At 43.9% G+C, this 57,671-nt stretch carries 45 protein-coding genes and 1 pseudogene (2 of these 46 cut by a window edge); 27 read left to right on the top strand and 19 right to left on the bottom strand.

Annotated elements, in window-relative coordinates; genetic code table 11:
* Window positions 1-309: the 3' portion of a DsrE family protein gene (locus ABXT60_RS10820; protein WP_443630157.1), read on the top strand. Its footprint begins 204 nt before the window's first position; 309 of the gene's 513 nt are visible here — the last part of the coding sequence; its start codon lies off the left edge, out of view; its stop codon occupies window positions 307-309.
* Between the two features lie 23 nt (window positions 310-332).
* On the opposite strand, the gene ABXT60_RS10815 is transcribed toward ABXT60_RS10820, so the two are convergent.
* From ABXT60_RS10815 to ABXT60_RS10805, 3 genes are all read right to left on the bottom strand, one after another.
* Window positions 333-1,379: an aldo/keto reductase gene (locus ABXT60_RS10815; protein WP_443630156.1), complete on the bottom strand. Its 1,047-nt coding sequence runs from the start codon at window positions 1,377-1,379 to the stop codon at window positions 333-335.
* 172 nt (window positions 1,380-1,551) lie between these two features.
* On the bottom strand, window positions 1,552-2,583 hold the full coding sequence (gene mgrA, locus ABXT60_RS10810; RefSeq protein ID WP_443630155.1) for an L-glyceraldehyde 3-phosphate reductase: 1,032 nt from the start codon (window positions 2,581-2,583) through the stop codon (window positions 1,552-1,554).
* Between the two features lie 433 nt (window positions 2,584-3,016).
* Window positions 3,017-4,042, bottom strand: coding sequence for a LacI family DNA-binding transcriptional regulator (locus tag ABXT60_RS10805; protein ID WP_443630154.1), 1,026 nt, complete (start codon window positions 4,040-4,042; stop codon window positions 3,017-3,019).
* 145 nt (window positions 4,043-4,187) lie between these two features.
* Between ABXT60_RS10805 and ABXT60_RS10800 the strand changes: the two genes are divergently transcribed.
* The 9 genes from ABXT60_RS10800 to ABXT60_RS10760 all read left to right on the top strand — a co-directional run bounded on the left by ABXT60_RS10800 (window position 4,188) and on the right by ABXT60_RS10760 (window position 13,144).
* Window positions 4,188-5,417: an ABC transporter substrate-binding protein gene (locus ABXT60_RS10800; protein ID WP_443630153.1), complete on the top strand. Its 1,230-nt coding sequence runs from the start codon at window positions 4,188-4,190 to the stop codon at window positions 5,415-5,417.
* A 73-nt stretch (window positions 5,418-5,490) separates the two neighbouring features.
* Window positions 5,491-6,408 carry a carbohydrate ABC transporter permease gene (locus ABXT60_RS10795; RefSeq protein ID WP_443630152.1) on the top strand — a complete coding sequence of 306 codons (918 nt, stop codon included), beginning with the start codon at window positions 5,491-5,493 and terminating at the stop codon, window positions 6,406-6,408.
* On the top strand, window positions 6,401-7,306 hold the full coding sequence (locus ABXT60_RS10790) for a carbohydrate ABC transporter permease (RefSeq protein ID WP_443630151.1): 906 nt from the start codon (window positions 6,401-6,403) through the stop codon (window positions 7,304-7,306). Before ABXT60_RS10795 ends, ABXT60_RS10790 begins: the two co-directional genes overlap by 8 nt.
* A 7-nt stretch (window positions 7,307-7,313) precedes the next feature.
* Complete coding sequence (locus ABXT60_RS10785; protein WP_443630150.1) at window positions 7,314-8,393, top strand: ABC transporter ATP-binding protein; 1,080 nt, start codon at window positions 7,314-7,316, stop codon at window positions 8,391-8,393.
* Window positions 8,394-8,413: 20 nt separating this feature from the next.
* Entirely contained in the window at window positions 8,414-9,178 is a 765-nt protein-coding gene (locus ABXT60_RS10780; RefSeq protein ID WP_443630149.1) for a sugar phosphate isomerase/epimerase family protein, read from the top strand.
* The gene (locus ABXT60_RS10775) at window positions 9,171-10,292 is read left to right on the top strand and encodes a Gfo/Idh/MocA family protein (protein WP_443630148.1); all 1,122 of its coding nucleotides are present in this window, start codon (window positions 9,171-9,173) and stop codon (window positions 10,290-10,292) included. Before ABXT60_RS10780 ends, ABXT60_RS10775 begins: the two co-directional genes overlap by 8 nt.
* 21 nt (window positions 10,293-10,313) lie before the next feature.
* Window positions 10,314-11,369, top strand: coding sequence for a sugar phosphate isomerase/epimerase family protein (locus ABXT60_RS10770; protein WP_443630147.1), 1,056 nt, complete (start codon window positions 10,314-10,316; stop codon window positions 11,367-11,369).
* 1 nt (window position 11,370) lies between these two features.
* The gene (locus ABXT60_RS10765) at window positions 11,371-12,495 is read left to right on the top strand and encodes a Gfo/Idh/MocA family protein (protein WP_443630146.1); all 1,125 of its coding nucleotides are present in this window, start codon (window positions 11,371-11,373) and stop codon (window positions 12,493-12,495) included.
* Between the two features lie 97 nt (window positions 12,496-12,592).
* Window positions 12,593-13,144, top strand: a complete 552-nt coding sequence (locus ABXT60_RS10760; RefSeq protein ID WP_443630145.1) for a gluconokinase — start codon at window positions 12,593-12,595, stop codon at window positions 13,142-13,144.
* A 364-nt stretch (window positions 13,145-13,508) separates the two neighbouring features.
* On the opposite strand, the gene ABXT60_RS10755 is transcribed toward ABXT60_RS10760, so the two are convergent.
* Entirely contained in the window at window positions 13,509-14,372 is an 864-nt protein-coding gene (locus ABXT60_RS10755) for a DUF6279 family lipoprotein (RefSeq protein ID WP_443630144.1), read from the bottom strand.
* 606 nt (window positions 14,373-14,978) lie between these two features.
* Between ABXT60_RS10755 and ABXT60_RS10750 the strand changes: the two genes are divergently transcribed.
* The 7 genes from ABXT60_RS10750 to ABXT60_RS10720 all read left to right on the top strand — a co-directional run bounded on the left by ABXT60_RS10750 (window position 14,979) and on the right by ABXT60_RS10720 (window position 25,920).
* Complete coding sequence (locus ABXT60_RS10750; RefSeq protein ID WP_443630143.1) at window positions 14,979-15,533, top strand: ankyrin repeat domain-containing protein; 555 nt, start codon at window positions 14,979-14,981, stop codon at window positions 15,531-15,533.
* Between the two features lie 1,455 nt (window positions 15,534-16,988).
* Complete coding sequence (locus tag ABXT60_RS10745) at window positions 16,989-18,377, top strand: CmpA/NrtA family ABC transporter substrate-binding protein (RefSeq protein WP_443630142.1); 1,389 nt, start codon at window positions 16,989-16,991, stop codon at window positions 18,375-18,377.
* Window positions 18,378-18,477: 100 nt separating this feature from the next.
* Complete coding sequence (locus tag ABXT60_RS10740; RefSeq protein ID WP_443630141.1) at window positions 18,478-19,464, top strand: ABC transporter permease; 987 nt, start codon at window positions 18,478-18,480, stop codon at window positions 19,462-19,464.
* Between the two features lie 46 nt (window positions 19,465-19,510).
* Window positions 19,511-20,317 carry an ABC transporter ATP-binding protein gene (locus tag ABXT60_RS10735; RefSeq protein ID WP_443630140.1) on the top strand — a complete coding sequence of 269 codons (807 nt, stop codon included), beginning with the start codon at window positions 19,511-19,513 and terminating at the stop codon, window positions 20,315-20,317.
* Window positions 20,318-20,350: 33 nt separating this feature from the next.
* A complete protein-coding gene (gene nirB / locus ABXT60_RS10730) occupies window positions 20,351-22,876 on the top strand; it encodes a nitrite reductase large subunit NirB (protein WP_443630139.1) in 2,526 nt (841 codons plus the stop codon).
* Window positions 22,877-22,886: 10 nt separating this feature from the next.
* Window positions 22,887-23,231 (top strand): nitrite reductase small subunit NirD, encoded by a 345-nt coding sequence (gene nirD, locus ABXT60_RS10725; RefSeq protein WP_443630138.1) that lies wholly within the window; start codon window positions 22,887-22,889, stop codon window positions 23,229-23,231.
* Window positions 23,232-23,241: 10 nt separating this feature from the next.
* Entirely contained in the window at window positions 23,242-25,920 is a 2,679-nt protein-coding gene (locus ABXT60_RS10720; RefSeq protein ID WP_443630137.1) for a nitrate reductase, read from the top strand.
* Between the two features lie 120 nt (window positions 25,921-26,040).
* Here the strand turns inward: ABXT60_RS10720 and ABXT60_RS10715 are convergent, their stop codons facing one another.
* On the bottom strand, window positions 26,041-26,256 hold the full coding sequence (locus ABXT60_RS10715; protein WP_443630136.1) for a hypothetical protein: 216 nt from the start codon (window positions 26,254-26,256) through the stop codon (window positions 26,041-26,043).
* A 535-nt stretch (window positions 26,257-26,791) separates the two neighbouring features.
* Here ABXT60_RS10715 and ABXT60_RS10710 point away from each other — a divergent pair.
* The 9 genes and pseudogenes from ABXT60_RS10710 (at window position 26,792) to ABXT60_RS10670 (ending at window position 42,559) form a co-directional block, all read left to right on the top strand.
* Window positions 26,792-28,987: an FG-GAP repeat domain-containing protein gene (locus ABXT60_RS10710; protein ID WP_443630135.1), complete on the top strand. Its 2,196-nt coding sequence runs from the start codon at window positions 26,792-26,794 to the stop codon at window positions 28,985-28,987.
* Window positions 28,988-29,998: 1,011 nt separating this feature from the next.
* Window positions 29,999-30,556 (top strand): annotated as a pseudogene (locus tag ABXT60_RS10705) (ABC transporter ATP-binding protein); the annotation flags it as partial.
* A 229-nt stretch (window positions 30,557-30,785) separates the two neighbouring features.
* Window positions 30,786-33,353, top strand: coding sequence for an FtsX-like permease family protein (locus ABXT60_RS10700; protein WP_443630134.1), 2,568 nt, complete (start codon window positions 30,786-30,788; stop codon window positions 33,351-33,353).
* Entirely contained in the window at window positions 33,341-34,594 is a 1,254-nt protein-coding gene (locus tag ABXT60_RS10695; RefSeq protein WP_443630133.1) for a lipocalin-like domain-containing protein, read from the top strand. The genes ABXT60_RS10700 and ABXT60_RS10695 overlap by 13 nt, the downstream gene beginning before the upstream one ends.
* 615 nt (window positions 34,595-35,209) lie before the next feature.
* A complete protein-coding gene (locus ABXT60_RS10690; RefSeq protein ID WP_443630132.1) occupies window positions 35,210-36,160 on the top strand; it encodes a transferrin-binding protein-like solute binding protein in 951 nt (316 codons plus the stop codon).
* A gap of 28 nt (window positions 36,161-36,188) precedes the next feature.
* Complete coding sequence (locus tag ABXT60_RS10685) at window positions 36,189-37,364, top strand: tetratricopeptide repeat protein (RefSeq protein ID WP_443630131.1); 1,176 nt, start codon at window positions 36,189-36,191, stop codon at window positions 37,362-37,364.
* A 536-nt stretch (window positions 37,365-37,900) separates the two neighbouring features.
* On the top strand, window positions 37,901-38,080 hold the full coding sequence (locus tag ABXT60_RS10680; protein ID WP_443630130.1) for a hypothetical protein: 180 nt from the start codon (window positions 37,901-37,903) through the stop codon (window positions 38,078-38,080).
* Between the two features lie 561 nt (window positions 38,081-38,641).
* Window positions 38,642-41,284 carry a tetratricopeptide repeat protein gene (locus ABXT60_RS10675; protein WP_443632101.1) on the top strand — a complete coding sequence of 881 codons (2,643 nt, stop codon included), beginning with the start codon at window positions 38,642-38,644 and terminating at the stop codon, window positions 41,282-41,284.
* A gap of 510 nt (window positions 41,285-41,794) precedes the next feature.
* On the top strand, window positions 41,795-42,559 hold the full coding sequence (locus ABXT60_RS10670; protein ID WP_443630129.1) for a tetratricopeptide repeat protein: 765 nt from the start codon (window positions 41,795-41,797) through the stop codon (window positions 42,557-42,559).
* Between the two features lie 366 nt (window positions 42,560-42,925).
* On the opposite strand, the gene ABXT60_RS10665 is transcribed toward ABXT60_RS10670, so the two are convergent.
* From ABXT60_RS10665 to ABXT60_RS10630, 8 genes are all read right to left on the bottom strand, one after another.
* Window positions 42,926-43,708 (bottom strand): coniferyl-alcohol dehydrogenase, encoded by a 783-nt coding sequence (locus tag ABXT60_RS10665; protein ID WP_443630128.1) that lies wholly within the window; start codon window positions 43,706-43,708, stop codon window positions 42,926-42,928.
* 141 nt (window positions 43,709-43,849) lie between these two features.
* Complete coding sequence (locus tag ABXT60_RS10660) at window positions 43,850-45,295, bottom strand: aldehyde dehydrogenase (protein ID WP_443630127.1); 1,446 nt, start codon at window positions 45,293-45,295, stop codon at window positions 43,850-43,852.
* 87 nt (window positions 45,296-45,382) lie between these two features.
* A complete protein-coding gene (locus ABXT60_RS10655) occupies window positions 45,383-46,396 on the bottom strand; it encodes a branched-chain amino acid ABC transporter permease (RefSeq protein ID WP_443630126.1) in 1,014 nt (337 codons plus the stop codon).
* Entirely contained in the window at window positions 46,393-47,289 is an 897-nt protein-coding gene (locus tag ABXT60_RS10650) for a branched-chain amino acid ABC transporter permease (RefSeq protein ID WP_443630125.1), read from the bottom strand. Before ABXT60_RS10650 ends, ABXT60_RS10655 begins: the two co-directional genes overlap by 4 nt.
* Before the next feature lie 12 nt (window positions 47,290-47,301).
* A complete protein-coding gene (locus tag ABXT60_RS10645) occupies window positions 47,302-48,018 on the bottom strand; it encodes an ABC transporter ATP-binding protein (protein WP_443630124.1) in 717 nt (238 codons plus the stop codon).
* Window positions 48,015-48,752: an ABC transporter ATP-binding protein gene (locus tag ABXT60_RS10640; RefSeq protein WP_443630123.1), complete on the bottom strand. Its 738-nt coding sequence runs from the start codon at window positions 48,750-48,752 to the stop codon at window positions 48,015-48,017. The genes ABXT60_RS10645 and ABXT60_RS10640 overlap by 4 nt, the downstream gene beginning before the upstream one ends.
* Before the next feature lie 18 nt (window positions 48,753-48,770).
* Window positions 48,771-50,075, bottom strand: coding sequence for an ABC transporter substrate-binding protein (locus tag ABXT60_RS10635; protein ID WP_443630122.1), 1,305 nt, complete (start codon window positions 50,073-50,075; stop codon window positions 48,771-48,773).
* Between the two features lie 80 nt (window positions 50,076-50,155).
* Window positions 50,156-51,577 carry an aldehyde dehydrogenase gene (locus ABXT60_RS10630; protein ID WP_443630121.1) on the bottom strand — a complete coding sequence of 474 codons (1,422 nt, stop codon included), beginning with the start codon at window positions 51,575-51,577 and terminating at the stop codon, window positions 50,156-50,158.
* A gap of 216 nt (window positions 51,578-51,793) precedes the next feature.
* On the opposite strand from ABXT60_RS10630, the gene ABXT60_RS10625 reads away from it, so the two are divergent.
* The gene (locus ABXT60_RS10625; RefSeq protein ID WP_443630120.1) at window positions 51,794-52,696 is read left to right on the top strand and encodes a helix-turn-helix domain-containing protein; all 903 of its coding nucleotides are present in this window, start codon (window positions 51,794-51,796) and stop codon (window positions 52,694-52,696) included.
* A gap of 341 nt (window positions 52,697-53,037) precedes the next feature.
* Here ABXT60_RS10625 and ABXT60_RS10620 read toward each other — a convergent pair whose 3' ends face one another.
* The 6 genes in view from ABXT60_RS10620 to ABXT60_RS10595 are tightly spaced (at most 31 nt apart) and all read right to left on the bottom strand, a layout consistent with a single transcriptional unit that may run on beyond the window.
* Entirely contained in the window at window positions 53,038-53,877 is an 840-nt protein-coding gene (locus tag ABXT60_RS10620; RefSeq protein WP_443630119.1) for a class III extradiol dioxygenase family protein, read from the bottom strand.
* A 2-nt stretch (window positions 53,878-53,879) separates the two neighbouring features.
* On the bottom strand, window positions 53,880-54,233 hold the full coding sequence (locus ABXT60_RS10615) for a protocatechuate 4,5-dioxygenase subunit alpha (RefSeq protein WP_443630118.1): 354 nt from the start codon (window positions 54,231-54,233) through the stop codon (window positions 53,880-53,882).
* A gap of 11 nt (window positions 54,234-54,244) precedes the next feature.
* Window positions 54,245-55,114 (bottom strand): amidohydrolase family protein, encoded by an 870-nt coding sequence (locus ABXT60_RS10610; protein ID WP_443630117.1) that lies wholly within the window; start codon window positions 55,112-55,114, stop codon window positions 54,245-54,247.
* 31 nt (window positions 55,115-55,145) lie between these two features.
* Window positions 55,146-56,201 carry a 4-oxalomesaconate tautomerase gene (locus ABXT60_RS10605; protein WP_443630116.1) on the bottom strand — a complete coding sequence of 352 codons (1,056 nt, stop codon included), beginning with the start codon at window positions 56,199-56,201 and terminating at the stop codon, window positions 55,146-55,148.
* Window positions 56,194-56,871 (bottom strand): 4-carboxy-4-hydroxy-2-oxoadipate aldolase/oxaloacetate decarboxylase, encoded by a 678-nt coding sequence (locus ABXT60_RS10600; protein WP_443632100.1) that lies wholly within the window; start codon window positions 56,869-56,871, stop codon window positions 56,194-56,196. The genes ABXT60_RS10605 and ABXT60_RS10600 overlap by 8 nt, the downstream gene beginning before the upstream one ends.
* 25 nt (window positions 56,872-56,896) lie before the next feature.
* Window positions 56,897-57,671, bottom strand: the 3' portion of a protein-coding gene (locus ABXT60_RS10595; RefSeq protein WP_443632099.1) for an amidohydrolase family protein. 248 nt of this gene lie beyond the right edge of the window; only the last 775 of its 1,023 coding nucleotides appear in the window; the start codon falls outside the window, past its right edge — the gene reads right to left on this strand; the stop codon is at window positions 56,897-56,899.

The raw sequence follows: 57,671 nt of genomic DNA, 5'->3' as shown, positions 1-57,671 counted from the left end.
ATGGCTCCAGAAATGATGGATGTGGTAGTTATGATTCATGGCACCGAAATTGTCACCTTAGCCAAGCACAATTACGAAAAATACCGAGAATCTGTAGAGCGCATGAAATATTATCATGCACTTGGCGTGGAATTCCGTGCTTGTAGCTTAGCTGCAAGCGATTATAGCTACCAGCCCGACGATCTCTATGACTTCGTTACCTTGGTGCCATCGGCACCAACAGACTTGGTGCAGCTGCAGATGCAAGGGTATGCTCTTATTATGCCGTTGATAAGGACTAAAAAGTACAGTATTGAAGAGATACGCTAAAGCCCAACTAGAACTGTTGCGCCTTAATAGGGCATGGCGTTGGCTTTATGGGCTATGGCGATATCATCCAAACATTCTTGGCTTAACTCAACATCTGTCATTTTGAGAATATGCTCAAGCTGTTCATGCTGCGTTGCTCCAAAAATTGCAGAACACATAAAGGGCTGGGTTAGGCACCATGCAAGTGACATATGCACACTATCCACATCATGCTTGGCTGCTACTTTTAGGTAAGCATCAACCGCAGGCCAAACCCGTTCAGTGGTGCGCCCACCCAAATTGGGCGAAAGTGACTTGCGTGATCCTTTGGGAGTCGCATTGTTTTGATATTTACCAGTTAACAAACCGGCAGCCAAGGGTGAAAACGCAATCAATCCTACATCTTCGTTGGCGCTTAGCTCGGCAAGATCAGTGTCATAAAGCCGGCACAAAAGTGAATATTCGTTTTGGATTGTAGCAACACGCGGCCAGCCCCGGTCCTCTGATAAACGCAACCACTGGCTTGTCCCCCAAGCACTCTCATTAGACAGGCCAAAATGCCTTATATTGCCCTTATCAACTTGCTTTTGCAGAGCTTCAAGACAATCTTCCATATTAGCGAGTGTCTCTGTCTTATTCTGAGAGGTGGGATTATAATTCCAGTTTTTGCGAAACATATATGAGCCACGATTGGGCCAATGAAATTGGTAAAGGTCAATATAGTCAGTTTGCAGTCTGCGTAAATTACCTTCTATCGTTTCTGGGATCGTGTTTGAGGATATTGCCGCCCCATTTCGCACGTCTTTAAGGCCTTCACCAGAATGTTTGGTTGCTAAAACATAGTCACCACGACGCGACCGATTTTTAGCATTCCAAGTACCTATTATTTCTTCTGACCTTCCGATAGTTTCTTTTGCAATGGGGTTTACCGGGTACATTTCTGCTGTATCAACAAAATTGATGCCATTTGCTAATGCACAGTCCATTTGAGCGTGGCCTTCGGCCTCAGATGTTTGAGTGCCAAAAGTCATTGTGCCAAGGCATAGCTCAGATACCATGACGCCAGTACGCCCCATTGGATTCATTTTCATATTATGTTTCTCGTTTAGTTGTGTAGCACTTTAAGTTAAGAATAAAAGGTGGTCGTGGCTTGCCTTACTAGATGTCCAAACGCAATAAACCATTAACTCAAAAGCCAATGGTTTTACCTTACCTAACTATATCTAAACAGTGGGTGGGTATTATTTCGTCTCTCTGCACCCGTTAAGCCCCTTCGGATGATGCCGCCCACAGATTGATACCTTGATTACCAGACAAACGGTCAATTTCCAAAAGTTCAACATGTGTAAAATCTAGGTTCTTAATTGCGCCAACACAATCCAAAACTTGCTCAGGCTTTGAGGCTCCAATTAAGGCGGTCGTCACTCTGCCACCCCGCAACACCCATGCTAAAGCCATTTGTGCTAATGTCTGGCCGCGGCTAGCGGCAATGTCATTCAGTTGATTGAGTGCCTCAATGAGTTCTGGATTAATCTTGCTTTTATCAAGACTTTTACCTTGCATTGCGCGGCTATCATGCGGCATGCCATGTAAGTATTTTTTGGTGAGCATCCCTTGAGCAAGTGGCGTAAATGCGATTGACCCGAGCCCTAAATCTTCTAACGTATCGAGAAGATTGTCTTCCTCAATCCAGCGATTAAACATGTTGTAGCTGGGTTGATGAATGAGGCATGGTGTGCCTAAACCTTTTAAAATTTCCACAGCTTCTTTGGTTCGTTGGCTGTTGTAGCTGGATAGTCCTACATACAAAGCCCTCCCTGACTTAACAATGTGATCCAATGCCCCCATTGTCTCTTCTAGAGGGGTATGGGGGTCAAAGCGATGGGAATAGAAAATATCGACGTAATCCAGCCCAAGCCTTTTTAATGACTGATCACAGGAGGCAATTAAATACTTTCTACTTCCCCATTCACCATAAGGCCCAGGCCACATGTCATAGCCTGCTTTTGAACTAATGATTAATTCATCTCTGAGCCCTAAAAAGTCTGTTTTTAGAATATCTCCGAACGCCTCTTCTGCACTGCCAGCAGGGGGGCCATAATTATTTGCAAGGTCAAAATGCGTAATACCATTATCGAAAGCAGTCTGACAAAGTTCTCGTTTTGTTTGATGTGGAAAATCATGGCCAAAATTATGCCATAAGCCTAATGAAATGACTGGAAGCTTTAGCCCTGAATTACCACAGCGGCGGTAAATCATGTTGTCATAACGACTTTGGCTTGGAGCATAATGCATAATTTTGATCCTGTAGTAATAAAGTGTATTCGCAACTAGGGTACAAAAACCCCGAACACTTTACAATATTTTGATCAATACATTGCAATACCTGAGGTGTATTGAAAACGATAAAAGATGTCTTTTATGAGAAGAATTTATATTAATAAAAGAACGGGTTTTATCCAATTACTGTGTTACCAGAAATGCTTAATATTAATACGTTTTTGATAAGTGAATTTTCAATTAGTATTCAATTATTCTGCGGCCAGATCGATTCCACACTAAAACAACTAGGCTTGAAATTAGATATATTGTTTAACTACTAGCCTAGAACTGTTAGATGATACTGGCTCAATGTGAGGCTGGTCGTCCTGAAGTTTCAGCTACGCTGTTAAATTGTTAAGCCCAGGCATTAGTCTGGACAGGCATATTATCTTTGCTGCGCAGTCTCTTACCGCGGAGGTGCGGTACTTTCACGAATAACGAGAGAAACTGGCACTACTGCGGCGTGGTGTTGACTAGTTCCATCTGGCGATTCAATCCGCTCCATTAGCATGGACGCAGCAGTCTCGCCGAGTAATAACCGATCTTGACGGATAGACGTGAGTGATGGAATGAATTGTTCCGCAAAGTCAATGTCATCAAAGCCCATCACGGAGACGTCATAGGGCACTTTGAAATGGTGGCGTGACAACTCAGCAATGAACCCCAGGGCCAATTGGTCCGATGCACAAAACACTGCAGTTGGGCGGTCATCTAAGGCGATCCAAACCTTTGCTGCTTCGCAACCAGCAGCGAGTGAAAAGTCTCCAATAATGACCCATTCAGATTTTAATTCGAGTTTAAGAGCCCCTACTTCAGCGATAAACGCATCTTTGCGGGCATGTGCAAGGACATTACCTTTAGGGCCGGTTACATGGGCGATTTTACGGTGGCCGAGGCTATATAAGTGATTAACTGCTGCGTGTGTACCGTTGCCATTTTCGCTACGGACAGATGGGAAGTCTTTACCCTCAACCCATTCACAGGCGAATAGGATAAGTTTGGTTTTTGGGTTATTTTCCAACGACTCAACTACGTCAGCATCTAATCCTCCATCAAGGATGATCATCCCGTCAGCGCGTGCATCATCAAGGTAATCAATTAATCGTTCACCACTGCCGTGCACCTGCTTAGTGCTGGCGATCAACATGGAATATCCCTTGCTTGAAAGGTGCCGAGAGATGCCTTCGAGAATGCTTGAAAAGAATGGATTAGCCAAGTCTGGAAGCAAAACTAAAACTGAATGCGCACGCTGAGTACGGAGGTTTCTTGCAGCACGATTGATGCGATAGCCAGTCAATTTTACTGCCTCATAAACCCGAAATTTGGTTAGTTCAGATACGATATCTGGGTTAGACAAAGTGCGCGAGACCGTGGCCGTGGAGACTCCAGCAGCACGCGCAACATCTTGAATTGTGGAAGTTTTCAGTGTCATACAGCCTTCTTTATAATTCGCTCAAGTGTAATCGTTTACATAAACACTTGACAGGCCTAATAGTAATAAAGTTAAATGTAATCGATTGCAGGAAATGGCAATCTTAAAATAATTGGCGCAAAGCCACATTTTCTGGAGTAAAAATATGTCTAAAATATTAAAGTCGCTGCTAGTAGGTAGCGCGCTTGTAGCAGCGCCTGCGTCGCAGGCGATTGAATTAGAAGTTACTCATTGGTGGACATCGGGTGGCGAAGCTGCTGCTGTGTCTAAGTTTGCTGATGCATGGAATGCCACAGGCAACTCATGGCTTGATGGTGCAATTGCTGGCTCTGGCGGCACAGCGCGCCCAATCATTATATCGCGTATTCTTGGTGGTGACCCTATGGCAGCCACACAGCTAAACCATGGCCGTCAAGCTGAAGAATTGATTGAGGCAGGATTGCTTCTGGATTTGAGTGATGTTGCAGAAGCTGGTGGGTGGGCAGACATCGTCAACCCCTCTGCATTACTAGAATCCTGCACATTAGATGGCAAGATATACTGTGTTCCTGTAAACATCCACTCGGCACAGTGGTTGTGGTTATCTCATGCTGCATATGAAAATGCAGGCCTTGACGTGCCAAATGACTGGAACGAATTTGTAGGATCCGCAGGTGCACTGCAAGCAGCTGGCACATTGCCACTAGCGATGGGTCAACAAGGTTGGCAACAAAACCTTGCGTTTGGCGCAATTACAATTGCTGTTGCTGGCACAGAAGCTTGGCGCGAAGTGACAGTCAACAAAAATGCTGAGGTAGCTGCTGGCCCAGAATATACAGCTGTTTTCGAAGCTATGGTAGACGCACGTAAACTTGCTTCTGAGTCCAACGTTCAAGACTGGAACCAAGCTACTAACATGGTGATCACTGGCACTGCTGGTGGACAACTAATGGGTGACTGGGCGCAGGGTGAATTTGCTGTCGCAGGTCAGGTTGAAGGTGTTGATTATTCCTGCTTACCAGGTTTAGGCCTGAATGACATTTTGGACACAGGTGGTGATGCGTTCTACTTCCCAGTTAACGACGATCCAGCAATTACAGCAGCGCAAAAAGAGCTAGCGGCATTGCTAATTTCTCCTGAAGTTCAGGTCTCGTTCAACCTCGCCAAAGGGTCGTTACCTGTGCGTGGTGACATCGACATGTCGTCGGCAAACGGCTGCATGCAAAAGGGTCTGAAAATCCTAGCCAACGGTGGTATTCTGCCATCAGGCGACCAGTCCTTGTCTGCTGATACGCAGACACAGATTGAAGATTTGATGGCGCAGTTCTGGTCGGGTGATATGTCTGCAGCCGATGCACAGGACGACTATGCTCAGCTAATTAAAAAAGCTGACTAAGTCACTCTCTGACCCAGTGGCTTAGCTACTGGGTCAGTTTTATTCCCCTTATTTTATATTTGGAGCCGACACGATGACCGTGATCTCGGACCCCCTTATGCACCCTACAAAGCGGCCTCGTCGTTTGTTTAAGAATTTGATGGCGAAGCTTGCTTCGATCCCAATGATCTTAACAGCGGTTGTTGTCTTTGTTGGAGGCACAGCGTGGACAGTTTTATACTCCTTTACTGGTTCTCGGATGCTGCCCAAGACCAACTGGGTTGGACTTGATCAATACGAGCGTCTTTGGAGTTCTGATCGCTGGATCATTTCGATTACGAACCTTGGCATTTATGGCTCATGTTCCTTGGTGCTTACGTTGGTTATCGGCTTCAGTCTTGCGGCCTGCTTAGATCGAAAAATTCGATTCGAAAGTGCCTTCCGCTCTATTTTTTTGTATCCCTTTGCACTTTCGTTTGTAGTTACTGGCCTCGCGTGGCAGTGGATTTTAAACCCTGATTTTGGCCTGCAAAGTGTTGTGCGTGGTTGGGGGTGGGAGAGTTTTGTGTTCAACCCACTCAACGACGCCAACACTGTTATTTATGGCCTTTTAATCGCAGGTCTATGGCAGGGAACAGGATTAATTATGTGTATCATGTTGGCTGGCCTTCGTGGTATCGACGAAGATATTTGGAAAGCAACACGTGTAGATGGCATTGGCACAATCAAAACCTATATCGTGGTTATTATACCCATGATGCGACCCGTGTTCATTACCTCACTTGTGTTGATCGCATCGGGTATTATCAAGCTTTACGATTTAGTCGTTGCACAAACGGGTGGTGGCCCAGGCCTTGCGTCGGAAGTACCTGCCAAATATGTCATCGAGTACATGTTTCGTGCCCAAAACTTGGGCCAAGGCTTTGCGGCCTCTACTATGATGTTGTGCTCTGTTGTGGTCATTATGATCCCATGGGCCTACCTAGAATTCGGAGGCCGTAAACGTGGCTGATATAACACCAGGCCTGTCTGACGGCCCCCGCGGTCCAAAGCCTAAAAAAGCCTTTTCACGTGCCAATATTATCCTCTATGGCACTTTAATCATGGTTTCTATCTATTACCTTTTGCCGCTCTATGTGATGATTATGACCTCCCTAAAAGGCATGCCAGAAATCCGCATGGGCAATGTATTTGGGCCTCCCATGGAAATTACCTTTGAGCCCTGGGTTAAGGCGTGGTCACAGGCTTGCACGGGTATTAATTGTGATGGGCTATCACGTGGGTTTGGTAATTCTGTTCGCATACTAATTCCCTCTGTTCTGTTGTCCATCACCATTGCGTCAGTTAATGGTTATGCACTGTCAAATTGGAAATTTAAGGGTTCTGAAGTCTTTTTTACCATTCTAATTATTGGTGCATTTATCCCCTATCAAACAATGCTCTATCCAATTGTGATATTGCTTCGGGAGCTTGGTTTAATGGGCTCTATTGGTGGCTTGGTGCTCGTCCATACTATTTTTGGCATGCCCATACTAACACTGTTATTTCGTAACTATTTTGCTTCCATACCTCAAGAGTTGTTTAAGGCAGCAAGAGTAGATGGTGCTGGATTCTGGCAAATTTATTTTCAGATCATGTTGCCTATGGCGTTACCCATTTTTGTGGTTGCGATTATTTTACAGGTCACTGGCATTTGGAATGACTTTCTCTTCGGGGTGATCTATACCAAACCGGCGACGTATCCGATGACCGTGCAGCTCAATAACATCGTGAACTCAGTTCAAGGGATCAAAGAATACAATGTTAATATGGCAGCAACTCTCCTGACTGGTTTGGTCCCTCTCATTATTTACTTTGCTTCTGGCAAACTTTTTGTCCGCGGCATTGCCGCTGGCGCAGTCAAAGGCTAACTTACCCATGAAAAATTCTGTAGAAATAAAAGATCTAGATCTAAATTTTGGTGCTGTAAAGGTTCTAAAAAAACTAAACTTAAATATTGTAGAAGGCGAATTTATTGTCCTCTTGGGCTCCTCAGGATGTGGTAAATCTACACTGCTAAATTGTATTGCTGGGCTTTTGGATGTGACAGACGGCCAGATATTTATCAAAGGCGAAAACGTCACATGGGCGGAACCGTCTGATCGTGGTATCGGTATGGTTTTCCAATCATACGCCCTATACCCGCAAATGACTGTGCGTGGGAACTTGAGCTTTGGACTCAAGAATGCCAAGGTTCCCAAACCTGAGATCGCCAAACGGGTAGCGTGGGCTGCCGAAGTCTTGCAAATTGAACAGCTGCTAGATCGAAAGCCCGGGGCATTGTCAGGTGGACAACGCCAACGAGTAGCTATTGGCCGTGCGCTGGTGCGTGACGTGGATGTGTTTTTGTTTGATGAACCACTATCTAACCTGGATGCAAAATTACGTACCGACCTGCGGGTTGAATTGAAGCGACTTCACCAAAAGCTTAAGAATACAATGATCTATGTGACCCATGATCAGGTTGAAGCAATGACGCTGGCTGACCGAATTTCAATCATGAAGGACGGCTTGATCGAACAGTTGGACACGCCCGAAGTCATTTACGCTAAACCATGCAACAAATACGTTGCAGACTTTATTGGTTCGCCAGCAATGAATCTCTTCACAGGCCAGTTAAGTGGCACAGAATTTTCTTGTGACGGGTTCGAGGTTGATGTCACAGGCTACGAATTTGATACTAATGGCCAGCATGATGGCCCAGCATGGCTTGGCATTCGGCCTGAACACATCATTACCGGTGATGCTGCGCAGAGTGCATCCTATAATGGCAACGCCGAGATCGATATTGTCGAGCCTATGGGCTCTGACACCTTAGTTTGGGTTAACTTTGCTGGTCAGTCTGTGCGCGTGCGCACTGAAGGCTTAGCTGGCCTGAAGCCTGGTGACACCCTCAAAATTGGTTTTGATGCGGCGCGGATGCACCTATTTGATGTTGAATCTGAAGTTCGCCTTTAATTTAACTGGAAAGAAAAATAATGACTTTATCTATTCAACTATATTCGATGCGTGACTATGGGGATCAAATTGCCTTACTGGATAAATTATCTGCTATTGGCATTACGAACATCGAAGGTTATGGCGGGGTTTATGGTGATCCGAAGGCCTACCGTGCTGCGATGGATGCCAATGGCATTTCTATGCCCTCTGGGCATATGGGGTTGAATGACATTGAAGACAACTTTGAAACCACACTGAGCATCGCTAAAACCTTGGGAATCGTTTGTATCTTTGCGCCTTACCTGGAGGAACAGGACCGTCCTGATAACACTATTGGGTATACTAAGTTGGCACACCGTTTAAATGCAGCCGCAAAACGATACGCCGAACATGGAATCTTATTTGGCTGGCACAACCACGATTTTGAATTTGTGACCCTCGCCGATGGAGGTGTTCCAATGGACATTCTATTAGAGGAAGCCCCTGATATTATGTGGGAGGCTGATCTGGCCTGGATTGTGCGAGGCAAGAGTGACCCGTTTGACTATATTCAACGCTATGGTAATCGATTGTGTGCAATTCACGTGAAAGATATCGCCAAAGATGGCACTAACTTAGACGAGGATGGCTGGGCTGATCTTGGTGCAGGCGTCTTAGATTGGGCAACACTTTTGCAGGCTTGTCGCACTCAATCCTTGGGCCTAATTTATGCCCTGGAGCATGATAAACCTAGCGATCCAGTTGGCTATGCTACCCGATCAGCGGCAGCCTTTCAGAACCTGTGGGAGAACACACATGACTAAACCACTGGGTGTTGGCATTATTGGGTGTGGGAATATTTCGGCTGCGTATTTACAGTTAGCGCCGATGTTCAAGGGCTACGAAATTCTTTCTGTGGCGGATATCAACATGGAGAATGCAACCGCGCGTGCCGATGAATTTGGTGTGCGGGCTGAGACAGTTGACGAGCTGCTGTCAGCGAATGATGTTGATCTGGTGATTAATTTGACGATCCCTGCAGCGCATGTAGAAGTCTCCCGTGCAATTCTTAAGGCGGGTAAGCATGTTTATTCTGAAAAGCCATTTGTACTTAGCCTCGCTGAAGCACAAGAGCTAGGAGCGGTTGCGCAGGCCAACAATGTGCGGATCGGATCAGCACCTGATACCTTCATGGGGGCAAGTCACCAGCTTGCCCGTAATCTGGTTGATCGTGGTGAGATTGGTTCTGTCACCTCGGGCACTGCTGTGGTGATGTCTCCAGGGATGGAGGACTGGCACCCTAATCCAGATTTTTTCTTCCTCAAAGGGGCTGGTCCTATCCTTGACCTTGGGCCTTATTACATCTGCAACCTAGTGCAAATTCTTGGGCCTGTAAAGAAGGTGACAAGCTTTACAGGTTCGGCGAGTGCGACGCGAACCATCGCCAATGGCCCACGCAATGGGGAGATCATTCCGGTTAAAACACCGACCACCATTCATGCGCTGTTAGCCTTTGAAAATGGTGCAATTATCACACTGCTTGCCAGTTGGGATGTTTTCGCCAGCAATCACCCTATTATGGAACTTTATGGCACTGAAGGGACGATGAATGTGCCCGATCCAAACTTTTTTGGTGGCGTCGTGACGGTAACTGAACGGGCGGGTGATGCAGTCGAAAAAACATGGGATCACCCCTTTGCCATCCCTAATTTTGAAGAAAACCAAGCCAATTACCGTGGGGCTGGTTTGGCTGATATGGCCCTATCAATCAGTGCAAATACCTCCCATCGTTGTAATGAGGCCTTTGCAACCCATGTTGTTGAGGTGATGACGGCTGTTTTAGAAGCTGGCGAAACTGGTGAAGTAATGACAATGACAACAACCTGCGAGCGCCCCGATGCCTTGGTCCCAGATCAAGCACGAGCCTTGCTAGTGTGATCGATATAGATGGAGAATAAAATGACCAATTTAATTAAAGGGCCGGCACTATTTTTGGCCCAGTTTGTGAGTGATGAAGCGCCATTTAATTCCCTGCCGAGCATTGTGAAATGGGCAGCAGACCTGGGGTATAAGGGTGTGCAAATCCCAACCTGGGAAGCCCGTATTTTTAATCTGGAAAAAGCAGCCAGCAGCCAAAGTTATTGTGATGAAATCTCAGCGGTTTGCGCTTCACATGGGGTAACAATCACTGAGCTTTCTGTACATTTGCAAGGCCAACTAGTGGCTGTTCACCCAGCCTATGACACTGCATTTGACGCGTTCGCGCCCCTGCATTTGCAAGGCAAACCTGATGAACGCCAGGCTTGGGCGGTGGATCAAGTAGTCAAAGCTGCCAAAGCATCACAGAACTTTGGGCTTAACGTAGCTGTGGGCTTTACCGGATCCCTAGCCTTTCCTTATATGTACCCTTGGCCACAGCGTCCTGCTGGATTGGTTGAAGAAGCGTTCAGCGAACTGGCGCGTCGGTGGAAGCCAATTTTGGATGTTTACGATGAATTAGGTATCGATTTAGCTTTCGAAATACACCCTGGTGAGGATGTTTTTGATGGCACAACGTTTGACCGCTTCCTTGGTGCCCTCGACAATCACCCGCGATGTAAGATTCTTTATGACCCGTCACACTTTTTGTTGCAGCAGCTAGATTACCTAGCATTCATCGACATCTATCACGAGCGTATTAGTGCGTTTCACGTTAAAGACGCTGAATTTAACCCAACCGGCCGCCAAGGTGTTTATTCTGGCTACTCTGATTGGACTGATCGAGCAGCTCGCTTTCGCTCGCTTGGCGATGGGCAGGTAAATTTTACGAGTATCTTTTCTAAGCTCACGCAGTATGGGTTTGATGGGTGGGCTGTGCTGGAATGGGAGTGCTGTCTGAAGCATCCAGAGCAAGGTGCTGCAGAAGGTGCACCATTTATCGCTAATCATATTATTCGCCGCACTGATAAGGCGTTTGATGATTTTGCGGGCGGAACAACAGACAAAACTGCGCTACGTAAAATGATGGGTTTCTAATATGGTTCGTCTCAAGCTTGGTATGGTGGGTGGTGGTCAGGGTGCGTTTATCGGTGGTGTTCATCGCATGGCTGCAAGGCTAGACGGGTGTTATGAACTTGTTGCAGGGGCTTTTGCATCAGACTCTTTGCGCGCCCATGTCTCTGCTGCCGAACTAGGTGTCAGTGTGGACCGTTCCTATGACAATTACAGTGACATGGCGAAGGCGGAGTCAGCCCGACCAGATGGTATCGATGTGGTGTCCATTGTTACACCCAATCATCTGCATGGGCCTATAGCTGAGGCGTTCTTGGCTCAAAATATTCATGTTATCTGTGACAAGCCGATGACAGCCACCTTGGCGCAGGCCGAAAGCCTTATGGCTGCTGCTGCTGTGTCTGATGCATCATTCTTTTTGACCCATAACTACACGGCTTATCCAATGATTCGCCAAGCTCAGCAGATGGTGACTGAGGGTGCCCTGGGCGACATACAGATTGTTGAAGCTAATTACTTACAAGACTGGCTAAGCGACGTTCCTAAAACTGATAACAAGCAAGCCATGTGGCGAACTGACCCGACCCAATCTGGCGGTGGCGCGATTGGAGATATTGGCACCCACGCTTATAACCTCGTATGTTTTGTGACAGGTCTTCGCACAAAGACGCTAAATGCGACTTTGCACACTCACGTTGCAGGCCGAGCTGTAGACGATGATGCCAGAGTTACGTTGCACTTCCATGGCGGAGCACGTGGTCATATCTGGGCCAGTCAAGTGGCTGTTGGGAACGAAAATAATCTTACCTTGGCAGTTTATGGTACTAAAGGCTCAATCAGATGGTCTCAAGAAAACCCCAACAACCTTTGGTTCAGTAAACTAGGCGCCGCACCACAAATGTTCACCCGGGGCGGTGGTTCTTCATATCCCTCAGCGGCCGCAGTCACTCGTATTCCAGCAGGGCATCCAGAGGGTTACTTGGAGGCTTTTGCGACGCTCTATAGAGAGGCGGCAGAGGTGATTATTGCGAGCGGCAAAACGACCCAACAAAGTGCGGTTATTGGTATTGAACAGGGGTTTGAAGGTGTGCGATTTGTTGACGCTTGTCAGCGATCGTCAAAAGCACACGCAGCTTGGGTTACTCTATAGTATTTTTGGCCAGTGCACCTTAAGCACCTATTTACCAAACTTGCTTAGCTATACAACAATGTGGGAATTATTGGTAACTATAGTAGGGGGGGTAATTATGAGCGACCTAAATTCCAAAATACATTTTAAGTTAGCCCGCTTAGTGGTTGTGATGGGCGTTTCTGGTTGTGGTAAGTCCACAGTAGGTGCTGCGTTATCTGAGAGGATGGGTAAGCCTTTCATCGATGCTGATGACTTTCATCCACAGATTAATCTAGCCAAGATGTCATCTGGTATTCCTTTGGGCAACGACGACCGTTGGCCATGGCTGGAGCGTGTTGGCAAAGTACTGGGTGAGTATTGTCGCTTCGAAGGCATGGTAATATGCGCGTGTTCGGCGCTTCGTCGTGAGTATCGAGAGTACTTAAAAAAAGTAGCAAATGAGCCTATCTTATTTGTCTACTTAAATGGCAGTGCAGAACTAATTTCACGTCGATTGTGTGTGCGTAGTGATCATTTCATGCCTTCAGAGCTCCTGGAAAGTCAATTTGCCATACTTCAACCACCATCCATAGAAGAGAACGTATTATCTATCGACATTGATAGGCCAGTGTCAAAAGTAATTGATCATATATACGAGCAAATATCATTTTCAAAATACACCGACTGATTAATACCCCCAACGTCTTAACTAACCAAGCATTATAACTAGTTAGCTTTCGCTCACGCTGGCCAATTGTCATAAACTTTTCTAATAGTTGCGCTTGGTTATGAAAAATTTACACAATGACCAAAGGCATAGGCACCTGGCCCATGGACAACTAGCAAAAAAACTTCCTGCAGTAGTTACGGTCTTTATAAAGTTAGTCATTTCAGCGTGGTTGCAAAAATCAGCATGAAACAGTGGCGCCGACAATACACTAAAGCAGCAAGCACTTTACAACTGCTAATGTTTTGCCAACTAGTGAGGCAAATGGCTATGGCAACTGATGTAAACGCCTATGTGCGGCTGCAACTAAGCTATTTCGCTATGCTTAGCCACTTAAATCACGAAAGTCTGCTATAAAGCCATTTAGTTTTTTGACCATTTTACTGCGTTGCTGGCTTGTTAATGTTTGGTTTAAATCAAACAATAACTGCATTACTAGGTGTTTATTCTTCTCAATGACGCGACGATAATTAGCTGACCTAAGTTGGTTGGGGTTGGCGAACAACACCATTAGATTTTTTTCTAGTTGCTGCTCATCGTGGCGCTGGGCTATAGCTGCCTGCATTCTAGTGCGCCATTTAATAGCCTGAACTAATGAAAATTCTTTGGTCGGTTCCATGCGCCGCGCCCATTGTGCAATTAAGGCCTTTTGCGCCTCATTTAACTCACCAATAACGTCAGATACTTTTTCACTAACATAGGCTTCACGCTCTTCTAAAGTTCGTGCGCTAGTACCACTTTCAATATCCTTGGCATCATCGCCTTCTTTTTCAATTAACATGTCAAAGAAGTCGTTAATTTGTTGATCATTAAGGTTTGATATAATGTCTACGGCAGCGGGTAGGGTTTTAATAATGATTCGCTGCCAGCTATCTCTGAGGTTATCATAGGACTTTTCCAACTGTTCAACCGTCATGCCGGTCTCTAGGCCTATAGAGAGTTTTTCTAGCTCGTCGGCGTATTGGGGCAACTCATCACTACGATGCCAGTCAATTAGTTGGGAAATTTCATTTTTAACCTGCAAGCGCTGGTCCCGATTAAATTTTACGTAATCTTTTAACTCCCAGTACAAGCCCCAATCTAGAAAATTGTAAGCAAGTTTAATGGTGCACCCACTAGCAAACACGCTAATAACAAGCACTGCCAACAGAGCACGCAAAGCCTTGTAATTCAGCTTTAGTATTCCCATTGATCAAATTACCCCTTAGTTGTCATAAACTTAACTTATATATACGCTAAAGAGTTTACTTAAAGCAGGCAAAGTGGTCAAAGGAATAGTCAAAGGCTCTATACATATTGCTTGAGCCCTTGGGTCTTGAGAATCTAACTAGTCTAGCGTGCTTAATTTCGGGTGGTATACGGGATATACGCCAGGGCCGAAGGCGTTGACTATCTCGCAGTATTAAAAGGTTTCTATCCATTGGAAGGGTGGGACTGGAACAGTTCGAAAAAGCTCGTTTTCGCAAATGATTTCCTCAATCATGTTGCAGCAGTCACTTACCTTAATCCTACTTTGAAGAAGACATACGCGCCTTTAACGTCTATCACCAAGTTGCGTAATTGACGGTATGCTTTTGCTAAAGGGAATGGTGTTAAGTAGGTTGGCCTTTATGTTCAAGTGAAGCGGAAGTATGGATTAAGTTGTATCCGAAACAATATTGATGCCATTATAGCGCCATGTCATTTTTTGATTAGATTCACTGACTTGTGTAGCTTAGGGAATGCTCCAAAACTTATTGGATCTCTGCACTGAATGGCCTTATAAAATGGATTTTTAACTTAGAAAGGGATAACAATGTCGGCTTTTGATAAATTCAAGAAACTAAATGTAGCCCATCAAAAAACAGAAGAAGCAGTTTACTCAATTGTAGCTCAAGAGATGGAAGAAGGGGTGAGGCACAATGGCCGATGGCTTAAGGCACTGGAACAGGCAGAAGGGAGCAAAGAAAAGCAGATTGCTAAGTATATAAAGCTTAGCGTCGAGGCGCTAAAGGATGAAATAAGTATTCAGTCTAAGTCGGCCGGTCCACATAATAGTATCTCTTACGGGCGTGATATTGAGGAGTTCGTGGCGATGTTAAATAGCAATGTGCCTGTTGTCATTATAGAGGACTATTTTTATGGCATGAATTCTCAAGACATAAAGAGTTTTATCAATCTTTATGACGGCTATAATAATTATCCGATTCATATTTTGGTTAAAAAAAGTCAGATCGCTTTGGCTCAATGGCTGCTTGAAGCTGGAGCAAATCCAATATTGAAAAACTACTGGGGATACACGGCATTAGATATTGCAGAACTCAATCATGACAAAGACGCCGTTTCCTTGCTACAAAGGTACTCAGCATAAACAGGCAGACCTGAACAGGTCTAGCATAGTTAAGTTGCAGGCAAGACCCAAGATATTACTACCTAGATAGCGCTCTAATGCAGAGGTTATGGCCTTGAAGTTTATGATTTGAAGGGGTACTTGGTGCGATCACCGAAAGCAGCCAACTAAAGGTTTATGAGTCCTCTTTCTCGTATGTTCTTAGGACTCGGTTACGAACGTTTTAAAAATTGCACAGCATTTTGATTCATACATTGCAATACCTAACGTACATTCACAACCAAAATAACTACATGCTTGAAAGATCTTGTAAGAAAGGTCTGAAAATGGCAATGATGCTGGTGTTATAGGCAAAAATCGGTGCCAACGAGCCTAAGCCGTTTTTTTAAAAGCCTGAGCTTCTTTTATGCTTAAAGTGCTGAGTGTTAGGCCAGCTCTAATGTACCCCCTTTACTGACCGACTGCCGATCCCTCCCCCGTAGATATTTCTAGGTAGAGGCCATGGCCCAAAATAGGCCCTAGTAACCTACTACTGAGTAATTTAAGGCAAAATCTTATCGGTAAAGGTTTGAAAACCTAAAGAGGTAATAACCCCTAAAAACACGATCGCTACAGAAATGCCAATAATGCTAAGCTGCGCGAAACTGGCGTTAGTTTAATGGACGTTTTGTGAACTTAATCTCTATTCTAGGTCTCGTATATAACGTTATTGAGAAGCGGAGGAGGAAGACTTTTGGGGAGACTAGGTGCGGTAAACTAGATGAACCACTGTACTTCTGAGTTCTGACTAAGATGCTATTGATATAAGTGTTACCACCTATTTTATAAAGTAGTTCGACACCCAAAATAAACCTATCTCTACTCCAGCCGCAACAGAGTTCAAGTTCTTTGAGCCTCTGCGCAGAATTCAAAAACCATATCGGGCTAAATATTCCTCAGTAATAGCCCCACTTAAATGACTAGGTAACAGCTCTCATTTATTTAGTGTTTGGTTTAAACGGCACCTTGCTTTGCGAAGATACACAATTCGCAGAAATGGCCGATCTAGATATAGCTACAAAGTTGAACAAGCTAAGCTGAAATCTATGAACTAAGTGAATCAACTAAACTCGCCAGTGACCTCATGCTAGGTGCTCAAGCACCAATTTTGAAAGGCTATTTTTGATTTTTTGCACCACAAAGGTGCGAGTATGAAGCTTTTTCAGTCATGAACCTATACCCATGGTTATACCTATTACTTTATTAATTATCGCCCTCTAAGGCCTTGGTTATGCACTGAGCGCTGTAAAATCAACACAAGGTCAGATAGTTTCCCCCTCAAAGCCAAACTGGCACAGTTATTGAAAGAGTAGGTGTTATGCAGAGTAATCTTACACTGCTACCCACTCCAAAAGACTGGGTGATGTAGGCCGCATACACACGATACCTTTAGCTTATGCGAGCTTTTTTTGCGTTATTTATATTAGGGGCATACCTATGAACACAGCTATAACACACAGAGTCAAACGCGGTTTAGTTCTCGCCATTAAAACACTAGGTGCTGCCAGCCTACTTATCGGCACACCCATTGCACACGCTGCACTGGGCGAGCCAGAAAAAGACGAACTCACGTTTGGTTTTATCAAACTCACAGACATGGCGCCCATCGCAATTGCCTATGAAAATGGTTACTTCGAAGACGAAGGCCTTTATGTCACTATTGAAGCACAGGCTAACTGGAAAGTACTTTTAGATGGCGTCATCGACGGCCAATTAGACGGCGCACATATGCTTGCTGGCCAGCCTCTTGCAGCCACCATTGGCTATGGTACCAAAGCACATATTGTAACCCCGTTTAGCATGGACCTTAATGGTAATGCCATTACTGTCTCCAACGATATCTGGGCACAAATGAAGCCCAATATACCCACAGCAAATGGCAAGCCCGTTCACCCCATCAAGGCAGATGCTATGAAGCCGATTGTTGACAAATATAACGCTGAGGGCAAGCCATTTAATATGGGCATGGTATTCCCAGTGTCCACCCACAATTATGAATTACGCTATTGGTTAGCCGCAGGTGATATCCACCCAGGTTTCTATGCCCCACATAAGGGTGACACTAGTGGCACCATAGACGCTCAGGCATTGTTATCAGTAACCCCACCGCCACAGATGCCAGCGACTCTGGAAGCCGGCACTATCTTAGGCTACTGTGTAGGTGAGCCATGGAATCAACAGGCTGTATTTAAAGGTATTGGCGTGCCTGTAGTGACTGATTATGAAATCTGGAAAAACAACCCAGAAAAAGTATTTGGCATGACCAAGGAGTTTACCGAAAAATACCCAAATACCACCGCACGTGTTGTTAAAGCTTTATTACGCGCTGCCAAATGGCTAGATGCAAAGGACAACGCCAATCGCCCTGCAGCCGTTAAAATTCTCTCCCAAAGTAACTATGTGGGTGCCGACTATGAAGTTATTGCCAATAGCATGACTGGGACATTTGAATATGAAAAAGGCGACAAACGTTCAGTGCCTGACTTCAACGTATTCTTCCGCTATTTTGCCACTTTTCCCTACTACTCAGATGCTGTTTGGTACCTGACTCAAATGCGCCGCTGGGGACAGATCTCAGAGCCTAAATCTGATCAGTGGTACTTCGATGTTGCAGCTAGTGTTTATCGTCCTGACATTTATAAAAAGGCAGCACTTGAGTTGATTGAGGAAGGGACGATGACAGCCGCTGACTTCCCTGAATTTGAGTTAGAAACAGGTTTTCGTTCACCACAAAAACATTTTATCGACAATATAGTGTATGACGGTACCGCCCCAAATACCTATCTTAAGAAATTTCCAATTGGCCTGAAAGACGAGACCCTCTAAGTCCTTAAATAGCCCATAAAAAGCTGGCAACCTTCTAAGGTTGCCAGCTTTTGGAAAAAATGTTATCCCCGCACACTCCGTCAAAAGGAAATCCAGTAACATGTTAGCCAAGCTCCAACAGCTAAAAACCAAGGTGACCTTTGCAAGCCTCTTTAAATTTTATGATTCAGTAGCCAAAGCCATAGCACTACCATGTGTGGGTATTGTTATGTTTATCTTTATATGGCAAATAACTGCAAGCAACATCGTCACTTCACTAGGCCAGTTCCCTGGGCCAGGCGATGTTTGGAATCAGTCGAAAGTTCTTGTTACCGAGCATTATCAAGAACGTGAGAGAGCGCAGAAATTTTATGAGCGCCAAGAAATACGTAACACCAAAAAACTAGCCAACAACCCTGAAGCCATTGTAAAGATTCGCCAATATACTGGCCAGGCCACTTATTTTGACAAAATTATAACCAGCCTGTACACCGTCGCTTTTGGATTTTTAATTGCGACCTTAATTGCTATCCCTTTAGGCATTGCCTGCGGACTAAGCGACAGAATATATCGCGCTGTGAACCCTATTATTCAGGTGTTCAAGCCTGTATCACCACTGGCTTGGCTACCACTGGTCACCATCGTGGTATCAGCCACTTATACCAGCTCCGATCCCTATTTTGAAAAAGCCTTTGTGACCTCGGCAGTCACCGTTGCCCTCTGCTGCCTGTGGCCTACAGTAGTTAATACGATTGTGGGCGTGGCCAGCATTGATCGCGACCTTATTGACGTGAGTCGAGTGTTGCGCCTATCAACTTTAGCGCACATCAACTCCATTGTTATCCCCTCAGCTTTACCCTTAATCTTTACCGGATTGCGACTGTCTTTGGCCACTGGCTGGATGGTACTCATAGCTGCAGAAATGCTAGCGCAAAATCCTGGACTGGGAAAATTTATCTGGGACGAATTTCAAAATGGATCCTCTAGTTCATTGAGCAGAATTATGGTGGCAGTCATCACCATTGGCATTATTGGATTCATTCTTGATCATCTAATGTTAATGATACAAAAACATTTTAGCTGGAATAAACAGGCCACCTTACGCTAAACCCTAACACCTTTTAAAACCCATACATTGACACTAGGATATTATTATGCAAAACCGCTATTTGGAAATCAGTCAAGTCAGTATCGATTTCCCTACCGATGGGGAACCCTACCGCGCTTTACAAAATGTAACTATGTCAATTCAGCAAGGCGAGTTTATATCCCTTATTGGCCATTCGGGTTGTGGCAAATCAACCGTGCTGAATATTATTGCTGGGCTCCACCAGGCCACCGAAGGTGGCATTATTCTAGAGGGTCGAGAAGTCAACGAACCAGGCCCAGATAGGGCGGTGGTATTTCAAAATCATGCACTGCTTCCATGGCTAACAGTTTACAAAAATGTTGAACTGGCTGTGAAATCGGTCTTCAAGAACACCAAAAGCAAAGCTGAAATTGGCGCTTGGGTTGAACACAACCTGCAGCTTGTGAATATGTCCCATGCACTTCATAAACTGCCTGGAGAAATTTCTGGTGGTATGAAGCAGCGTGTTGGTATTGCTCGCTGCCTTGCTATGCAACCCAAAGTTTTGTTGATGGACGAGCCCTTTGGTGCACTGGACGCATTAACGCGGGCTCATCTCCAAGATTCCCTTATGGACATTCAAGCCCAGCTAGGCAGCACCGTGGTGATGATTACCCATGATGTGGACGAAGCTGTACTGTTATCTGATCGTATTGTGATGATGAGCAATGGCCCAGCCGCCTCCATTGGTGAAATATTACACGTTGATTTAGACCGGCCCAGAGATCGTTTAGCACTAGCTGAAGATACAGATTTTAATGCCTACCGCCAGCAAGTACTCCGTTTTCTCTACGAAAAACAGAAGAATCCAGCCACCAACGCTGCAGCCTAAAAATTTACAACGCCTATTGAGGATAAAACAAACATGTTAAAAGTAGTCATTATTGGAAATGGTATGGTTGGCCATCATTATGTTGAGCAGTTAGCTGACTCACCAGTGACAGCTAAAATCACAGTCATTGGCGGTGAAGCACGTCCTGCCTATGACCGGGTACATCTATCTGACTACTTTGCTGGGAGCACGCCTGAAGATCTTGCCCTCACCACCAAAGAACACTACCTGGACATGGGCGTTGATGCGCATTTTGGCGATATGGTGGCCCACATAGACCGTAGCAACAAGATAGTCATCACCGAAAGTGGACAAGCATACGGCTATGACAAACTAGTACTTGCCACTGGTTCCTATCCTTTTGTGCCTCCCGTTAAAGGTAATAATCTGCCGTCCTGCACAGTGTATCGTACCATTGACGACCTAGGCATGATTCAAACCCAAGCTGACAACGCCAAGATTGGAGTTGTTGTTGGGGGTGGACTACTGGGACTTGAAGCCGCCAACGCAGTGCAAAACCTTGGCCTTGAAACCCATGTTGTAGAGTTTGCCCCTGGGCTCATGGGAGTACAGTTGGATGTAGGTGGTAGCAATATGTTGCGCCGCAAAATTGAAGCTCTGGGGGTCAAGGTACATACCAACAAAGCCACTGAGGTCATCGAAACCAACAGCGAAGGCAAAGGCCGGGTAGTCATGCACTTCGCCGATGGTGGTTTATTAGCCACAGATATGATTGTATTTTCAGCCGGCATTCGGCCTTATGATCAGCTAGCTCGCGATTGTGGATTAACTGTTGGTGAGCGCGGTGGCATTACCATAGACGAGTATTGTAAAACTAGCGACCCATCGATTTTTGCCATTGGTGAGTGCGCATTATTTAAAAATAAAATCTATGGCCTAGTAGCACCTGGCTACCGCATGGCCGAAGCAGCGGCTAGTCAACTAGGAAGCGAAAAACTTTCCTTCCAAGGCGCTGACATGAGCACTAAACTTAAGTTACTTGGCGTGGACGTAGGCTCCATTGGCGACGCCCATGGCAAACAAGAAGGTTCAGTTGCGTACACATTTAGCGACGAACGTATCGATGTATACAAGCGTTTAATTGTTAGCGCCGATGGCAAAAAATTACTTGGGGCTGTATTAGTTGGAGACTGCTCTGAGTACGATACCTTGTTACAATATTTTTTAAATGGTTTTGATCTACCCTCTGATCCAGAAACCCTTATTTTGCCTACCAATGCGGGTGACTCGCCAGCACTGGGCGCTAGCGCACTGCCTCTGAGTGCCACCATCTGCTCATGCCACAATGTCAGTAAAGGCGATATTGTGAACACTATGGATGCCGGTTTTTGCTCCCTAGGTGAAGTAAAGTCGGAAACTTCCGCCGCCAGTGGTTGTGGAGGCTGTGCGGCCTTATTAAAGAATATTGTAGACGACGAAATGGCAGCACGAGGGTTAGCCGTTGATACAGCTATGTGTGAACACTTTAACTTTACCCGACAAGAAATGTTTCACATAATCAAAGTGGAAACCATCAAAAGCTTCGAAGACTTGCTTCATAAACATGGCACTGGCCGTGGCTGCGAAGTCTGTAAACCGACTGCAGGTTCAATTTTAGCATCATTGTGGAATGACTACGTGCTGGACGAAAAACATGTGGGCCTTCAAGATACCAATGACACCTTTCTTGCGAATATGCAAAATAACGGTACCTACTCAGTTGTACCACGTATTGCTGGAGGTGAAATCACCCCCGATAAATTAATTGTTTTAGGGCAGGTAGCAAAAAAATACCAGCTCTATACCAAAATTACAGGTGGCCAGCGTATCGATTTGTTTGGCGCGCGCTTGCAGCATCTTCCTGCCATTTGGCAAGAGCTAATCGAAGCTGGTTTTGAAACTGGTCATGCCTACGGTAAAGCACTTCGTACAGTTAAGTCTTGTGTTGGCAGTACCTGGTGCAGATACGGCGTGCAAGACAGTGTTGCCATGGCATTGTACGTTGAAAATCGCTACAAAGGCCTGAGATCACCACATAAATTAAAATCTGGCGTGTCTGGATGCACCCGTGAGTGCGCCGAAGCCCAGTCTAAAGACTTTGGTATTATCGCCACCGAAAATGGTTGGAATTTGTATGTGGGCGGCAATGGTGGCATGAAACCACGCCACGCTGAACTATTTGCCACCGATCTTGACGACAAAACCCTGATTAAATATATCGATCGCTTTCTCATGTTTTATGTGCGCACCGCCGACCGCCTTCAACGCACCTCTGTGTGGATGGACAATCTTGAGGGTGGCCTAGACTATTTAAAGCAGGTCGTTATTGAAGATTCATTGGGCATCTGCAATGACCTAGAAGCACAAATGGAAGCAGTTGTTGGCAGCTACCAGTGCGAATGGAAGACCACCATAGAAGACCCAGAAAAGCTTAAACGCTTCCGCCAGTTTGTCAATTCTGAAGCCCAAGACAAAGCTATTATATTTGTTGAAGAGCGCGGCCAACTGCGCCCAGCTAAAGAAGAAGAGCGTCAGCAAATTTCAGCCACGCCAGCCTAGGAAAACATCCATGACTCTTAATATGAAAGATCAACCTATTAGTCTTTGTCACCAAAATGATTTGATTCCCAACTCTGGAATCTGCGCAGAATTCGCAGGCAAACAAGTGGCTTTATTTTATCTGCCCAATGAAAGCCCCACTGTTTATGCCATTGGAAACTGGGACCCAATTGGCAAAGCCAATGTTTTGTCACGTGGCATAGTTGGTGATATTAATGGCCAGCTAGTTGTTGCATCTCCATTATACAAACAGCATTTTGATTTACTCACCGGTGAGTGTATCGAACACAGTGACCTGTGCGTTCCGGTCTATGCCGTTGAGCTTGTGGACGATCATGTACTAATGAATCAGTGAGTTTTTAGACATGAACCAAAAGTTAATTGCCACCTCTGGCAAGGTTATAAAAACCACCTGCCCATATTGTGGGGTAGGCTGTGGAGTCAGTGCCACTGTTGAAAACAATCGTCTGAAAAGCGTAGTTGGAGATCCATTACATCCGGCAAATTTTGGCAAACTTTGCATTAAAGGCACTGCACTGCATGACACTATGGGCGAGCACGGGCGACTACTGCATCCCAGCATTGAGGGTGTCAATGTAGACTGGCCCACGGCCATTAATACAGTGGCAGAAAAACTAGGCAAGATTCGCGACCAACATGGCCCTGGGTCTATTGGATTTTACCTCTCTGGACAGCTTCTAACCGAAGACTACTATGTGGCCAATAAACTGGCCAAAGGATTTATTGGTACAAACCATGTCGACACTAATTCAAGACTGTGCATGTCCTCAGCAGTAGCTAGCCACAAACGAGCTTTTGGTGCCGATGCCGTGGCCTGCAATTATGAAGATCTTGAGGAGTGCAACCTGCTAGTACTTGTTGGATCCAATGCAGCTTGGACCCACCCAGTTCTATACCGCAGAATTGCCTCCGCCAAAGCCAATAATCCCTCTATGCGAGTGGTGGTTATCGATCCACGTCGCACCGCTACTTGTGACCTGGCTGACCTACATCTAGCCATTGCGCCAGGCTCAGACGCCTTTGTGTTTAATGGCCTACTAGCCTACCTGGAACAAAATGATCATCTAAATGCAGGTTTTATTGCACAACACACCCAGGGCTTTGACACAGCCATGGCTGAAGCTAGGGCGTTAACTGACGTTGAGCTTACACAAACGATTGCCGTTAGTGCTTTGAAATTACACACCTTTTACCAGTGGTTTGCCGAGACTGAGAAAACCATAAGTTTTTATTCAATGGGCATTAACCAATCTGCGACAGGTACCGACAAATGTAATGCCATAATTAACTGTCACTTGGCCACAGGTCGTATCGGCAAAGCAGGAATGGGTGCGTTCTCAATTACTGGCCAACCCAACGCTATGGGCGGTCGTGAAGTGGGAGGTTTAGCCAATATGTTAGCCGCCCACATGGATTACAGCGTAGAAAACACTGCCACTGTTAGCGAGTTTTGGAATACCAAAAATCTCAGTCAAACGCCCGGCTTAAATGCCGTAGATCTATTTGAAGCTGTTGCCGATGGCCGTATTAAAGCCATCTGGATTATGGGTACCAATCCGGTGGTTAGCATGCCCAATGCAGATCGGGTGAGGGCCGCTTTACAAAGTTGCGATACAGTCATTGTGTCAGACTGTATGGCTGACACCGATACCACAGCCACAGCCAATATACTGTTACCCGCCACTGGTTGGGGTGAAAAGTCTGGTACCGTGACTAATTCTGAACGCCGCATTTCCCGTCAACGGGCATTGATTCATCCAGTGGGTCAAGCCAAGTCAGATTGGTGGATCATATCTCAGGTTGGGCAAGCTATGGGGTTTAATGACGCCTTTGACTACCATTCACCCAGAGATATTTTTATTGAACATGCCCAACTTAGTGCGTTTAAAAATACTGGTAACAGACTATTTAATATATCCACTCTAAGCCATTTATCAGAGCAACAATACAACCAACTAGAACCTATTCAGTGGCCAGTGACCCCACTGAAGCCCAAGGGTACTGAAAGACTATTTGAAGACAGGTTATTTTTTACGCCAAGCAAAAAAGCTAATTTCGTTGTTATTAGCCCACAGCTGCCTCAACTCCACACCCCTAATAATGACTTCCCCTTGACGTTAAACACCGGGCGTATTCGCGACCAATGGCACACTATGAGCCGTACCGGTCGAAGTAGCACATTACTAAGTCATATAAGCCAACCCTTTGTCTCAATGCACCCAGATACAGCCACTAATACTGGATTGATCGATGGTGACCTTGTCCAAGTATTTACCCAAAGGGGCAGTATTACAGTCGTCGCTGCTGTGGATACAGGCATGGGAGAAGATCAAATTTTTGTGCCAATACATTGGAATGACCAATACGCTAGCAATGCCAGAGTTGACTCCTTGGTGGCGCCTATAACTGACGAAATCTCTGGTCAGCCGGAGTTTAAATACAGCCGTGCGGCCATGGTGAAAGTAGACACACCTGTATGGGCCACTTTAGTCAGTCATAACAAGCTAGACTGTACAAAATTTATACATTGGAGCGCTGCGCCCCTAGACCAAGGGCGGGGATTTATCTACCATATCTCTATTAAGTCCAACTTTAACTGGCCAGACTTTATCACTGCCAAACGAATTACCGAACAAGGGCCTGCGCAGGCTTATGAACAATTTTTTGATCGTCAAAATGGTGACCAGCGCCTTATTTGCTATAGCAGCCAGCGTATTGAGTTTGCAGTCTTTAGCCATCAAGACAGAAAAATGTTGCCGGATAATCTATGGATGTGCGCTCTAATGTCAGAGCCTGTCGCTGAAACATACTGGCCGCTGTTGTCAGGCACCTCTGCTGCTACTGGAAAATTAATTTGCTCATGCTTTAAAGTGAGCGAACAAGATATTCAAGCGGCCATTGATAACGGTGTCAACTCTGCCGCTGCATTAGGACAACAACTCAAATGTGGCACCAACTGTGGTTCCTGCATCCCTGAATTAAACTCCCTACTGGCTAATAGCAGAACTGTGTCGAGCAATTAAGGGTTTGATCAGAGTCTATTGAATGTTCAACAACGCATTGGGCGTTGGGTATATCATTGCTCAGTGCCCGCAGTTTTGCAGCCTGTGGCTCTAGGCAATACTCTCCCTTTGATTAGGCAGCTACTTCCCAACTTCAAGCGTCATAGTACCTAAGCCAAGTCTCTTAAGCCACCTGGCAGCTGAGTCAATGGTACCCCATGTTTTAATGGTTCTAGCTTGGGTAGTGATGACTTTCTTGTCACCGCTATGGGTTAAGATCTCAGCGTGTATGGTTGCACCATTAGCTATAATGCTAAACGCTTTAACCGCACCAGTCTCAACGAGGCCTTTGAGCATCTTATTATTCATCATCAAGCAACGGGATTTGTTCTAGTAAAGGATACCCAGCGTCGCGACAGTATTGTCGAATTATCATCTCTACCATATTAGCAACGCTCCTGTGTTCTTGGTTAGCGGCATAGCGAACAGCATCCTTAACTAAGGGGTCAACTCGCAGGTTCAGTGTTGTGGTTTTTTTAGCTATCGTTCGGCAAATATTGTACACATGCGTTACATTTGCAATATATGTAATTCATACAAACAAAGATCAATTAATGTCAGCCATCCGAGTTAAGTTTCTGACCTGATAATTTGCCGTATGATGCTATTGATAAAAATTTTGGTTAGCTGGCATTGTTTCTTAGGCGTTTAAATATTAAGGGGGGTATTAATTTAGGAAAAATTCTTAGAGTTTTTTGTGTAAGTTAAATAGTTAGCTTGATCAACATCTATATTCACAGGCATATCCAATATCTTTGCTCATAAATAGAGTAGTTTTTTAGTCAAATATGATCACTGTGTCCAAAGGTATTTAATTTACAGGAGCAGTTTAATGCGCGCATATGGATTCTTATTATTAGCAGTATTTGCCCAAACCTCCTGGTCCTTAGACGTAAGCGCCTGGAGCGATAAAACGCTCTGTAGAGTAGCCAACGATCAGCCAAAAAACGAAGACTTTAAAAGCGCCATAGATGCGCGTGGATTGAGCTGCATTGTTGCAGTTTCAAAAGCTAAGTCACAAGGTGTTATCGATGGTTTATGTAAAGCCCCATACAAATCTGCACCTTCCCTTGACCTTGATTACAATGCTGAATTTTCTTTGAATAGGTATTTTACTAATGGCGATTCATTCCAACTGAATGAATACCGGTATACAGGCTTTGGCACAGATCCTATAGGTCATCTTAAAGGAGGTGGGATTGGTGCAGAAGTGAAGGTGGTAGCGGACCTTAACAATGATGGTCGCGATGATCTATGGCTTGACTATTACGAATCTGAGGTGCCTTCGTTAATTCTATACGGTACTGCTGATGGTGGCTTTATTGAAGAAAAAAATATGCAAGGCAATGTGTCACGGCGGCACATTAGAAATGGCGACGTCGCCGACTTTAATAATGATGGCTGGTTAGACCTTGTTGGTTTCACCACAGGGGACCCTGGTGTAAGGATGGAGGCACAAGGTTATGATCTGGGTGGGCGCTTCATCCCTCGCGGTCAGAAAGACATTTTGTTAATGAATATGGAAGGCAAAGGCTTTGCTGCAATGAATATTCCTGAAGTGAGAAAAAACGACTGGAATCATGGCGGCTCCGCGGGTGATATTAACGGTGATGGTTGGGTTGAAATATTACCGCTTAGTGAAGGTGAAAAAGAACATACTGTGCCTTTGGTTAACCATAGTGGGATAAAGCACACCCTTAACCAGTATCCCTATTCTACTGAGATTAGTAGGTATCTAACTAGCGATATGGATGCAGGCGACTTAGACGGGGATGGTATTGATGACATGGTATTCAATATGATGCCGATCTTGAGTGCTTCAAATAGTGCATTAAAGAAACTTGGGTCTGTGCGTGTCATTTATGGTGACTCAGATATGAATTTTAAGGATAACCGACAATTAAAATTTGGTGAATCTTGGGTCACAGATTCTGATATGGCTGAGCTTAGTGAAAATTACACACATGAAGAATCACAAATAAAGGGTTGGGTTTTTAAAACTGAATTGGGCCCGTCAAATATAGAAATTATTGATATTAACGGAGATAACAGGCCAGATATTCTACAGGGAATCTGGATTGCAGGAACGGGGCTTCAGCAAACATCTGGTTTTAAGGCCTATATTAATATGGGTGATTGCTTCGCTGATGGCACTGCTTACCATTTTCCTGCTCAGCAAACTAACAGAGCGTTGCACCGTGATATGGATTATCACACCAATTATATTCAGAACTTTAGAGCTGGTGATGTAAATAATGATGGCTTAAACGATATAGTGCTTCAAATAGACGGCACATCCTATTGGCAACGATCAGGCGAGACAAGATTTCCTTACTTGTTTATTAATAACGGTAACAACATATACCTACCACCTACTATAGCTGCCATGACTGGCATTATTGAACGACATGACGATATGGTGCCTGGCGATTTCAATGGAGACGGTTTGACAGACTTGGTGTCAATTGAAAGGGAAGATGGGCATATGGGTACTTCCAAGGTGCGCCTGCATTTGCAAAAAGCCAACCCAGACTCTAGTACCGCCGTATATACACCAAGTGATTTTTTAAACATTAGTGGTGGTTCAAAAAAACGTATTGCCAAGTTAATGGTTAATACGATGAAGATGGAAGTATCTCTTGAAGATTTTTTGAACAATGTAACTAATTTCGATGAAAAAACCTCTAAGAGTGAACTATATGGAAGCTACCGGTTAGACTGGTTTATTATCAATATAGGCCCAAGTGGTGGGTATGATAAAGGCGCAACAGATTACGTTACAATTAATGGAGATGGCATGATCTTTTATAAAGTTGATCGCGCGAAGTTCCCCACCCCAGACTTACGCAAAAAATTAGAATTCACAATGAGTGATGATGGCAACTTTACCCTAAAAGGACCGTTGGGTTTGTTTTATTTAGAGGGTAGATCCTTCCCAACAACCATCTTTGGCAATATTCACCAAAAATTGGGCCTTGGTATATGGCAAGAGGGCGATCCAATTTTAGTCAGGCTAACTAAGCAGTAATAGTTCATTGGTCAAGCAGCCTGGTTACTGAATAAAAGACAGCTAATCGTTTGTTACTCCACGTATATAGTAATTTAGCTGTGATACTTAACATAAATACGATTAGCCTTGGCCGTAATTGGTAGAAGAAGACTTCTGATTTAAGCATTACAGCATTTTCTAAGCCGAGATAATGAGCATTGGTAGCATTGCAGTGCTGGATGGGTGAACGTAGCTTAGAGCATGGCTCTAAGGTGTTTAATCAATGTTAGAGCGGGTGTGAAGTAGGGAAGGGCTAAGGCAGTTTGGGTACTAATAACTACTCTGGTAGTCGGGTGAGGCTGAAGCTGGCTAATAAAGTTAGTGGCATCCATTAGCTCACTGGTTTCAAAAGATGCAGTTGCTTAAGCTCACATGTCCGGCCAATCTTTTTAAATCTTATTGACAACAATGTCGTCTACACAAATTTCTGAATTAGCAATAACTGAAATGAATCCTGATCCTTTTTTTATTCTATTATCTTTAGCACCAGCAACAACTTTGCCATCAACGAGATACTTTATATTGTCACCTGAAGCAATTAATTGAATTCCCGACCATTCATCAGCTTTAGTTGACGCAAAACCGCTAGCTATTCTCTGCTCAGAGTATCTATCACCTCTTTCAACATATTTTATGGTGGTGCTTCCAGATAAATTATCAATAATTGCTGAGTAACGCCGTTAATGGCCAATATTATTATAAGGACGACGACGGTCAGTTTAACCTTGAAAGGCAACTTGGCTGGTGATCTGCATCCGCTGCCTCACACAAAAGATCCGAGTATAAGCCTTGCTTTTTCATTACTGCATAATGTTATTATTAGTATCTATTTGATAAGCATTTACCCAATTATTCACTTAGCAACGTATACTGTTTGGTAATAGATAAAGTACAGCTAGTCGTTTTTTATGGCTAGCTTTTTGAGTAAAGACTTGGATTTATTTGTGGTTGCTCCTAGCCTAACTATTCACTAAAAAGCATTAATAAAACATGTTAAAAATAGTCAATATCTCAAAATCATTTGAAGACGGTACGGCACAACAAAAAATATTAGATCGACTCTCGTTTGTGATTGAAGCGGGTAAAAGTGTCAGTATTCGAGGGGCATCTGGATCGGGAAAATCGACTCTGTTGCATCTGCTGGCTGCCCTAGATAAACCAGATGAGGGTCAAATACTGCTGGGCGGCGTACTAAGGTCAGACACAATCAACAATATAACTAACGATATAACTGCATTGTCGGAGTCACAAGCCGATAATTACAGGATGTCGACAATTGGCATAGTGTTTCAACGATATAATTTGATAGACGTGGTATCGGTGCTCGACAACATTTATTTGCCAGCCAGACTCAATGCTATTAATGGCCGCCCAGTCGATGTAGGCTACATCGACACTATAATCCAGGCTCTGGGCGTCTCAAAGCATATCAACAAACTACCCAATCAGCTCTCGGGAGGCGAACAGCAGCGAGTTGCGATTGCCAGAGCGTTAGCGCATAAGCCTAAATTGCTGTTAGCTGACGAACCTACCGGTAACCTAGATAACAAAAACTCAGACCTTGTTAGCCGCCTATTGATAGATACCTGCGCACAACTTAAAACAACACTGGTATTAGTTACCCATAGCGAAAGAGTCGCCAAACTCACCGATCAACAAGTCTTTTTGAGTGAGGGTCGTTTAGTGAGCGAGGCGAGTTAAACCCATTTTGATAAAAATCACACTTTTTTTTAAACTACTGTTGAGTAGCTACAAATCCACAAAATTTAGTGTGCTGATGCTTATCGCATCGCTTTTAATTGCTGCTTGTGGCTTATCTACCGTATTAATCGTTAATGCTAGCGCCAAACAAAGCTACGCCAGTAACAGTACTTTTTTGATCAGTAATGTTAAATATCAAGTTATCCCTAAAAATGCCCAAGCCATACTTGCCAAAAGCGATTACGCATATTTGCGCAGGCTCGGCTTTAGCCAACTTATCGCTGTCGCACAAACGTCAACTCATATCTATGCCGAGCAACAGACGCAGACACAGCTAGAGCAACAAAAAGTCTCTATGCGTCGAATAGACATTACGGGCATCGATACCATCGCGCTAATGCCTTTAATAAGCAGTGGCGTCAAGAGCGCAGGTCTTTCATCACGCCAAAGTGATCAAACCGCAATACTCACTGCTATTCCTTTTTCTATGCCTGCCGGTATTGTCCACCCCTCCCTGCTAGCGCAACTGATCGCCAATAGTGATGTATCCATTTTTGACAAGACATTAAATAATTTTTCAATTCCTTTTAATGACGGCAATGATGCTGCTAACGGCAGTAATAACAATGCCGATGTGGAGACGCCAGCGTCAATAAAAACAATCGCTTTACCCAAACTCGTTGCACTTAAAGACCCCAGTTTAGGCAATGACATGGTGACCGACATTGGCGAATTCTATCGCTTGTTTCCTGGTAGGAATTTAACGAGTTTACTGTTGGTCAGCGCAAAGGTGGGTCCAGAACTCGATGGACTCGTCAAGGATCTTAGCGCCGTTTTACCTACACATTTGCAGCTAGTTTCGTTGAGTGATGGTGCACCTCAAGGCGAACTCACCAATAGTTTTCACATGAACTTATTGGCCATGGCTTTATTGATGTTTGTCGTGTGCTTATTCATTGTCATCAACGCTGTCAATTTACTCATCAACGCACGCATGCCTTGGTTTAAGATTTGTCGTCAACTAGGCTTCCCCCGCTACGTTATTTTTGTCAGCCAAATTATAGAAATTGTGTTAATTACTTTTGTGTCCGTCTGCGCAGGTATTTATTTAAGTATTCATTTATCTAATATCGTTGCACCAACGGTGCAGGCCACGCTCGAGGGTTTATATGGCGTAGAAATTGGGTTTGGCAACACCTCGCTCTTAAGCCTGTTTTTACAGGTATTTGGCATCAGCGTGTGCGGCAGTATTGCTGCGACCGTGGCGCCCTTTAGCTCAAGCAACCAAGCTTTACATTCAACGCAGGCGCACGATAACTTGGCGGCTAATCAAGCAAAATGGCAACGCAACTTTTGGGTGATATGTATTCTGTTTGCGCTGCTAGCGTGCGCTATATTGTATGCTGCAACAGCACTATGGTTATTACTCGTCGCTACCGCAACACTCATATTATCGGGCTGTAGTTTATTACTAGCTAATTATCCGCGGGTGATTGATGCAGTCTATCGGCTGATTCCGCCTCGCTTTATTATGCTACGTATTAGCACCAAACAAAGTAGCGCTTTATCAGGTAAAACTAAGGTTGCCTGCTGTGCATTTTTTATTGCTGCCACCAGCAATATAGGCATGAACTTAATGGTAGACAGCTTCAGAGGCGCAACCGTGTCGTGGCTAGAATCGCGGCTAGCGACAGATTATTATCTGTATTACGAAGGCAATGTAGATATAGCGGCAATCGGGCACGAGGCTAAAGTAGAGGTGTTTCAGCGCTTTGAAAATAATACGACCTACGAGGGTACCTTACTGCAGCAACATAGCTACCCATCCACCAAACAGTTTAAAGACGCGATGGTATTTGATAAAGTAGACAATAAAGCTGCCGCCTGGCAAGCGTTTCAACAGACGAATGGAGTCTTCGTTAATCAGCAATTTGCGTTCGAGTATAAACTTGACATTAATGACATGATCAATGTTCCGCATCCATCGACGCAACGCTTAACGGCCTATGTTATTAAGGGTATTATTTATGATTTTGGTAATCCTCATCGGCAAATACTGCTACCACTATCTCAATTTGATGCTGCAATCTCCAAAAGTACAATTTATGCCATCAATACAGATGTAGCGGGACTCGAACGGTTTAAAGTCGCATTAGACATACAAGGCATAGACTCGGAGAAATCGTTATTGGATACCGCACAACTATTAGCTATATCTAAACAAACTTTTGATCGTACTTTTATTATTACTGATGGGTTAAATATAGTGACGCTGCTAGTGGCTGCGTTATCTCTCGCCTGTGCAATAGTGGTATTAATGAATGATGCTCGACCACAAAACATGCTATTACGTAGTTTTGGTGTGTCGGCAATTAAAACCCAGCTACTTGCTCTCTTTCAGTATTTTTTACTATGCTTCATCGCTCTTATTTTTGCCACACCCTTTGGTATTTTATTGAGCTGGGTGCTTATTTATGAAATTAATCTACAGGCATTTCAATGGACTTATCCACTTCAAATCAACGCCATAAAAATTCTTCAAATTTATGCAGTTAGTTTAAGCATTGTGCTGTTAATCATCGCTATACCCATTATAAAAGCCGGTAAGCGCCCTTTGATGGAGGATATTCGATGGCTAAATTAAATAAAAAAATCGTCAGTCTCAGCCTAGCAGGTGTGTTTTTACTGGGTACTTACTTCGTTGTGACTTCGCAGATAGCCCTTAAGACTCAAGCTAACATGTCGGTTTTTGGTCGGAACGTGTACGAGCAAAATGATGATTTTAATAATGCCTTAGCGAGTAATATGGGTAAAAAAGCTGATCCAAATTACCGCATGAGTTTTCCGCAGGATCACGGCACACACGATCAATTTGATATCGAATGGTGGTATTTAACTGCTAACTTGCAAGACGAAGCTGGTGATCCCTATGGCTTGCAGTGGACATTATTTCGATTTAAAAACCCACGCCCAAGAAGCTCTCAAACTGAAGGGAGTAACTCGTCTTCGTCATTAAAGAATTCTCCTGTTACGTTAAATGAGTCGACTGTATCTTTAGATAAAAAGTGGCATAACGATCAAATATACATGGCACATGCATCCATCCACTCATTAGATACCCATTGGTTTTCCGAAAAATTTGCTCGTGGCGGGGTCGGTAATGCGGGGCTTACAGCGTTGCCACTGAACTTGTTTATTGATGATTGGCAATGGCTCAATAGTGATGGCGATACAGGACTGTTTCCGTCGACACTGACCTTTAGCGCAACCGATACCTCAAAACCAAACGCAGAGGCGAGCGCTACATTTACGCTGAATCAGACGGGGCCCTTGGTGCAACATGGTGACAATGGCTTTAGTGTAAAATCGAACAGCGGCCACGCGTCTCACTATTATAGTGCGCCTTTTATTAGTATCGAAGGCGAGCTAACGCAAGCCATCGATACCGTAACGGCCGCGCCTATAAAACTCAAAGGTCAGGCGTGGTTTGACAAAGAGTGGACCTCTCAATTACTCGATACTGGCACTCAAGGTTGGGATTGGTTATCGCTTCATTTAGATGACGGCAACAAAATAATGGCTTTTAGAATGCGCCTAAAAAATCAAGATGATCATGTGACGGGATCATACATCACCAGCAACGGCGAACAAATCACACTGCAACCAGGCGATCTAACGCTACAGCCAGTATCTGTTAAAAAGGTGGATGGTAGGCAATTACCTTTGATCTGGAAGCTGATAATCCCCAGTAAAAAAATAGACCTAACCATATCGACATTAAAAGATAAGCAGTGGAATAACGCCGCTGTTCCCTACTATGAGGGAATGGTCAAGATTGAAGGCTCTCATGGTGGCGTCGGCTTTTTAGAATTGACCGGTTACTGAATATAAATACATCGCAACTGCTACTGCGATACTTGATCGAGGTTATGGCAGGCCAACGAGACCCTCATCGCTTGAGGTTAATACACCTTTAATGCCTACGAAAATACAGCTAGTGTCATACACAGGTTGTTGATTTATCTAACGACGACTGTGCTGGATTATGGTTTGAAGTTCCCCCCTTTGTCCCCCCGAAGCGATTTTGTATAAAAAGCCCAGCATTTAACTGGGCTTTTTTGATCCTCAATACATTGAATCTAATGGGTTAATGCATTGAGCATTAGCATCACCCTGGTCAGCAGCTAAGCTAAGGCATACCACTTCACTGCTCTCTTTTTGCTGTCAGGGCCACCTATTGATTCAGCTTACTGTTGCCATTTAGAGCTAATGCGCTTGAATAAACGTTTCTTAAGCGCCTTTGCTGTTTAATAGTAATGTTAATTGACACAGGCAACGCAAATTTAGGTTTTGTGCAATATTTGAACACCGAAATTAATTTTTAGAAAGGATTAATTTGGTATGGTTTCTGGCCATTAAAAAGTGGTGCCTTTTAATATCGCTTGTCTACAAATATACCGTCATATCGAAGGTATATAATTTTTAAATAAAGGAATATAGATGATTAATCAAAGAATATTTGCTCTGGGCGCTATAGTGAGCGTTGGCTTGTTAAGCGGTTGTGGAGCAAGTCTGGACGATAATAGTTCTTCAACTACTCCAGCTTCTAAAGCCACACTTCCTGCAGGAACACCAGCTTCATTCTCTGAGGCAACTCTAAAGTGGAGTGATGTATCAGAGGCTAACACCACTGTAACTGCTGATGGTTTTTCTTCTGAGGCAACTTTAGTTTTTACAACTAGTACCGCTCCTGCTCCAGAAATAGACACTACTGCCGAAGTGAAAATTGCGTATGACTCTTTAGGAAAAATATCGGGGTTGTCTGTTATTAAGGACGATGTGAATTTAACTTGGGTAAAAGTTTATTCAGACGATAGCAGTGACAGCAGCCTCACTGTAACTGATGGGAATAACGCCCAGGGTATGATATACGATCCCGAGAACGGTTCCAATTGGGACTACCAGACCATGGCTACTTGGGTGCAGGCTAATGAAGGCACAGGTATAGGGCGTATAGGCGCTATGAGTGTTGGCAACCCAACTGCTGATGCTTCTATTCCGACAGCAGGCTCAGCCACTTTTAGCGGTGTTGCTGAGGGTATGTACGTGGATAATGATCATAAATTCTATCGCGTAAGCTCCGATGCTACATTATCAGCAAACTTTGTAACTCAATCAGTTACATTTAATACGACAAATAGCCTGATACAGCCTGTAGATGTGGGTGACCCATACACCGACGCCGGCCCTAACCTAACGGGGACATTTAGCTACTCAGCTAATAATAATACTTTAACATCATCCAACTTATACGGTACATCTTCTGATTGGACAGGTGGTACAGCTAGCGCCAAGTTTTATGGCCCCGACGCAGAAGAGATTGGTGGCGTATTCTCGATTCGAGGTACGGGAAAAGAAGCTTATGAGGGCGCATTCGGTGCCAAGCGATAGGTTTTATATTGCTCAAAAAAGGCTAGCTATGACGCTAGCCTTTTTTATGTTTGTCTTGTTTTTTTCTAAGCCAGTATTGGCAAATGAGCCATTGGGTGGCTTTTCTGAGGATGATGCGCAATCCCTGTTTTCTATGGCAATGGTTGCAGTTGATGAGCAATTCTACGATGAGGCTATAGAGGTTTTTGACTACCTATATAAAAAGACAAAAAGTAACCGAGTATTGCTAGAGAAAGGCAGAAGCCTTTATTTAGCGGGTAGATATAAAGAAGCGGAATCTTTATTCTTGGAGCTTTATTTTAATCATGATTTACCTACAGCAGTAAGGCCTACCTTAAGTAATTATATTGCTTCTTCAAGAAAAAAGGGTCGCAAGCTACATTGGTCAATGGGTTTTAGTCGCGATAGTAATCCTACCAATGAGACCTTTAGAGATGTTGTGAAAGTCTTGGGGCAAACGGTAACCGTGAATAAGTCAGTTCAAAAAGAAACAACGGGTTTATGGTTAAACTTACTAGCAGAGCAACCGATTGGTGAACATAGTAAGCTGTACGCCAACGTGAGAAATTTTGACGCGCCTAATAACCTAAATGACAATCAATTGATTGGGGTTGGTTATCGTACAGAAAACACTTTTAGTAAGGGTGGTTTTGTAGAGCTATTGGCTAGTGGAAAATGGACATCTGGAGCCTTATATTCAACAGGGATCACTTTATCTACTGGACTGAGGCCGTTACAAAATTCAAACTTAATGCTTAAGGTTAACGTTGGTCAAAATGACTTGGTTGGGCAAGCGGTATTTGACAGTAACTACAATGATATCGCTCTATCTAAGGATCTGTATCAAAACACCATTGCTGCTGTAGGGGCTGAACTAGGCGTTGCGAATGTTATGCGGGCAGACCCGTATAATTCAAGCCAAGCTCGCTATATCAAATTTAATGTAAGAAGCAGTTGGCCTGATATATCGCCTTTTTACCAATTAACCTACAAACAAGTGGTGCATCGTGGGCGCGACCCCTTCTTTCTCGTCCAGCGCAGTGATGAATACGTTAATCACATCCTTGGTTTTAAATTAGGTGGCATGCAAATTGGAGAGTTCATACCCGAGGTGTCTATCTCTTTTGATGATAATCGCTCAAATATAGAATACTTTGATTACCGAAAAAGATTGATAGGATTGTCTATAAAATCCATTTTTTAAAGTTTTATTTTTTAGTGAGCAGAGGGTTGTTTTAAACTCAGTAACGAATTAACGAAGGTAGTGAAAATATAAAGAATTTATTAGCTCGAAAACGATGCGCCGCAATACCTAAGGTACATTTAAAACCAAAATAACAACATACTTGAAAGATCTTTTAAAAAAGGTCTGAAAATGGCAATAATGCTGGTGTTATCGGCACAAATCGGTGCCAACGAGCCTAAGCCGTTTTTTTAAAAAGCCTGAGCTTCTTTTAGCTTAAGACAGTACATTACAGCACACCACATAGTTACCAATAAGTAATAAATAGAAAGTAATATAAGCGCAAGGCCAGGTGATACCAGTAGGCTAGTCTAAAGTGGCTTGCTAGGTCATAATTACCAAGGCTCTGCTCTTAAAAAATACATTGTGATGATGACTATCCATTTGGTAATAGTGGTTGCAAGTAAATTACCTTCGTTTAGTGTAAGAGAAAATCCTACTTAAAACTGATCTTAATTTACGGGGGGATTACAATAGGAAACGCGAGGGCGAAGACTTTGGCACTGCCTCCCAAAGTTGCAGGCCAAGTAATTACTATGGGCAGTTATCGTGAAATAGAGCAGCTAGTCACTAGTTTAATCCATGAAGCTTTAGACGAATTAGAAAGTGATGAGTTCTCAGAGGAGCAGAAATCACACATAGCATCTCTTGCCAAAAAACTGGAGGAAGTCTACTAATAAATGGTAGTTAGGGGGTGTTCTAGTTTGGTTTTGTTTGGCTCAAATGGCACCAGGGAGACCTTAGGACTCACCCCTGGACTTTCAGTAAAAACAAGCCTTGGAAACGCTGCCTTACTATAGAAATAATGCGTGGGCAGTCATAAAAAAGCCAACGCGTAAAGGCACTATTTCCTAACATCAAGTAAGTTTTGGTGTTCAATTTCTGAGCAATATCTTCTTTTCGTTCTCTAATCCAAATAAATCAAAAGTTAAAATGATAGTCTTCAAACGGCCCTCATTTAAGAGCTGCCAGAAAAACGTGCAAACAAATTGTTAATGAGCGTCAAGTGCAAACAGTTTTCAAAAATACTACTAAACTTTGAGAGCGTTAAGAGTAAGCATTGATCCAAACGTAAAAAATAGAGCTGCTCGTTAATAATTATTATGAGTGCCGATAGGCCTCATAAATGTACTGTTAGCTTTTCAAGGAGATAGTATTGGCAATCGCAGAATTAGTTTTAGAATATTTAAAAGTGTTTATTTCATTTTGCCAGTAAGCATATTAAGGATTGATTTGTGATGCTCTCAACTAATGAGCTTTTTAAGCAGGCAGTTTTGGCACATAAGGGTGGCGCAACGATAAAGGCGCACGCGCTCTATTCAAAGGTGATTTTGGCTGAGGCCACACACGCTCACGCAAACCATAATCTTGGTGTTTTGTTTGTTAGTAAAGGCAAAGAACAACAAGCTTTAAATTGTTTCAAAACAGCCATAGAATCAAATCCAAATGTGGGCCAGTTCTGGGTCAGCTACATTGATGCATTATTGCGTATGGGTCAATATTCAGAGGCTAAGAAGCGACTTGTACAAGCAAGAGTTAAAGGCGCTAACGGGGCAGTTTTTGACGATCTTGAAAAGCGATGTTCACAACCTGTTCTCAACGACCCCCCATCTTCTGAGTGTCAGGCATTAATAGATCTTTTTGGGAAGGGAAAGGTCAAGCAGGCTTTAAACCAGACTTTAAAGATGCAGAAGGCTTTTCCCAAATCAGTCGTCTTGTGTAACATTGCAGGGGCCTGCAACGCTGGACTGCTGCAATTTGAAGCAGCGATTAATAGTTATAAAAAAGCACTTAAAATTATGCCTGATTATGCCCAGGCACATTTCAACATGGGTGCTGCATACCAGGCAATGGGCAATCACGATGGTGGGATTAATTGTTATCAAAGTGCAATAACAATAGACCCTAACTATGCTGACGCTTATAACAACATGGGTAATGCTTTTAAGGATAAGGGAGAGTTTTTAGAGGCTATCAAAAGTTACAAAAAAGCGGTCATCATCAAGCCAGATTATGCAGAGTCCTTTTGTAACATGGGTGTAGCTTTTCAAGAGAATGGTGACTTAAAACCTGCATTGGTAAGTTATCGACAAGCCTTGAGCCTCAAACCAAATTTTGCTGAGGCACATAATAATTTAGGCAATGCTTTAAAGGATAGCGGTGAATTTGAGTCAGCGATCGCCAGCTATAAGCGAGCGATAGATATTAGACCAAACTATGCAGAAGCATATAGTAATCTGGGTGTGAGTTATCAGATTAGGGGAGATACCGCCTTGGCTATGCGTTATTATAATTTCGCTCTTGAGAAGGATTCTGACTATGCTGAAGCTTATAATAATTTGGCAAATGTCCTCCGGCTCAAGGGAGATGGCAATGGCGCCATAGCTAATTATAAAAAATGTTTAAAGCTTAAGCCTGAGTATTCTGAGGCGTATTGCAATTTAGGACTTGCATTAAAGGATCAGGGTGACTTTCCGGCAGCGATAATGAATTTTAAGCGTGCTCTTGCGATTAAGCCAAGCAACGTTTACGCAAGCTCGCAAATGCTATTTTCACAATTACATATTTGTGACTGGAGTGATATTGAGGCATACAATACATTAATTTCTAAATGGGGTGTTTCAACCTGCGCTATCAGTCCCTTTACTATGCTGGCACTAGAGGATTCACCAGAGCGTCATCTAATCCGCTCTAAAAATCATATTGCCACAACATATCGCCCATCCAGCGCACGAGAAGGTATGTGGCCGCAAGAAAGTGGCCAACGGATCCGAATTGGTTACTTTTCAGCCGACTTTCATAATCATGCAACAATGTATTTGATGATAAAGGTCTTAGAAAGTCATGATAAAAAATTGTTTGAAATATATGCCTATTCGTTTGGCCCTAAGGCATGTGATGAGATGAGGGAGCGTCTTGTCAAAGCTGTAGATGTTTTTCACGAAGTATCTGGCAAAACTGACCAAGAGATTGCTATGTTGGCACGTTCAGATAACATCGATATTGCAGTTGATTTAAAGGGTTTTACCCAAGATAACCGATTTGGCATTTTTACATACCGTCCAGCGCCTGTGCAGATAGCCCATTTGGGGTATCCAGGCACGTCTGGTGCAGACTGTATTGATTACATTATTGCTGATGATGTGGTCATTCCAAAGCAGTTTGAAGAATCATACTCTGAGCATATTATTCGATTGCCTCATTCATACCAACCTAATGACGACGATAGAGTGATATCAGACATCACTGTTACTAAAGTGCAACTAGGGCTTCCTGAGAAAGGGTTTATATTTTGTTGTTTTAACAAAAGTTATAAAATTTCATCTGAAGAGTTAAATGTCTGGGCACGCGTGTTGAACAAAGTAGAAGGCAGTGTGCTTTGGTTAATAAAGCCTAATAGGTGGGTGGAAAGGAATTTAAGAAACGAAGCGAAAAAGCGAGGTATTGAGCCATATAGACTTGTGTTCGCTGAAAGGGTTAGCTTAGCCAAACACTTGGCTCGCCATAAGTTTGCCGATCTTTTTATTGACACGTTCAACTGTAATGCCCACACCACAGCCAGCGATGCTCTTTGGGCTGGATTACCCGTTGTTACGATGCTGGGTAAAAGCTTTGCAGCTAGAGTTGCTGGTAGTTTACTTACGGCGATTGACCTACCTGAATTAATTACCACAGATGTCCAAGAGTATGAGGCACTTATTACTACTTTGGCCAAAAATCCAAAAGTTCTGAAAAAGGTTAAAGAAAAGCTGGTCGAAAATAAGTTATCAAAACCCTTATTTGACACTAAAAAATTTACGCAGCATTTAGAAACAGGTTATACGCAGGCTTTCGAAAAATACAAAAATGGAGAACCGCCTAAGAACATCGTGGTTTTTTAATAACTGCTAACACAGGGGCCTTGAGCTGCCCCTTTGGCCAAGTATTAATTCTTTATGCACACGTTATGCTCGTAGGTTAACGTTGCTTAGATGGCCTTTTAGGGGAGGGGCTTTTGAGGTGCATGGTTATTGCTTCTTTAACCGCAGTTATACAGACTAAACACTAACCAGGACAATCAACTTTTAGCCTAGTCTTACCGCCCAAGGTTTCATCAGTCCACATACACTGCATGGTGATCTAGTGTGTGCTTAAGAGGGTGCCTAATAGGTGTCTATTTTTTCGTACGTAAGAAGAAATATATGTAATACAATATCATTCATACCTTAGGCTTGGAGCCTCATGAGGGCCTCACAGGAGCTTCTGCGCACTCCTCTAGTACCACTAATTAACTGCTTTTTGATAATAATTATTTCAATGACTTAAGGCTCTCAAAGATGAAGATGTAGTGAATAGGGCCTGTCCTGTATTGCTTTGCACATATAACCAAGACAAGTTATTGGTATATAAATATGAGGCAATATATGCTTTTCTTTTTTAGAACTATTTTACTTTTCTCACTTACTTTTATGGTCGTTCATGCTGATTTCAATGATGGCCTTGCAGCTGCTCAAGCAGGTGACTACACCACTGCTCATAATGAATGGTTGCCTTTAGCAGAACAAGGAGATGTTAATGCTCAGTTCTATCTAGGTCTGCTTCATAGCAGGCAGCTGATAGACTGGGCATCACAAGAGCAGGCTGTTAAGTGGTACTTGTTGGCTGCAAATAATGATCATGTGAATGCTCAGTTCAACCTTGGTATTAAGTATAACAAGGGGGTTGGCGTTGAGCAGAGTGCAACAGAGGCTTTCGCTTGGTACTTTAAGGCTGCTAATAATGGTCATCCAGAAGCTCAATTTAATGTAGCAAATATGTACCGAGATGGTCGTGGTGTTGAGCACAGTAATGAGCAGGCAGCAACTTGGTATAAAGCATCATCTATTAATAATCTTCCTCAGGCACAGGCCAATTTAGCGTTAGTGCTTCATCTTGGAATAGGCATTGAAAAAGATCTGACTATGGCCTATGTATGGGCAATTTTGGCCTCTGAAGCGGACACTAGGTTCATTGCAATAAAAGAACTAGTTGCTGAAGAGATGTCTAATGATGATAAAAAAATAGGCGATGCAGCGCCACTGTGGCGCCTCTACAAGGTCGGCGAACCAGACCTTTGGAAAGACCATCACCGCTATCTTCATGAGTTGAGAGCTAAAGAAGTTATATTAAGCGCATAATCTAGGTGTGAGTATGTGTCTAGTGTGTTGGTGTCTATAATGATTCTTTATGATTAGACACCTTGGGGTGTCTTGGCTTGAGGGGTGACCCTTAGTACTTGAATCATAGGCAAAGGTTATAGTTTTTGCGACACCTGCAGATTTTCCAGTATGGATCAGGTGATAATGGAGGTTGTTACTACCTGAGAATGACTTAGTCCTGCATTACAAACTTGTCTCTTATGCTGTTAAGGTCTAGTTGTCGGTTAAATCTCTATGGCTAATAGTTGGCGCGTGTCGTCATAATATGAAGTCATTCAGCGCAGAATTGTGGAATCTGCGCTATATTGAATTAAAGCATTCAAAGTGACCAGGCTGACTTAAAGCTTACAACAAATCGTTCATTGCACATTGGACATGATTAAACATACCTCCGTCACATGCGATGTTGGTACCGCGAATCCAGGCACTGTCACCCGATGCCAAAAAGATAATAACTGGGGCAATATCCTCAGGGGTCCCTGCACGGTCCATAACTTTCATATCCTCAGCAGCTCGTTCGCCTAGGGTCTCTAGAAAATCTTTCAGTATTGGAGTTTCAACAGGGCCTGGACTGACACAATTCATGCGTATACCACGGTTGCGCCAGGTCCAGCGGTTTTGCATTGTCCATACAACTAACGCTTCTTTTGTAAAGAAATAGCTGCGGGCGTCGTCAATATTATGTTTATTACAGAAGGTTTCTGTGTCTTCAAAGTTTGTGATCTTATCTACGGCCTTAATAGCGGGAATTGCATCCTGCCAACCCAGAGCTGCAAGAGAGGCAACGTTTACGATTGCGGCGCCATCGGCCAGCTTATCGACATATCCTAGGGTTAAGCGCTTAAGGCCAAGAAGGTTTACCCGAACCACTGAAACAGCGCCAGATGTGGGTGGCAGACCAGCCACGTTTAGCAGTCCGTCAGTACCTGCTGGTAATGCGGCAATCAGCGCATCAATAGATCTTGGGTCAGATAGATCAGCCTGAAAAAATTCATCAACATTGAGGCTGGTGGTGTTGCGGTCAACTCCGATGACAATAGCTCCTTGTTGCTTAAGAAGCTCACAAGTTTTAGCGCCAATGCCAGAAGAACAGCCTGTTACTACTATTTTTTTACCTAAAAAACTCATTCATCTCTCCTTTTAACAGATATATGCTGTGATACCTGTTTTTTCCTGCGTTGTATTATTTACTTTAGAGTCATAGGTAGCTTTGTCATAATTACGAGACTGTTAAGCTCCCCAGAGACGCATAATAGCACTACCTTAACATCAGAAAGGGTAGTGCTGGTTAGGGTTTTCAATTGTGATCCAGCGTAAATCGGTAAATGCGGCAATAGCCGATTTACCACCAAAGCGGCCGTAACCACTTTCTTTAACACCGCCAAATGGCATATGTGGCTCATCAGCCAGAGTTGGACCGTTAATGTGGCACATGCCGCTTTCAATCTGATCGGCGACCCTCAAGCCCCGTTGAATATCTTGCGTGAATACAGCAGAGGACAAACCATACTCGGTATCATTTGCAACTCGAATAGCTTCCGCCTCTCCCTTTACTCGGATAATCGATTTTACTGGGCCGAATGATTCTTCCTTATAGATACGCATGTCGGCGTTGACATGATCAAGGATAGTGGCTTCAAAAATCGTACCATTTCTTGACCCTCCTACAGTAAGAACTGCGCCTTTGGCTGTGGCATCCTCAATAAGCTGATCCATTTTTTTGGCTGCGGCCATATCGACCAGTGAACCAAGTACAACCTTATCTCTTGGGTTCCCTGCTGGTAATTGCGCCGCGCGTATTGCTAATTTTTTACTGAATTCGTCAGCTATTTTTTCATCTAAAATTAGGCGTTCAGTCGACATACAAATTTGCCCCTGATTCATAAAGGCTCCAAAGATAGCCGCGTTAACAGCGCAATCGATATCTGCATCATCCAGAACGATTAACGGTGCTTTACCTCCTAACTCCAGTAGTACGGGTTTTATATGTTCAGCTGCTAACTTGCCAATGATACGACCAACACGAGTAGAACCAGTAAAATTAATGTGCTTAACCGCTGGGTTTGAAATCAGGGCTTGAACTATCTCAGGAGCATCTTCAGGTGCATTGGTTAGTACATTTAATACCCCAGCAGGGAAGCCTGCTTCCTTGAACACTCTACCAATCAACGAGTGTGTTGCAGGGCAAAGCTCCGAGGCTTTAAGAATAACTGTGTTACCACAGGCAATTGCGGTGGCGACTGCTCGAGTGCCCAGAATTATCGGTGCATTCCAGGGTGCAATGCCGACACAAACACCCTTAGGTTTGTTTATACCCATTGCCAGGGTGCCTGGCTTATTGGACGGAATTATTTCTCCACCAACCTGGGTTGTGATAGCTGCAGCTTCTCTCAGAATACCTGCTGACAGCATGACGTTGAAGCCAGCCCAAGGGCCAGTCGAACCAATTTCTGTAATCATTGTTTGAATAAACTCATCAGTTTTTGATTCCATTATATCAGCTGCTTTCAATAGCAGTGTCCTACGTTCGGCTGGCACAGTTTTTGACCAACTCTTGAACGCAGTGCTTGCTGATGCAACGGCTATAAGAACATCGCTGATGGTTGCTGCTGCCGCTGTTGTTGCGACATCATCTGTTACCGGATCGATACGGGTAAAAGTTGTCTTGTTTGATGCTTGAACATATTCAGCATCTATAAGTAGGTTGATATCCATTGTAATTAAGCTCCTAAAGTAAAATGTTAGCTATTTTAAAAATCTAGTACCTTTGAAGAGGCTTAGTCTTCAAGGCTGTAAGTGCGTTTACTCCAATTTATTATTTTTAGGTTCAACGCGATACCCGATCGGGAGGAACTGCCAGTTGAAGCGCCGCTCAAGTTCTCCCCAGAGGCCCTTAGGTAAAAATAGAGAGAAGATGATGGCTATTGCACCGAGCCCAATTAAATACCAAACGCCAGAGCTGCTAAACCAGGTCTCAACTAAGAAGAACAGCAGAGCACCAAGTATTGGACCTTCAAATCTACCAATACCACCAACAAGAACCATGAAAATCATGTAGGCGGTCCACTGCACACTAAAGTAAGTTTTGGGTTGAAAAGAAGTTGCTGTTGTTAACCAAATTGCTCCGGCTGCACCAATACCAAAGGCTGCTAGCACGAATAATAAACGCTTAGTTTTTTCTGGGTTCACTCCGATTGAGCTTGCTGCGTCTTCATTATCACGGATCGCCTCGATAGCTGACCCTACTCTACTTCTGAGTACTAAGAACAGCATCACCAACAGGCTGGTCATCGTGAATAGAGCAAGTAGATAGATAGTAGTCAAGCGGGTATCAGCTTCATACTGGTTCAGGCTGATTAGCGAGATGCCAGTTTCGCCCTGAATCAGTCCATCCAAATTAACCAGTAAATGGATAATTGAAGCAATAACCCACATGCCAATGGCAAATTCTCCTCCCCGTAGACGGAGCATGATCAAGGAAATTGGATAGGAGATAATACCCACCACTATCGCTGATAAAGCTACTGCTATAAAAGGATCTAATCCAAGGTGAGCAATCCGGATAGTGAAGTAAGCTCCCAGACCAAAAAAAGCCTGCTGGCCGACAGAAATCAAACCACCATAACCGGCAAGGGCATTCCACATCGCTGCTAGAATGACGTAAACAAACAAAGCTGTGAGCCTGTCCAATACGCCGTTAGAAGCGAACAGTGGCGCAAAAGCTAGGGTAAGGATGATCAATCCTGCAATGATAACCGCACGGCGGGATGATGGAGTCCATCGTTCTATATAAACACTTTTTGACCATTTACTCATCTTGAAATACCCAAAACAGACTTTATGCGTCGACTCATGCCACCTTTTGACAGAAATATCCGTATAAAGAGCACTGTAAAGAAGATTGCGTGGCCACCGATCAGGAAGCCCTGTGGATGAATATTAGCTCCTATTGTTTGTGCCAGAGCTAATATAATGCCACCGATTAATGTGCCCCAAAGAGATGCTGCACCACCAATAATGGTTGCCTCAAATGCAAACAGCAGTTGTGGTCCTCCAGAATACGCATTGAAAACACCCCTAATACCGAGCGCCAGTCCTGACACAGCAACAGTACCCATTGCTAAGGCTACCGCTATTACACTGGCTTTTCGGGCATTAACCCCAACCAAACCAGCAGTTTCGGGGTCATGGGCAGTGGCTCGAATTTGTCGACCTAACGCGGTTTTCTTCATGAAAAGATGGAGCCCACCAAGAATTATGATTGCTGCTATTAAGATGTAAACAGATGTTTTACCAACATAAATATCTTCATATATCTCCCAAGATGCCCATGACAGATCCCCTATATAGGGAGCTAAGGAACGCGTGTCTGCTCCAAACTGCTGAAACAGTAAGTTCTCAATAACAATGGCTAGACCAAAAGTGGTCAGGATTGGCAGAAGCTCTCCAGCTTTGGCACTTTTCTGAAGTAGAAAAACCTGTAGACCCCATCCAACAAACATCATAATAGGTACAATAATGAAAATGCCATAAAAGGGCGAAATGCCATAGTTATCTGCTAGGAGCCAAAACATGTAAGCAGACAGAACAAGTAAACTGCCATGGGCCAGATTTATAATTTTCATAATAGAAAACATAAATGACAGGCCGCATGCTAGTAACGCATAGTATCCACCCAATAAAATGGCCTGAATGATTTGGTTTGTCACGTCATAACTCCGCTACCTATCTTTAACTTTATGAAGGCCGAAGTAAGCGTCAGTAATCTCTTCACGACTAACTTCAGACATTTGCCTATTCAAAATAATTTCACCTTCGAGCATACAGACTGCTCGACTAGCAACTTTCATTGCCCGAGTGAGGTCCTGCTCTACCAGAATAATTGTAGTATCTGTTTCTAATAGTCTCTTCAGTGAGTCGTAAACTTGATTAACTACCAGAGGAGACAGACCAAGGGAAACCTCATCAAGAATAAGGATTTCGGGGTTACTCATCAGTGCCCGACCAATGGCGGTTGCCTGTTGTTCACCTCCTGATAACAACCCAGTTTTAGAATGACGCCTTTTAATTAGATTGGGGAATACCTCCAAAACATTGTCAACAGTCCAGTACCCTGGTCTTGCTGAGGTGCTACCCAGTCGAAGGTTTTCCTCGATCGTCATCTCGGTAAACAGTTTTCTACCCTCGGGGACTAGGGCCAGACCAGCCTGGACTCGTTTATGAGATGGTATGCCTGTGATATCTTGACCATTTAAGAGAATGCTGCCACTAGTAGCCCTATGGACTCCGGCAATTGATCCCAGTAGGGTAGTTTTACCAGCTCCATTAGCCCCAATAAGTGCGACTACTTCACCTGTTTGAACTGTTAGGCTCAGATTACGAACCGCTTTTAGTTGCCCATGCTGTACATCGAGGTTCTGAATTTTAAGACTTGTCACTCGGCTGCTCCCCCTAGATAAGCACTGACGACTTGTGAATTATTAAGCACTGTCTTAGGGTCACCATCAGCGATAATTTCACCAGCATTCATACAAATTAATCGGTCAACAACCTGCAGCAATACACGCACTATATGTTCTATCCAGATAATGCCAATATTGCGATTATGTAGTTCTTTTATTGTGACTATCAGCTCGTCTGCCTCCGCGTCAGTTAAACCCCCTGCAATTTCATCTAGTAAGAGGATCTTGGGTTGAGTGGCCAAGGCTCTAGCGAGTTCCAATCGCTTTCGGTCCAGCAGACCGAGGTTTTCAGCCTGGCGATTGGCAATTTCTGTCATACCACTAAGACTTAAAGAGTCCAGCGTATATTGGTAAGCGGTTTCCTGATCCACATTCACGCCATAAAACGCTGCAACCAGAACGTTTTCGAACACTGTCATTCCACCAAAAGGTTTAGGAATCTGGTGAGTTCGGACTACACCCAGTTTGCATCGTTCTGATGCATCTTTAGCTGTCACATCCTCTCCATAGAGTGAAATGACACCCGAGTCAGGCACAAAGGCTCCAGCCAATGCGCTTAAAAATGTCGTTTTACCAGCGCCATTGGGACCTACTATCCCAATGGCTTCATTCGATCGCATCTCGAAGTTGACATTTTTTAATACTGAGACTGCTCCAAAATTTTTGATAATCCCTTCGGCAAGCAAGCCTTCTGATCTATTAGGTGCCATCAGTTTTTCTCACTCTTTTTATGAGTTGTATAGACGTAAAACGCTTTCTACCGGTACGTTCTTATCGGTAGCATTTTCCGTAATTACATAATCATATTCGAACGGTCCTGTCTTTGCTTTTACCCATTGCGTCCCAATTATTGGCCCGAAGGCTACATTTGGTACTGGGCCGCTGGTAAAGTCGAGTCTGCCGCCTATTGTAGTAGTCTTGAGCTGACTAATCGCAGTTGCAAGTGCCGCTTTATCTTTAGGGTTAGTAGTTGCGCGCATGGCTTCTACACCAGCATCGATCAGAGACAGCGATGCACCCAGTTGTTGGGTCCACTGTTCACCTGACTCTGTTTCATAACTATCACAGAGTTCTACACCATTCTGACCCGTAAGTGGAGACCGATAAGGGAATGCTTTATGCCAGTATGCTGCGCTAGCAATGTTTTCGCCGAGGCCACCTAGTGCTTCAATATCAGAAGGAAATAGGCCTGTTTTAGCCACCTGGCAGATTTTTATCTGGCGGGTTAAACCCTGCTGTGCTGCTTGGCGCCAGAATGCTGCAAAATCAGGTGGGATTGGAAATGAGTTAAATATTTCAATACCTTCTCGCTTAAATAATGCGATTTGGGAAGAGAAATCAGATGTACCTGTTTCATATGCGCCAGGGTCAATGATCGTATAACCAGCGGCTTCAAGTTGAGGTGCTAGTACTGCTCGGATAGCATTGCCGTCAGCGTCGTTAGGATACATTACACCGACTTTTTTATTGGTTGCAACTAGACTCCACTGGGAAATATATGACTCATAAAACTCATTAACACCAAAACCGAAGTGATAGGTCCACTTAAACGGTGATGGCTCGCCAGCTATGGCACCGCGACCAAAATACCAAGCTTCCCATGGCATTACAGTAGAAATACATGGAATACCAGCCGCTTCACATGCATCAGATACTGGATTAATGGTTTCAGGAGTGGAAACTGCCAACATCAGGTCGATGTTTTCATTATTGATCAGGTCTTTAGCCAATTGGCCGGCACGGGAGGGGTCTGACTGAGTGTCTCTATCAAAAATCTCAACTTCATATACGACGTTTTTAATAGTCAATCCAGATTTCAGTGCATTACGTGCCTGAGTAAGTATATAAGGATCAGTTTTGCCAAACCCTGCTAGCGGTCCAGTGCGTGGGCTGATAAATCCGATGCGTAGTTTTTTATTAGATTCTTCTGATGCAAAAACTGAACTTGATCCAAGCAAGGCGGTCCCTGCTAACGCAGAGAATGTAAATTGACGTCTTGAAATTCTATTTTGATTTATTTTTGGTTCTTTCATGGTAAAACTCCTGTTAAGATATCGCCCCATAGGGCTAGTTATTATTGTGGTACAGCCTAAAAAATTCATTTGAATATAGATTAAATTGGAGGCGACCCGCTGCCGTCTTGGGCTACTGTTATCCAGCGAAGTTCTGTGAATTCATCAATGGATGATTTGCTACCAAACCGCCCATAACCACTAGATTTCATGCCGCCAAATGGGGCTTGTGCTTCATCAGCAACTGTAGATGAGTTGATATGACAGATACCAGACTCTATCTTGCGGGCTATATTTAATGCTCGGCTGGTATCTTTACTGAAAACTGCTGCAGATAAGCCGTATTCGGTATCATTTGCTATGGTTAAGGCGTCTTCATCTGAGTAACAACGAACGATCTGAGCCAGTGGCCCAAAACATTCCTCTGAATAGATTCGCATTGATGGGGTGACGTTATCAATGATAGTTGCATCTAAAAATACCCCGTTTACCTTGCCACCACAGAGTAATTCGGCACCTTTTTCAATAGCGTCATCGATTAGTGCTTGTATCCGTTTTCCTGACTCAATGTTGATCAGAGGCCCAAGTTTGTGATTAGGGTCTGCTGTGACACTGCTTTTAAGTACTTTTGCTTTGGTAACAAAGCAGGTAATGAACGCATCGGCGATCGAATCTTGAACAATAACCTTTTCTGTTGCCATACATAGCTGGCCCTGATTGACAAACGATCCATATATCGCAGCATCAACTGCTGCTTCGACGTTAGCGTCATCTAGTACAATAAACGGCGATTTACCGCTAAGCTCTAGTAAACAACGCTTAAGATACCGTGCAGATAACTTTGCAATTACCCGTCCAACACGGGTTGACCCGGTAAAATTAATTCTGCGGATAGCTGGATGGGCTATCAGTGCTTCAACTACTTGGTCAGCTTCTTCTAACTCATTAGTTACTACAGTTAAAACGTTATCAGGTAGGCCAGCTTCAGTGATCACCCTGCCAATCATTTTGTGGGTTTCAGGACAAAGCTCTGAAGCCTTCAGAATGACTGTATTGCCGCAGGCTAGAGGCATAGCAATCGCACGAACAGCCAGAATGATAGGTGCATTCCAGGATGCCATTCCAAGACAGACCCCAACGGATTGCCTACAGGCCATAGATGTTTTTTTCGGGTAGTCAGTGGCTAATATTTCACCATCAATCTGCGTTGCTAAACTGGCGGCATAGCGGAGTAACTTAGCAGCTGTCTCAATATTGCTATCCAGCCAGCTAACTTTTGAACCAACCTCTTCCGAGGCGATTTGTTTTAGCTCTAGGCTGTGTCGTTCAATATTATCAGCAGCCTTCAATAGCAGAGACCTGCGTTCAGTAGGTAATGTTGATGACCAGCCATAGTATGCCTGTGCAGCTTTATTCGCTGCAGAAATGGCCCTGTCTCTATCTGTTAATTCAGATGACGTGTTGAAATTTGTAAGAGAAAATGAGCTGCTCAAATTCTGTGTCACTTGGTGAGCTTTAACCATTAATTTACCTTTCTGATCTCGCTGTCATGGGGTTTCAGTTAAGAATTATGAGCTGTTCCATTTATATGAAGATACAACTCCGATACCTATGCATTAGAGTATCAATGAAAATATTAGATAGGTAAATGTCATTATTTGGTCTATAGTTGTTAAAATTAGGAATTTCTGTTTTGTGATTACAGAGATTAGGCTGTTTATTTTGGGTTTATCAACTCTATGCAAAATATTAAAACTGTAAATATCCATGTGCATGCTCGTTGCGAGTTTATTGAAGCCGCTTTGCTCAATAAAAAACTCGATCCTAAGCGGGGTAATTATTCTGATTTTGTCTATATTTTTTTCTTACTCACTGGAACAGGCCACCTGTCTACGGCTAACCAAGATTTAGGTCTTGTTGTAGGGTCTGTATTATATATACCTGTTTCTGAGAACTTTTCTGTTTCTATACATGCAGGTAGCTCTGGGTATCTGCTTGGAGTCTCTCAGGATCTTTTGATTGAATCTTTGGGTTTTAGTGCTGAGTCGGTTCTACTTCGTGAATTTTCAGAGCGAAATACTGTCATCCATAAAACTGAAATGAATTATCTTGAAGAGCTCTATAGATTGTCTCATGGCTTTATGATCGAGATGAACGATCCTAAACGAGGATCCCGTTTGGCTGTCGCAGCCTATTTTAGGCTTGTAATAATGAGTATATGGCGGTTATCTGGGAATCAGGGAGCCAAAGACCTTGGGTATGGGGAAGTAACAACTATTTTGCAGCGGTTCCGACACCTTGTTGAAAAACACTATCGAGAGCGCTGGACAGTTAAACGATATGCTGATGAATTGCTGATTAGTCATGACAGGTTGCACGCAATTTGCACACGGACTTTATTGAAAAAACCTCGTGAATTAATCCAGGAGCGGGTTATTTTTGAAGCTAAATTGCGATTAGAGAGGTCGGGGAGCAGCATTCAGCAACTGTCTAATGACTTGGGGTTTTCTGATTCAACGACTTTTAGTCATTACTTCAAACGCTATGCTGGAACTACACCCGCTGGGTTTCGTAGAATGAGTAAAAGACCAAAAGCTGCGCAACAACAGGACCTCTCTTTTGGATATGCAAACTGGCCATAATCGTAAATTTGGTTAGCCTGTACATTAATGTAAAAATTCATAAGCTATTTTTTTTTATACTTAAATTAAGGAATGGTAATGGAGGAGAGGTAAAGTGCCGTGCAGACTAATTCTACAGCTGAGGCTCTTATAGCTAGTGCGATTCTTTGCTAAGATTTAGAAGACCTATGTGATAAACGATAAGGATATTTTTTTGGGTCTGTAAAATATCAGATAACCCGAGTAGCTAACCTCAGCAAATCCCACTATTAGTTAATGCCTAGAGTCCATACCCTTCCTTAGCGATACTTAGTCAAGATCTAAGCTAAAACGATTTTTGTTCAAAAATCAGAAATTGGCGTTTACTTATTTTCTAATAACATAGTGCCTGCACCGGTGTTTGAAATAGGTATATGGTAGTTCCTGTGTAGCTCGGTTACCTTTCCATTCAAAGCACCCCGCATTCCCATCCACATATTCAGCTCAGGCCCTTGTGCCCCTGCTTGCTCAACTAGGTCTCGCACGCTGTATTGGAACAGGTCCTCTGGTTCATTAACTATCTTATTCATGCACATTAGATCAAAAGGCTTATTGATAAAGCCTGCGCGTTGGCCATCCAGTTGGTGAGACATACCACCTGTTCCAAATACTACAACATTAAGGTCTTTATCGAAGGTTTCGATGGCTTTGGCAATGGAGCGGCCTAGGTTGAAGCAGCGTTTCAATGAAGGCATCGGGTGTTGTTCGCAGTTGATGCAGACTGGAATCACTTTAATGTGGCCGTATGTATTGCCAGGCCACATAAGCTGCAAAGGAATAGTCAGACCGTGGTCTACCTTCATTTCCTGACATATAGTGATATCAAACTCGTCTTCTACAAGAGTGTTACATATGTGCCATGAAAGCTCAGTTTCACCCTTGACGGGCGGTATAGTAGCGATTCCCCAGCCTTCGTCATCACTAATATATTGTGGAGCTACGCCGATACTGAAGGTGGGTTTTTTATTCAGGAAAAACTCTAGGCCGTGATCGTTATAAAACAACACAACAATATCTGGTTTTTTCTCACCTAACCATTGGCGTATTGGTGGATAGCCATCAAAGAAAGGTTTCCAGTAAGGTGTTTCTTGAAGGTTAAGAGTAATTGCCCTACCTATAGCAGGGATGTGGGATGTGGTGATGCCACCTATAATTTTTGCCATCTCTATTCTCCTGCCTTTACTAACATTGCTTTGAACTCGTCGACGCTCATGCCTGTTTGAATGGCTCCAACATCCTGCATATTTAGGCCAAGAATGCCTGTAAACTTAGCCAAAAAGTAAATGTTGCCACCTTCTTCCAGTAAACCAATTATATCTCGGTTTTTGATGGCTTCTTTTTGCGCATCGGAAAGTCCAAACTTCTCGCAATATGCCATTTCTTCCTTCAAAAATTCATCACGAGCATCTTTGTTGTTGAACGTGTAACACATTTTATTGAGACCATATCCCTTAGGTGCCATTTTACCATCAAAAAAATAGGTACCAGGCACAGGGGTTGGGTTATCCAGATAGGACATTGTAATTCTCCTTACGACCAGTATAGTCTCATTGGGTTGTCGACCAGCAGGGCTTGTTGTAACTGCGCTGTTGGGGCGATTTTAGGGATAACATCAACTAATTTACCATCATCAGGTACATGGGATATCATGTTTGGGTGTGGCCAGTCTGTCCCCCAAAGTACGCGATCCGGAAACTGTTCAACCAAAGTGCGCATATAAGGAACAACGTCATTATAATTAGGGGCTTGTTGCGTAAGGCGCTCTGGACAGCTTACTTTTGTCCAGATGTTTGAGTTTTCAGAGAGCAGGTTAACAAAATTCTGGAAGTCTTCCCCCTCAACTCCTTTTGTTACATCGGGGCGGCCCATATGATCGACGACAATAACGGTGTCTAATTCCTTCAAAAATGGAATTAAATCGGCTAGATCAGGGGCTTCGAAATATACAACAATGTGCCATCCTAGTTTTTTGATTTTGGTGGCAATGTTTAGGAACACTTCTTTCGGTATTGTATCGACCAGGCGTTTCACAAAGTTAAAGCGCACACCGCGCACACCTGCCGCGTGCATCTGTGTTAATTCTGCATCGGTGACCTGGGAGTCAACTACAGCAACGCCGCGTGCTAGGTTGCCAGAAGTTCGCAGTGCATCAAGCAGTGCAGTGTTATCTGTACCGTGACAAGACGCTTGAACGATAACGTTACGAGCAAAGCCTAAATGATCACGCAAAGCAAAAAGCTGGTCTTTAGAGGCATCGCAAGGTGTGTATTTACGCATTGGGTGGTAAGGGAATTTATCCACAGGACCAAAAACGTGACAATGTGCATCCACAGCTCCATCTGGTGCGGTGAAAACTGGCTGGCTTGGATTAGGGTGAAAAGGTAGGTAATCCGCGTCCATTTTTATTCCTCAAGTTCTTGTTAGGCAATTATTAGGAAAAGACTTGGCCATCAAACAGCTTACGCGCTGTTCTTAGAATAGCGGCGTTGTTGGCATTGCCTTCGCCGTCGATATCTAAAATAACAGTCATTTCACCGATATGGTGTTCAACCGCTAATGCTTTGCGTGGGCCTTCTGGAATGTTAGCCAGCTTGTATGCTGGTGAGTCAGGCAAAAGGCAGGCCGTTGCAACACTGACAGCGCATAGTACGCCAATAGAGGCATGGCAACGATGTGGTATAAATGTACGTGTTGAGATACAACCGCCGTTAATGGGAGCGCTCACCATGGTCATCTTTGGGACAGATTTTTGACTTACATCGCCTAAATTCATCATTGGGCCTGCCTGTAATCGAATCGACTCCAGCTTGGCCTTTAGCGGTTCATTTCGTTCTAGCATCTCACGGCTTTTTATACCGCTAATACCCATGTCAGCAGCATTTACGACTACGACAGGCATACCGTTATCGATGCAGGTCACAGCAACACCATCAATAATGTCGACTTGATGACCTGTTGGCAGTAACGCTCCACAACTGGAGCCGGCTGTATCTGGAAAAGTGATAGGAATTGCGCAAGCTGTTCCTGGAACACCATCAATGCGCGAATCACCTTCATATGTCACTTTACGATTGGGTGTTGGTACTTGCTCAATAGCAATTTGCGCCGTGTTTTCCATGAAGATAGTGACGGTTGTCTCGCCATTCTTTGCAGGAATAAGTCCGCGTTCAATTGAAAATGGACCGATGCCGGCTAAGATATTACCGCAGTTTTGAGCATCAGTAACAATGTTCTGATCGACAAACACTTGCAAAAAAAGATAGTCGACATCAATACCTTCTCTATCAGACTTACTAACCACGGCTACCTTCGATGTCAGTGGGTCTGCGCCACCAATGCCGTCTATCTGGCGTGGATGGGGAGAGCCCATGATACGCAATAAAAATTCATTTCGTTCAGATGTATCTGCAGGTAGGTCGTCCGCAAGAAAGTAGGCGCCTTTCGATGTGCCGGCTCTCATCCACATACAGCGCGTTGAATCAGACATATTTGATACCTTTCTCTTCAAGACGAGCGCGCATGTTGTAAATATCTAGCCCTAATTCTCCATTGGCCATGCGAATACGCTTTTTTTCTTCACGGGCTTCACGAGACTGAGCTTCTGCGAGAACTTCTGACGATTCTTCTCGACGGACAACAACCACACCATCATCATCAGCAATGATAATATCACCAGGGTTAATGATGGCATCCGCACAAGACATTGGAATGTTAACTGAACCAAGGGTTTCTTTAATGGTGCCCTGAGAGAAGATATGTTTAGCCCAAACTGGGAATTTCATTTGACGCAGGTCACGTGTGTCCCGAACGCCCGCATCAATGATTAAGCCAACAACACCGCGAGACAGAGCAGAAGTTGCCAACAGGTCACCAAAGAAGCCAAAGTTTGAAGGTGAGGTTGGAGAAAATACCATAATGTCTCCCTGCTGACATTGTTCGATTGCCACGTGCATCATCCAGTTATCTCCGGCCGCACCGGAAATGGTTATAGCGGAACCTGCAACGGTAACATCCTGCTGAATAGGGCGTAGATGATCAGCCAGAAGCCCTCGGCGCCCCTGTGCTTCATGGACGGTAGCAACGCCACATTTGCCTAAGGCTTCGATGATAGCGGGGTCTGCGCGTTCAATTGTTTGAACAACGATATTTTTATGCATCATTATCTCCTATTTCTGAGTGGTACTATTTTACGTCAGAGATTTTAAGTCGGCTAAATACACGACGCGCGTTGCCTTCAAAAATTTGATTCTTTTGCTCGGCAGATAGTTTCGTGTTGTTATCTATGTAACGTTTAGTGTCATCGAAATAGTACCCCGTTTCTGGATCGATACCACGTACGGCACCAATCATTTCGGACGCGAAAAGTATGTTTTCGGGTGGCACAATATCTAATAAAAGATCGATACCTTTCTGGTGATAAACACAGGTATCGAAGTATATGTTTTTCAGTGCAGACTCCTCCAGTGGTGCAAAGCCCTGATCCTGCATCAGACCACGGAATCGGCCCCAGTGGTATGGTACAGCGCCGCCTCCATGTGGCACGATTATTTTAAGTGTCGGGAAGTCTTTAAATACATCAGACATAACCAACTGCTGGAATGCAGCAGTATCAGCCCCTAAATAGTGAGAGCCGGTTGTATGGAAGCAATCATTACAAGAAGCGCTGACGTGAATCATAGCAGGCACATCTAGCTCGACCATTTTTTCATAAAGAGGATAAAAACAACGGTCACCCAATGATGCATCCCGCCAGTACCCACCAGAAGTGTCTGGGCTTAGGTTACAGCCAATGAATTCCATCTTTTCGACGCAGCGAACTAGTTCAGCAACTGACTTTTCCGGGGGGACTCCTGGCGACTGGGGTAATTGTGCAACCGGGGCAAAGTTGCTTGGGTAAAGATCGCATACGCGGCGAATAAGGTCGTTCTGTTGTTCTGTCCAAAAACGGCTCGTATTC

The organism is Candidatus Njordibacter sp. Uisw_056 (genome assembly GCF_047730085.1).
Taxonomy (GTDB): domain Bacteria; phylum Pseudomonadota; class Gammaproteobacteria; order Pseudomonadales; family Balneatricaceae; genus Njordibacter.
The sequence above is the reverse complement of the archived record's forward strand: the minus strand, read 5'-3'. Positions and strand labels throughout refer to the sequence as shown.

What these genes read in the sequence shown, in the direction of transcription:
- ABXT60_RS10755 (WP_443630144.1), bottom strand. Translation starts at nt 14,372, where the DNA reads ATGGGAATACTAAAGCTGAATTACAAGGCTTTGCGTGCTCTGTTGGCA.
- ABXT60_RS10700 (WP_443630134.1), top strand. Translation starts at nt 30,786, where the DNA reads ATGCTTATCGCATCGCTTTTAATTGCTGCTTGTGGCTTATCTACCGTA.
- ABXT60_RS10795 (WP_443630152.1), top strand. Translation starts at nt 5,491, where the DNA reads ATGACCGTGATCTCGGACCCCCTTATGCACCCTACAAAGCGGCCTCGT.
- nirB (WP_443630139.1), top strand. Translation starts at nt 20,351, where the DNA reads ATGTTAAAAGTAGTCATTATTGGAAATGGTATGGTTGGCCATCATTAT.
- ABXT60_RS10775 (WP_443630148.1), top strand. Translation starts at nt 9,171, where the DNA reads ATGACTAAACCACTGGGTGTTGGCATTATTGGGTGTGGGAATATTTCG.
- ABXT60_RS10785 (WP_443630150.1), top strand. Translation starts at nt 7,314, where the DNA reads ATGAAAAATTCTGTAGAAATAAAAGATCTAGATCTAAATTTTGGTGCT.
- ABXT60_RS10635 (WP_443630122.1), bottom strand. Translation starts at nt 50,075, where the DNA reads ATGAAAGAACCAAAAATAAATCAAAATAGAATTTCAAGACGTCAATTT.
- mgrA (WP_443630155.1), bottom strand. Translation starts at nt 2,583, where the DNA reads ATGCATTATGCTCCAAGCCAAAGTCGTTATGACAACATGATTTACCGC.
- ABXT60_RS10660 (WP_443630127.1), bottom strand. Translation starts at nt 45,295, where the DNA reads ATGGATATCAACCTACTTATAGATGCTGAATATGTTCAAGCATCAAAC.
- ABXT60_RS10745 (WP_443630142.1), top strand. Translation starts at nt 16,989, where the DNA reads ATGAACACAGCTATAACACACAGAGTCAAACGCGGTTTAGTTCTCGCC.
- ABXT60_RS10765 (WP_443630146.1), top strand. Translation starts at nt 11,371, where the DNA reads ATGGTTCGTCTCAAGCTTGGTATGGTGGGTGGTGGTCAGGGTGCGTTT.
- ABXT60_RS10655 (WP_443630126.1), bottom strand. Translation starts at nt 46,396, where the DNA reads ATGAGTAAATGGTCAAAAAGTGTTTATATAGAACGATGGACTCCATCA.
- ABXT60_RS10605 (WP_443630116.1), bottom strand. Translation starts at nt 56,201, where the DNA reads ATGTCTGATTCAACGCGCTGTATGTGGATGAGAGCCGGCACATCGAAA.
- ABXT60_RS10630 (WP_443630121.1), bottom strand. Translation starts at nt 51,577, where the DNA reads ATGGTTAAAGCTCACCAAGTGACACAGAATTTGAGCAGCTCATTTTCT.
- ABXT60_RS10740 (WP_443630141.1), top strand. Translation starts at nt 18,478, where the DNA reads ATGTTAGCCAAGCTCCAACAGCTAAAAACCAAGGTGACCTTTGCAAGC.
- ABXT60_RS10735 (WP_443630140.1), top strand. Translation starts at nt 19,511, where the DNA reads ATGCAAAACCGCTATTTGGAAATCAGTCAAGTCAGTATCGATTTCCCT.
- ABXT60_RS10600 (WP_443632100.1), bottom strand. Translation starts at nt 56,871, where the DNA reads ATGCATAAAAATATCGTTGTTCAAACAATTGAACGCGCAGACCCCGCT.
- ABXT60_RS10665 (WP_443630128.1), bottom strand. Translation starts at nt 43,708, where the DNA reads ATGAGTTTTTTAGGTAAAAAAATAGTAGTAACAGGCTGTTCTTCTGGC.
- ABXT60_RS10710 (WP_443630135.1), top strand. Translation starts at nt 26,792, where the DNA reads ATGCGCGCATATGGATTCTTATTATTAGCAGTATTTGCCCAAACCTCC.
- ABXT60_RS10720 (WP_443630137.1), top strand. Translation starts at nt 23,242, where the DNA reads ATGAACCAAAAGTTAATTGCCACCTCTGGCAAGGTTATAAAAACCACC.
- ABXT60_RS10695 (WP_443630133.1), top strand. Translation starts at nt 33,341, where the DNA reads ATGGCTAAATTAAATAAAAAAATCGTCAGTCTCAGCCTAGCAGGTGTG.
- ABXT60_RS10780 (WP_443630149.1), top strand. Translation starts at nt 8,414, where the DNA reads ATGACTTTATCTATTCAACTATATTCGATGCGTGACTATGGGGATCAA.
- ABXT60_RS10770 (WP_443630147.1), top strand. Translation starts at nt 10,314, where the DNA reads ATGACCAATTTAATTAAAGGGCCGGCACTATTTTTGGCCCAGTTTGTG.
- ABXT60_RS10750 (WP_443630143.1), top strand. Translation starts at nt 14,979, where the DNA reads ATGTCGGCTTTTGATAAATTCAAGAAACTAAATGTAGCCCATCAAAAA.
- ABXT60_RS10805 (WP_443630154.1), bottom strand. Translation starts at nt 4,042, where the DNA reads ATGACACTGAAAACTTCCACAATTCAAGATGTTGCGCGTGCTGCTGGA.
- ABXT60_RS10760 (WP_443630145.1), top strand. Translation starts at nt 12,593, where the DNA reads ATGAGCGACCTAAATTCCAAAATACATTTTAAGTTAGCCCGCTTAGTG.
- ABXT60_RS10640 (WP_443630123.1), bottom strand. Translation starts at nt 48,752, where the DNA reads ATGGCACCTAATAGATCAGAAGGCTTGCTTGCCGAAGGGATTATCAAA.
- ABXT60_RS10620 (WP_443630119.1), bottom strand. Translation starts at nt 53,877, where the DNA reads ATGGCAAAAATTATAGGTGGCATCACCACATCCCACATCCCTGCTATA.
- ABXT60_RS10615 (WP_443630118.1), bottom strand. Translation starts at nt 54,233, where the DNA reads ATGTCCTATCTGGATAACCCAACCCCTGTGCCTGGTACCTATTTTTTT.
- ABXT60_RS10690 (WP_443630132.1), top strand. Translation starts at nt 35,210, where the DNA reads ATGATTAATCAAAGAATATTTGCTCTGGGCGCTATAGTGAGCGTTGGC.
- ABXT60_RS10685 (WP_443630131.1), top strand. Translation starts at nt 36,189, where the DNA reads ATGACGCTAGCCTTTTTTATGTTTGTCTTGTTTTTTTCTAAGCCAGTA.
- ABXT60_RS10610 (WP_443630117.1), bottom strand. Translation starts at nt 55,114, where the DNA reads ATGGACGCGGATTACCTACCTTTTCACCCTAATCCAAGCCAGCCAGTT.
- ABXT60_RS10800 (WP_443630153.1), top strand. Translation starts at nt 4,188, where the DNA reads ATGTCTAAAATATTAAAGTCGCTGCTAGTAGGTAGCGCGCTTGTAGCA.
- nirD (WP_443630138.1), top strand. Translation starts at nt 22,887, where the DNA reads ATGACTCTTAATATGAAAGATCAACCTATTAGTCTTTGTCACCAAAAT.
- ABXT60_RS10675 (WP_443632101.1), top strand. Translation starts at nt 38,642, where the DNA reads ATGCTCTCAACTAATGAGCTTTTTAAGCAGGCAGTTTTGGCACATAAG.
- ABXT60_RS10670 (WP_443630129.1), top strand. Translation starts at nt 41,795, where the DNA reads ATGAGGCAATATATGCTTTTCTTTTTTAGAACTATTTTACTTTTCTCA.
- ABXT60_RS10715 (WP_443630136.1), bottom strand. Translation starts at nt 26,256, where the DNA reads ATGCTCAAAGGCCTCGTTGAGACTGGTGCGGTTAAAGCGTTTAGCATT.
- ABXT60_RS10815 (WP_443630156.1), bottom strand. Translation starts at nt 1,379, where the DNA reads ATGAAAATGAATCCAATGGGGCGTACTGGCGTCATGGTATCTGAGCTA.
- ABXT60_RS10625 (WP_443630120.1), top strand. Translation starts at nt 51,794, where the DNA reads ATGCAAAATATTAAAACTGTAAATATCCATGTGCATGCTCGTTGCGAG.